This is a genomic window from Streptomyces canus 299MFChir4.1 (genome assembly GCF_000383615.1).
GTDB classification, from domain to species: Bacteria; Actinomycetota; Actinomycetes; order Streptomycetales; family Streptomycetaceae; genus Streptomyces; species Streptomyces canus_C.
In genome coordinates, this window is the sequence record NZ_KB911596.1 from 170,339 (window position 1) to 217,782 (window position 47,444).

Consider the following 47,444-nt stretch of genomic DNA (forward strand, 5'->3'; position numbering starts at 1 on the left):
CGGGTCGAGGTACTGGACCTGCGTCTGTTCGTTGCGGTCACGGGCCGCGCGCAGCTGGTTCTGCCAGGGGTGCGGGTCCTCGGGCCCGCCGGGCTGCTGCCCCTGCTGCCCGTACTGCCCCGGCTGTCCGGGCGGCACCGGCGGCATGACGGCCGTCGGATCGGCCGCGCCGCGGTTCGGGAGTACGGCGGTGGGGTCGGCGGCGCCGACGGGGTTCCCGGCGCCGGTGTGCGGCAGGAAGCTGGTCGCGGCGTTCGGGTCGTAGGCGCCCGCGGCGCCGGCACCGTGCGGCAGCACCTGCGTCGGGTCGGCGGCGCCGGGCGTGTCCGGCACGGCCGCCGGGTCCGGGTCGGGCAGCAGGAGTGCGCCGACATTCTCCGCCGCGGCGATCTGCGCGGAGTTCGCGTGCACGCCGATGCCCTCGGCGACGACTCGCAGCCCGCGCGCGAGGTTCTCGGCGCTGGGGCGTCGCTCGGGGGTCTTGCTCAGACAGCGCTCTATGACCGTCCACAGCGGGTCGGGGACCGTGGAGGGGCGGCGCGGCTCGGCGCTCAGGTGCTGGTGCAGGACTTCGAGGGCGGAGCCGCCGGCGAACGGCGGACGGCCGGTGACCAGCTCGTACAGCAGGATGCCGGCGCCGTAGATATCGACGGCGGAGGTCTGCGGACGGCCCTCGGCGGACTCGGGCGCGACGTACGCGGGCGTGCCGACGAATTCCTGGGTGCGGGTCAGGCCCGGGGAGTCCGCGAGGCGGGCGATGCCGAAGTCGGTCAGCAGGGGGTGCATCTGGCCGCCGTACTGCCGCAGCAGCACGTTGGCGGGCTTGAGGTCGCGGTGGACCACGCCGTCGGCGTGGCTGGCGGCGAGCGCGTCGGCGATCTGGGCGGTGATCAGGGCGGCGCCGACGGGGCTGAAGGGGCCGTTCTCGCGCAGGTAGCGGTGCAGGTCAGGACCCTCGACGAGGTCCATGACCAGGGCGAGCAGATCACCTTCGACGACCAGGTCACGCACCCGCACGATGTTCGGATGGGTCAGCCGCAGCAGGACGGAGCGCTCGCGCAGGAACCGCATCACGATGTCCGGGTCGCTCGCGAGCTCCTCCTTGAGGACCTTGATCGCGACGGTCTCGCCGGGCTGTCCCGGTACGGCGGCCTCGGCGCCCGCGGTCTCCCGCTGGCGGGCTCGCCACACGGTCCCCGTGGCACCGCGTCCGAGCGGCTCCTCGAGGAAGTACTTGCTGCCTACCGGCCGCACGTCATGCACTCCCTGCTGCTTGCTGTCGTTCCGACCCACTTCCGACCCACTGTAGTGCCGCTCCTCCTGGCACCGCGTAAGCGTTCCCGAGCACGTTCGCAGGAAAGACGCTCCGTCCGGGGCTCCTGGTTGCCGGACGTTGACGTGACCGATCTCAAGTGATCGCCGGCGCTGCACTGGTCAGGCACTTTTGGGGGCAGAGCTGACCAATCAAGATCACTTGCCCTCGGGCGACGGGCGCGTTGTCAGTGGCAGGTGCGAGGATGCCTGCAGTACTGGCCGATGGTGCTCGTGCGGGGTGGGGAAGTCCGCGTCCGAGCAGAAGGGACCGCTGACGGCGATGCAGATCCGGCTGACCGTCGTAGACCCGCTGGGCCCGCCCGACCGGGCCCGGGGCCGCGCCGCGAGCTGCGACGTGCTGGTCACCGCTCCCGTCGGCACCGCACTGGCGGCGGTGGCCACGGCCCTCGCCTCGGCGGTCCCGGGGGACGGGGGGACCTCCCGCGCGGGCGAGACGGAGCGCGGCGGCGGTCCGGTCGTGCTGTACGCGGACGGTGAGCGGCTGGACGCCCAGCGCGCCACCCTGGGCGAGCCCCCGCTGATCGACGGTGCCGTGCTGTCCCTGGGCGCCCCGGCGGCACCCGAGCCCCACCCGGAGCTCGACGACGCCCCCACCCAGCTCCACGTGGTCGCCGGCCCCGACGCCGGCGGCGTCCATCTGCTGCACGGCGGCCAGATCCACATCGGCCGCTCCGCCGACGCCGACGTCCCCCTGGACGACCCCGACGTCTCCCGCCTGCACTGCGCGGTCACGGTCGCCCCCGACGGGCGCGTCTCCGTGGCCGACCTCGACTCCACCAACGGCACGACCCTGGACGGCACCCGCGTGGGCACCCGTCCGGTCCGGTTCCCTCCGGGGGCGCTCCTGAGGATCGGCGAGTCGGTCCTCCGGCTGTCGCCGAGCGGGGGGCGACGGCTCGGGACCGAACCGGACGGCGAGGGCCATGTGCGGGTGATCTCCGTCGAGGCCGGGGCCGTGCCGGGCGACGAGCGGGGGCGCGGAGGTACGGATGCCGCCGCCCGCGCCGGCCGGCCCGGGCCCGCACCGGGCGGGAGCCGGGCACACGGAGCGTCGGCACCGGCCGGTGAGCCGGGCGGCGGACGGCAGGGACGGCGCGTGTCCGCCACGGAATCGGACCCGGCCGGGTACCCGCCGGGCGCCATCCAGGGGCGCGGGACGACGGAAGCGGACCGCAGAGGTGACTCGGGCACGGTCCCCGGACAGGCCGAGCACACGCCACGCGCGCGGAGCAGGGTGTCGGCGGCGGCCGCGGGCGCCGGGTCCGGCAGGACCGCGTCGGCCTCGGCCGAGGGCCCGGCACGCGCGCGGGGCGGCGCCCGGGACAGCGGCGACACCTCGCCCCAGCCGCCCACCGACCGGACCCATCACGCCTACGGCTCCGGGAGCTGGGGCGCCTCGAACGGCGGCCCCGAATCCACCGGAACGCAGGGCCACCGCCCCACCGAGCCACCGGTCGTCGTGCCGGGCCAGGGCGGCGCACCCCGGATCGAGCGCCGGGACGACTTCGGCGGCGGCCGTCCGGACACCGACGGCAACCCCCGGGCCGGAGCCCTCTCCGACGCTCCCGGCGGCGGACGCGGCAGGGATTCCGGCGGCGACACCCACAGCGGCCGGTCCGGGCTCGGCTCCTTCGAAGTCACGCGCACGACCGCCGTCCCCTCCCCTCCGCCTGCCGACCGGGACCAGCCCTCCCCCGACTCCCCGGACGCCCCCGCTGCGGGCAACCGCAAGGGCACCCCCCTGCGCGGGACCGACGTACCGCAGGGCGTGCGGCGGCGCGGGGGGCTGTCCGCGTGGGCCCGGCGGCTGGCCGGGGGGCGGGGTGAACAAGAGGCGTCCGAGCGGGACGAGGCGTACGACGGGACGGCCGCGCCGGTCACCGCGGTGCCCTCGGCCGACACCCCCCAGGTTCCCGAGGTCTGGCCCGACCCGGCCGCCCTGCTGCTGACGGCACTGGGTCCCGGCGCGCGCCTGTGGGAGCGCGGGCCCGGGCATCCGGAGGCGCTCACCGTGCGGCTCGGCACCGCCGACCGGGCGGCCCCGGACGGCTCGGGGCTGCTGCCGGCCGTTCCGGTCACCGCGGATCTGCGCGAGGCCGGCGCCCTGGGCCTGGCCGGTCCCCGCGCCCGCCTGTCCGGGCTGGCCCGCGCGGTGGTGGCCCAGCTGGCCGCCCTGCACGCGCCCGAGACCCTGGAGATCGTCCTGATCAGCACGGACCGCTCCCGGTCCGCGCAGGAGCGCACGGCCGAGTGGTCCTGGCTGGGCTGGCTCCCCCATGTCCGCCCGGGGCACGGCCAGGACTGCCGCCTCCTCCTCGCCCACGACCGCGAACAGGCCGCGGCCCGCACCGACGAACTGCTGCGGCGTCTGGACGACCACCTGGCCGAAGCGGAGCTCGCCCCCGCTCGCAGGACCGTTCCGGCCGCCCGCTCCGCTGTCCCGCAGGACCGTCCCCGGGACACCGCCCGGCGGCCCTCCTGGGCCCGGGAGGACGCCGAGGACGAGACGAGCGGTGGCTTCCCGGGGCCGTACACCGTGGTCGTCGTGGACGGCGACCCCGGCGGCGCGGATCTACGCAAGGCCGTGGCGCGGCTGGCGGCTGAGGGCCCTCGGGCCGGCATCCACATCGTGTGCCTGGCCGAGACGGCCCCTGCCTCGCCCGCGTCCCCGGTGACGGACACGTACGAGGCGGCGTGCGCGGCGGCCCCGACCTTCCGCGAGTGCGGGGCGGTCGGTCTGCTCAGCGGGGACGTGGCGACCGCACTGCGGCTGATGCGAGTGGCCCGGACCGGGGTTCCCGCGGACGCGGGCGCCGAGGCCGACGGCACCGGCGCCTCCCGCAACCATCCCGGGCCCGGCCGTCCCGGCCCGGCGGAGACCCGTCACGCGGACGCGTCCCGCAGCGGCGCCAAGGCCCGTCCCGCCGGCCCGGGCCCGCGCACCGACGCCGACACCCTGCACCTCACCGCGGCCCCCACCCCCACCCCTGTCGGCCACGGCACGGTCGCCGCCGTGGACGCCGTCTCCGCGGCCTGGGCCGAGCGGTTCGCGCGGGCGCTGGCGCCGCTGCGGACGGACGGGACCGCCGGTGCGGGGCACGCGCGCGTCTCCTCGCCGTTGCCCCAGTCGGCGCGCCTGCTGGACGAGCTGGGGCTGGCCCGGGCCACCCCGCCGTCGCTGATGACCCGCTGGGCGGACGCGGCCGACGACCCGGAGTCGCTCGGCGGCCGGGCCTGGGCGGTGCTGGGGGCCGGACCCCGCGGCCCGGTCTGCGCCGACCTCGTGGCCGAGGGCCCGCATCTGCTGATCGAGGGCCCCGCGGGCAGCGGCCGTACGGAACTGCTGCGGGCGGTCGTCGCCTCACTGGCCGCGGCCGAGCGCCCCGACCGTCTCAGCGTCGTCCTGTTGGACGGCCGGGACAGTGTGGGCGTCAGCGGCCAGGGCGAGGGCCTGCGCGTGTGCACGGACGTGCCGCATGTGACCACCCACCTCACCGCCAACGACCCGGTCCGCATGCGGGAGTTCGCCCAGTCCCTGAGCGCCGAGCTGAAGCGGCGCGCCGAGTTGCTGGGCCGCGGCGACTTCGCGGAGTGGCACACCGGCCGGGAACTGTCGGGCCGCATGGTCGCCCAGCGCACGGCGTCCCCCCGCAACCCGACGGGCACCGCGGGACCTTCCGGCGACCAGGCCGCCGGCGACCTCGACTCGCCGCCGAGCTCCACGATCCGTCTGCGCCCCGGTGCGGCCCGCCGTCGCACCGACACGGCACCCCCGCTTCCCCGTCTGGTCGTGATCGTGGACGACCTGGACGCCCTGGTCTCCCCGCCCCTCGGCTCCCCGGGCAGGCCGGCCGCCGGCTCCGTCATACGCGCGCTGGAGGCGGTGTCCCGGGAGGGCGAGCGCCTGGGCGTCCACCTGGTGGCCGCGACCGGCCCGGGCGGCCGTACGGCCGAGTCGGAAGCGGCCCGCCGGGCCACTCTCCGCGTCGCCCTGGACACCCCGGCCACAGGACCGGACGAACCGGCTCCCGGCCGCGGCCGGCTGACCTGGCCCGACGGCCGGATCACGGCCTTCCAGGCGGGCCGGGTCACCGGCCGCATCCCCCGCACCGCGACCCTGCGCCCGACGGTCGTCCCGCTGGAATGGGACCGCATGGGTGACCCCCCGGCCCGCCGCCCGGTCCGGGAACTGGGCAATGGCCCGACGGATCTTGCCCTGCTGGCGAGTGCATTGGAACGGGCAGCGCGGGAAGTGGCAGCAGCAGAGGTCCCGTCACTGCTCTAGACGACGTCAAGGGGTCCCGGGGGCACCGCCCCCGGGCGACGCATGCCACAAGGCACCGGCACTGGTCACGACGCCATTACGATCACCCGCTTGACAGTGGACGCCCACTTGCCGACCTCGGCCCCCCGGCGTAGACCAGATCGCACGGGACAGCCCTCGAACGTTCGACGAGGAACGAAGAACGGGGTCGTGATGCGCAGCACCACCAGCACACAGCGGAAGCCGAAGTCAGCGAACACGGCTGCGAAATCGGCGGCCGCCGCTCTGGCGGCGGCCCTCGCCCTGTCGCTCACCGCATGCGGCGGAAACGACGACAAGAGCAGTGACACGGGCGCCACCGGCGGCAAGGAGACCGGCACCACGGTCACCCTCCCCAAACTGAACGGCCAGAGCCTGGAGGTCGCCGCCGTCTGGAGCGGTGAGGAACAGGCCAACTTCAAGAAGGTCCTTGCGGAGTTCGAGAAGCGCACCGGTGCCAAGGTGACCTTCGTGCCCGCCCAGGACCCGATCGTGAACTTCCTGGGCTCGAAGGTCGCGGGCGGACAGCCGCCGGACGTCGCGATGCTCCCGCAGCCCGGCGCGATCAAGCAGGCCGTGGACAAGAAGTGGGCCAAGCCCCTCGGCACGGAGGCCAAGGCGGAGCTCGCCAAGAACTACGCGCAGGGCTGGCAGGACATCGGCAAGGTCGGCGGCACCCAGTACGGCGTCTACTACAAGGCCGCCAACAAGTCGCTGATCTGGTACAACGCCAAGGTCTTCGAGAACGCGGGCGCCACCGAGCCGAAGACGTGGGACGAACTGCTCACCACGGCCCAGACGGTCTACGACTCGGGCGTGACCCCGTTCTCCGTGGGCGGCGCCGAGGGCTGGACCCTGACGGACTGGTTCGAGAACGTCTACCTCTCCCAGGCGGGCCCGGAGAAGTACGACCAGCTCGCCAAGCACGAGATCAAGTGGACGGACCCGTCCGTGAAGGACGCGCTGACCACGCTGGCCCAGGTGTGGGGCAAGAAGGACTATGTCGCGGGCGGCGCCAAGGGCGCGCTGCAGACCGACTTCCCGGCCTCGGTGACCCAGACCTTCACCGGCGGCGAACAGCCCAAGGCGGCGATGGTCTACGAGGGCGACTTCGCGCAGGTCAATATCCAGACCGCCAAGGCCAAGGTGGGCACGGACGCGAAGGTGTTCCCGTTCCCGAAGGTCGGCGACACCGCTCCCGTGGTCTCCGGCGGCGACGCGGCCGTGATCCTCAAGGACTCCAAGGGGGCGCAGGCACTGGCCACCTTCCTGGCCTCCCCGGACGCGGCGACGATCCAGGCCAAGCTGGGCGGCTATCTCTCGCCGAACAAGAGCGTGGACATCTCGTCGTACCCGAACCCGGTGCAGCAGAAGATCGCCAAGGCGCTGATCGGCTCGGGCGACGACTTCCGCTTCGACATGTCCGACCAGGCCCCGCAGGCCTTCGGCGGCACTCCGGGCAAGGGTGAGTGGAAGGCGCTCCAGGACTTCCTGTCCAATCCGAAGAACATCGCCGGCACGCAGGCGAAGCTGGAGGCCGACGCGGCGGCCGCCTACGGGAACTGACGCGATGACCTCGGCCACCGAGGCAGGGGTCCCACCGGCCCCTGCCTCCCCCAAGTCGCGCAAGAGCGTGACCGGCACGCGCAGGACCGTGGCAGCGATGTTCCTGCTGCCCGCCCTCGTGCTGCTGGGCGCGCTCGTGGTCTACCCGATCGGGTACTCGATCGTCCGGAGCTTCTACAACCAGTCCGGTGACGGATTCGCCGGAATCGACAACTACAAGGCCCTCTTCACCGACGACGGCATCCGCACGGCCCTGAAGAACAACATCATCTGGGTGGTCTTCGCGCCGACGATCGCCACCGCGCTCGGTCTGATCTTCGCGGTGCTGACCGAACGGATCCGCTGGGGCACGGCGTTCAAGCTGGTCGTCTTCATGCCGATGGCGATCTCCATGCTGGCGGCGGGCATCATCTTCCGGCTCGTCTACGACCAGGACCCGGACAAGGGGTTCGCGAACGCGGTGTGGGTGGGCGTGCACGACACGTTCGCGCAGTCCTCGGCGTTCCCGAAGGCCCACCCGGGCCGCAACTCGCCGCTGGTGGCCCAGAGCGGCGGTTTCATCACCAAGACCACGGTCCACACCGGCGGCACCATCACCCTGCCCCTGGTCGGTGTCGCCCCGGACCAGATGCCCAGTGACGCGAAGAAGGCCGTGGAGCCCCAGGCGGACCCGGGCCGGATCACCGGCACGACCTGGCAGGACTTCACCCGCGGCAAGGGCGTCGGCACGCTCGGCGGGGTCGACCCGACCGAACTCGGCTACCCCGGCATGAAGATCGAGGCGGTCAAGGACGGCAAGGTCGTCGAGACGGCGAAGGCCGGGGCCGACGGCACGTTCTCCTTCTCGGAGAAGGCCGACGGGGCGCAACTGCGGCTTCCGGCGAGCAACTTCAAGGAGGCCTACAACGGGCTCGACTGGCTCGGCCCGTCGCTGGTGACACCGGCGATCATCGGGTCGTACATCTGGATGTGGGCCGGTTTCGCGATGGTGCTGATCGCGGCCGGGCTCGCGGGCATCCCCCGGGAACTCCTGGAGGCAGCCCGGGTCGACGGCGCGAGCGAGTGGCAGGTCTTCCGCAGGGTCACGGTTCCCCTGCTGGCGCCCGTGCTCGCGGTCGTCACCGTGACCCTGATGATCAACGTCCTGAAGATCTTCGACCTGGTCTTCATCATCGCCCCGGGCTCCTCGCGGGACGACGCGAACGTCCTCGCGCTGGAGCTGTACCAGAAGGGCTTCGCCGAGGACCAGCCCGGCATCGCGAGCGCCATCTCGGTGTTCCTGCTGCTGCTGGTGATCCCGGTGATGTGGTTCAACATTCGTCGGCTCAGGCGGGAGGTACGGCGATGACCGCTCAGGCCGAAAGGCTCCCGGAGACGGCACCGGCGAACGGGGTGAAGGCGAAGCAGTCGCTGGGCTCACGGCTCGTCGAGCGCGTCAGCGGCGGCCTGATCAGCGTCCTCCTCGTGGTCGTCGGCCTGTTCTGGCTGGTGCCGACGATCGGGCTGCTGATCTCCTCGCTGCGCAGCCCGGAGGACCTGACGGCGAGCGGCTGGTGGAAGGTCTTCAGCGAGCCGTCCCAGCTCACCCTCGACAGCTACCAGAAGCTCCTGCAGAACAGCGACATCACGCACTCCATCGTCAACACCATCCTGATCACGGTCCCGGCGACGCTCCTGGTCATCGTCATCGGCGCGCTCGCGGGTTACGCGTTCGCGTGGATGGAGTTCCCGGGCCGCGACTGGTGGTTCATGGCCGTGGTCGGCCTGCTGGTGGTGCCGGTGCAGGTGGCGCTGATCCCGATCGCCGAACTCTTCGGCAAGATCGGCCTGTTCGGCAACATCTTCGGGGTGATCCTCTTCCATGTGGGCTTCGGTCTGCCGTTCGCGGTGTTCCTGCTGCGGAACTTCTTCGCGGAGATCCCCCGTGAACTCCTGGAGGCGGCACGGCTCGACGGCGCGGGTGAACTGCGCCTGTTCGTCAGGGTGGTGCTGCCGCTCGGCGGGCCCGCGATCGCGAGCCTGGGCATCTTCCAGTTCCTGTGGGTGTGGAACGACATGCTGATCGCGCTGGTGTTCACGGACGCCGACAGCCAGCCGATCACGGTCGCCCTGCAGACGCAGATGCGTGCCTTCGCCGACAACGTCGACGTCCTGGCACCGGGCGCGTTCATCTCGATGGTGATTCCGCTGATCGTGTTCTTCGCGTTCCAGCGGCAGTTCGTGTCCGGCGTGATGGCGGGCGCGGTCAAGTAGCGCGTGCGACAGCCGAATTGAGGGGCGGGCCGCCGTCGGCCCGCCCCTTCGCGTTCGCCCGAATGCCGTACGGAACGTAACCCCCTGCCGCCGTGGGGCGTTCCCGGGCAGAACGCCCGCGCCGACCCTTGGATGTGCCGTGCCCAGGTTCAGTGTCATCGTCCCCGCGTACAAGGTTCAGGCGCACCTGCCGGCTTGCCTGGAATCGGTGCTGTCACAGTCGTACGAGGATCTGGAGCTGATCGCGGTCGACGACCGCTCACCGGACGCGTGCGGCGAGCTGATCGACGAGTTCGCGGCCCGTGATCCCCGGGTCCGGGCGGTCCACCTGGCGCAGAACGCGGGACTCGGTCCCGCCCGCAACGCCGGGACGGCCGAGGCGAGCGGCGACTACCTGCTGTTCCTCGACGGCGACGACACCCTCGCCCCGCACGCGCTGCGGGCGATCGCCGACCGGCTGAAGGAGACCGGCGAGCCGGACGTCCTGGTCCACGACCACGTGCTCGTCCACTGGTCGGGCGAGCGGGTCCGCGACGCCTTCCCGGGCCGGCTCGCCGAGCAGGGCCCGGCGCCGTTCCGCCTGGAGGACCGCCCGGGGCTGCTGCGGGTGCCGCCGGTGGCCTGGAACAAGACGTACCGCAGGGAGTTCGTCGAACGTGCGGGCCTCGCCTTCCCGGCCGGTCACCACACGGACCTGCCCTGGACCTACCCGGCCCTGACGGCCGCCGAGTCGATCGCCACCCTGGACCGCGTCTGCGTCCACCACCGGCGGCACCGCGGGGGCGAACCTCTCGACGCGGCCGGCCACTTCGACCTCTTCGACCAGTACGACAGGATCTTCGCGTACCTCGCCGCGCGCCCCGAACTCGCCCGGTGGCGGCCGGTGTTGTTCCGCCGCATGGTGGACCACCTCTCGGCGGTGTTCACCGACCGGGACCGCCTCCCGCGCGGCGCCCGCGCCGAGTTCCTGCGGCGGGCCCGCGACCACTACCGCGCCCACCGCGTCCCGGGCCACCCGGTCCCGGCGCGCTCCCGGCTGCGCCACACCGTGATCCGACTCGGCCTCTACCGCACCCAACGGCTCGCGGAACTGGCCCGGAGCCTCGGCCACCGGACCGCCCGCCCGGTCGTACGCCTCGCCAAGTCCCTCCACGAGGCGGCCCTCCGTCTCCACTACCGCGTTCAGCTCCGCCTCCCGCTGCGCGAGGACCGTGCCGTCTTCGCCGCATACGGGGGCCGCGGCCACGGCTGCAACCCGGGCGCGCTGGAGGAGGCGTTCCGCACCTTCGCCCCGCACATCCGCACCGCGTGGATCGCCCGTCCGGAGCACCACCACACCATCCCGACGGCCGCCCTCAGGCTGCGTCCGGGCACGGCCGCCCACTGGACGGCGCTGGCCCGCTCCAAGTACCTCGTCGACAACACCGACTTCGACCGCCGCCTGGTCAAGCGCCCCGGACAGGTCCTCGTCCAGACCCAACACGGCACGCCCCTCAAGCACATGGGCCTGGACCTCCAGGAACGCCCGGCGGCGGCCGGCGACTTGGACTTCGAGGCGATGCTGAGCGGTGTCGACCAGTGGGACTACCTCCTGTCCCCCAACCGCCACACCACCCTGACCTGGGAGCGGGTCTACCCCGGCCGCTACACCACGCTCCCCTACGGCTATCCCCGCAACGACGTGTTCCAGCGGGCGACTTCGGAGGACGTACGGCGGCTGCGCGAGTCCCTGGGCATCCCCGAGGGCTCGGTGGCGATCCTGTACGCACCCACCCACCGCGACTACCGCCGCACCCAGCACGCCACCCTCGACCTGGACCGCGTCCTGCGCCGCCTTGGCCCCCGCTTCGTCGTGCTGGCCCGCGCCCACCACCGCCACGGCGGCCCGCTCGTCTCCCCCGCGACCGGCCGGGTCGTCGACGTCACCGACCACCCGAGCGTCGAGTGCCTGTGCCTCGCCTCGGACGCCCTGGTCACCGACTACTCGTCCCTGATGTTCGACTACGCCAACCTGGACCGCCCGATCGTGATCCACGCCGACGACCGGGAGGCGTACGAGGCGGCCCGCGGCACCTACTTCGACCTGCGGTCCTTCGCGCCGGGCGCGGTCGCGCGCAGCGAGGACGAACTGATCGACATCTTCGCCACCGGCCACTGGCGCGGCTCCCGCTCCACCCAGCTGCGCTCGGCGTTCCGCGAACGCTTCTGCCCGTACGACGACGGCCGCGCCGCCGAACGGGTCGTACGCCATGTCGTCCTGGGCGAGACCGGGTCGCCGGCGGTGGTGCCGCTCGCGGAGCGCCACCCGGTGCCGTCTGCGGCGGCGGCGCTCGACCGCTCCCCGCTGGCCACCGTGCCCCGCCCCGCGACGCACTCGCCCGTCACCGAGACCCGTTAGGAGGGGCCCGTGCCGTCCAGCCCGTCCCATCCCACACCGACCCGTCCGTCCACCTGGCGTCCGGTGGGACGGCCGGGGCGCCGGCGCCGCCGCTAGCCCCGAGCCGCCTCCGGATGCAGCCGCACCCATCCCTCCCAGGCCGAGGTGATCATGTCCTGGACGTCGTGCTTGGCCTTCCAGCCGAGTTCCGTGGCCGCGAGGTCGGCGGAGGCGACGACCCGGGCCGGGTCGCCGGGCCGGCGGGGAGTGACGGTCGGGGGGCGGTCGTAGCCGGTGACGGCGTTGATGCGGTCGATCATCTCGCGGACGGAGACGCCCTCGCCGCGGCCGATGTTGACGGTGAGGTCGCGTCCCGGGGAGGACTGCAGGGCGCGGGCGGCGGCCACATGGGCCTCGGCCAGGTCGGCGACGTGGATGTAGTCGCGGACGCAGGTGCCGTCGGGGGTGTCGTAGTCGTCGCCGAAGATACGCGGGGCCGCGTCCTCGGTGAGCTTCTCGAAGACCATCGGGACGATGTTGAAGACGCCCGTGTCGGCCAGCTCGGGGCTCGCCGCGCCCGCCACGTTGAAGTAGCGGAGGCACGCGGTGGACAGGCCGGCCGCCCGGCCCGTGGCGCGGACCAGCCATTCCCCCGCCAGCTTGGTCTCGCCGTACGGGGAGATCGGCGCGCACGGGGTCCGCTCCGTCACCAGCGGGACGTCCGGCATGCCGTACACCGCCGCGGAGGACGAGAAGACGAAGGAGGGGACCCCGGCGGTCGTCACCGCCTCCAGGAGGACGCGCAGGCCCTCGACGTTCTCCCGGTAGTAGTGCAGCGGCTGGTCCACCGACTCTCCGACCTGCTTCTTCGCCGCGAGGTGGACCACACCGGTGACCTCGTGGTCCGCCAGGGTGTGCGCGACCCGCTCGGCGTCCAGCGTGGAACCCGTCACCAGCGGCACGTCGGCCGGCACGCGCGCGGCGATGCCGGTGGACAGGTCGTCGTACACGACCGCCTGCTCGCCCGCCCCGGTCATCGCCCTCACGACATGCGCCCCGATGTAGCCGGCGCCGCCGGTGATCAGCCAGGTCATGTACGGCCGTCCCCTCTTCGGTTGACCCGTGTGCGCGTATCAGTGAACCAGGCGGTCGGGCCGGGCGGGCGCCCCAGCCGTCGGGGCTCTCAGCCCATTCAGCCCTCTCAGCCCTCTCAGCCCTCGTCGGGCAGTTCGGCGTGCACCGCCGCGTCCAGAGCCGAGGTGAGCTGGTCGAGGCGGGCCCGCAGGGCGCTGATCTCGTCCACGTCGAAGTTGGTCGCCGCGGCGATCCGGCGGGGCACCCGCTCCGCGCGCTCGCGCAGGGCGACGCCCTGCTCGGTGAGCCGCACCTCCACCGAGCGCTCGTCGCGGGCGCTGCGCTCACGCCGGACGAGACCGGCCGCCTCCAGTCGCTTGAGGAGTGGGGAGAGGGTGCCCGAGTCGAGCCGCAGGTGCTCGCCGAGCTTCTTGACCGGCAGGTCTCCGTGCTCCCACAGCACCAGCATCACCAGGTACTGCGGGTAGGTGATCCCCAGATCCTTGAGGATCACGCGGTAGACGCTGCCGAAGGCGCGGGAGGCCGCGTTCAGGGAGAAGCAGATCTGCTGGTCGAGGCGGAGCCAGTCGGTGGTGGTCGGGGGCGTGTCCATGCGTCCAGGATAGCCCGTGCGAGCCATTTGGTTGCGTACAATTGAATTGCGTGCTCTACTTATGGCCGTGAGGCGGCGGAAGAGCCGCCGGAACGAACTTCGAGAGGGACAATCTTCATGGACGCGCTCTACACCGCCACCGCCACTGCCACCCACGGCCGCGACGGCCGCGCCTACACGAACGACGGCAAGATCGACGTCGCTCTGGCCCCGCCGGTGGAGCTGGGCGGCAACGGACAGGGCACCAACCCGGAGCAGCTGTTCGCCGCCGGCTACGCCGCCTGTTTCGGCGGCGCCCTCGGTCTCGTCGGCCGCCAGGCCAAGGTGGACGTCAGCGACGCCGCCGTCACCGCCGAGGTCGGCATAGGCAAGCAGGGCGAGGGCTTCGGCCTCAAGGTCGCCCTCCGCGTCGAGCTGCCCGACTCCGTCGACGCCGAGACCGGCCGCAAGCTCGTCGAGCAGGCCCACCAGGTCTGCCCCTACTCCAACGCCACCCGCGGCAACATCGAGGTCGAGCTCGTCATCGAGTAGGGCTTGAGGATCTGACCGTCCGGAGCCGGAGCGGACGGCGGGTCGCAGCGGCTGTTACGGCCTCCCGCACGGGCACAGCGGTTTGACACAAGCCCGCGCGGGAGGCCGTAACAGCTCAGGGCTTGCCCGCGCGGACGCCCTGACAGCACGGAACAAGCTCGCGCGGGACGCCAAAACCGCTCACGGCTAGCCTGCTCGGATGGTCGTTCGCGCAGAACGCGCCCTGGGCGCCGTCGTCGGTTCCGCTGTGGGGGACGCCTTGGGTGCCCCCTTCGAGTTCGGACCGGAGGGTGCCTTCTCGGACCGCTTTCCGGAGCCGGGGCACGGCGGCGAGATGTGCGGGGGCGGCGGCTGGGATCCGGGTGAGGCAACCGACGACACGCAGATGGCGGTCCTGGTCGCCGAGTCCCTGGTGGAGTGCGGCGGACTCGAACTCGCGGACGTCTTCCGGCGGTTCCAGCAGTGGGCGGCGGCGGAGCCGAAGGACATCGGCCTCCAGACCGAGGCCGTGCTGAGCAGCGGCGACCCCTGGGACAGCGCTGCCGCCCTCCACTTCCAGGTGAACCAACGGGCGGCGGGAAACGGCGCGTTGATGCGCGCGGCCCCCTCCGCCGTCTACTTCGCTGCCCACGGCCGCGAGGCCACCATGACGGCCGGCCGCCGCCTGGCCGCCCTCACCCACGGCGACCGGGCCGCCTGGGAGGGCACGGCCGTCTTCCACGAACTGGTACGGGTGGCCCTGACCGGCGACAACCCGCTGGACGCCGTGGAAGCCACCCTTGACGCGGTCCACCGAGACCACCGCGGGCGCTACGCCACCGTCCTGGCCCCCGACTGGCACCCGGACCAGGCCACGGAGTTCAACGGTGCCGTATGGCCCTGCCTGGGCTCCGCCGTCTGGGCGCTGCGTACGACGACCTCGTACGAGACAGCCCTACGCGCCGCGATCGACCTGGGCGGCGACACGGACACGGTGGCCGCGGTGACGGGCGGTCTGGCCGGAGCGGTGTACGGCGTCACGGCCGTCCCGGAGCGCTGGACGACACCCCTGCACGTGCCCCTGCCGGGCTTCGCCGACCGGGTGCTGAGGACGGCCGACTTGGTGGCCCTCACCCGTCTCCTCACCGGCTGACGGCAGCGCCCGGAAGGGGCGCGGGCCTTTGCCGACATGCGGCTCCCCTCGCGGGCGAGGCCAGCCGCCCCCGCCTGGCCGCAGGCAGCCCTCAGGCAGCCCGGCCGCCGAGGGTCCCGGCCGCTGAGGCTCAGAGCGCCTTCAGTGCCTCCGTCGTCGCCCTGGCCAGCGCCGCGAGATACCCCTTCGGCAGCTTGGGGCTGCGGATCACGACCGAGCGCCAGTACAGGGGGCCGGAGATCAGATCGAGCGCCAGTTCGTCGTTGAAGCCGGTACGGAGCTCCCCGCGCCGCTCCGCCGCCGCGATGATCTTGCTGGCGACACCCTCCTGGCCCTTCTGCAACGCGTTCTGCAGGGCCTCGGCGATCTCGGGGTTACGGGCCGCCTCGGCCTGGAGGTCCGGGATGATCTGCGAGGCCACCGGGTGCCGCAGCGCCCGGGACGTCACCTCGTACAGCATCCGCAGGTCGTCCTCCAGCGAGCCCGTCTCCGGCACCGGCAGACCCATCACCGCGATCTCCGACACCACGTCGAGGACCAGGTGCAGCTTGGAACGCCAACGGCGGTAGACCGCGGTCTTGCCGACACCCGCGCGGCGCGCGATGCCCTCGATCGACATCCGCGCGTACCCGGACGCCGCGAGCTCCTCGAATACGGCCGCCCGAATGGCTTCCGTCACATCCTCGCGGAGGACGGCGGCTCCTGCCGGGGCACGGCGGCGCGTACGGGTCTGCGGCGCGTCGGCGTTGGTCGTCATGCGGACCAGCATAGGGCGTAGCGACGAAACGGTCCCGTTCCGACGCGGGTAGTCGGAACGGACGGTCGGGACGAAACAGTGTCGACGCGACGGTGCACGCCACGACGATACGGTTACGTTCCAACGTGACGGGTGACGACGAAACGGTTACGTTCCAACGTCGTTCGTCACGACGAAACGGTTGCGTTCCGACGCTCACTCGTCCTACTCTCACGTTGCGACGATACGGTCCCGTCCCGACGTAAGAGAACGTAAAGAGTCACGTAAGGAAACGCCGGACGACGGGCGCGCCAACCGCACGCGCACCACCCCCACCCCCCGAGCGAAAGCAGCGGATGTGAGCCAGGTCCTCGACACACCGCCCCCGACAGCGCCCCCGGCCGACGACGACCTCTCGGCCCTGGCCGCCCGGCACGGCCTCACGGTCAGCGGCGCCCGCCCCTCCCTGCCCGACTACGTCCGTCAGCTGTGGGCACGGCGCCACTTCATCACCGCGTTCTCGACCGCCAAGCTCACCGCGCAGTACAGCCAGGCGAAGCTGGGTCAGGTCTGGCAGGTGATGACCCCGTTGCTGAACGCGGCGGTCTACTACTTCATCTTCGGCGTGCTGCTGGGCACGAAGAGGAATGTGCCGGACTACGTCCCGTTCCTGGTCACGGGCGTGTTCATCTGGACGTTCACACAGAGCTCGATCATGGCGGGCACCCGCGCGATCTCCGGCAACCTGGGCCTCGTGCGCGCCCTGCACTTCCCGCGGGCCGCGCTGCCGATCTCGTTCGCCCTCCAGCAGCTCCAGCAGCTGCTGTTCTCGATGGCCGCCCTGGTCGTCATCCTGCTCTGCTTCGGTGTCCCGATCGCCGCGTCCTGGCTGCTGGCGGTCCCGGCACTGGTACTGCAGTCGGTCTTCAACGCGGGCGTCTCCATGATCATGGCGCGGATGGGCGCCAAGACGCCGGACATCGCGCAGCTGATGCCGTTCGTCCTGCGCACCTGGATGTACGTCTCCGGCGTGATGTGGAGCATCGACAAGCTGGCCAAGGGCCACCACGACTGGCCGTCCTGGGTGGTGCCCGTCCTCCAGGCCAACCCGGCCGCCATCTACATCGACCTGATGCGCTACTCCCTGATCGACAGCTTCCACGGCAGTCAGCTGCCGCACCACGTGTGGGCGATCGCGGTGGGCTGGGCGCTGGTCGCCGGCATCGGCGGCTTCATCTACTTCTGGAAGGCTGAGGAGACGTACGGCCGTGGCTGACATCGAGAACGACCAGATCCCCACCGTCGTCGTCGACGGCGTCGACATCGTCTACCGCGTCAACGGCACCGGCGCCGGCAAGGGCTCCGCCACCGCCGCCCTCAACCGCATGCTGCGCCGAGGGCAGGTCGAGAAGGCGGCGGGCGTACGCAAGGTGCACGCCGTCAAGAACGTGTCGTTCGTCGCCTACAAGGGCGAGGCGATCGGCCTCATCGGCACCAACGGCTCCGGCAAGTCGACCCTGCTCAAGGCGGTCGCCGGGCTGCTCCCGGTGGAGAACGGCCGGATCTACACCGACGGCCAGCCCTCCCTCCTCGGCGTCAACGCGGCCCTGATGAACGACCTCACCGGCGAGCGCAACGTCCACCTCGGCGGCCTCGCCATGGGCATGTCCCGCGAGCAGGTCAGGGACCGCTACCAGGAGATCGTCGACTTCTCCGGCATCAACGAGAAGGGTGACTTCATCACCCTCCCGATGCGCACCTACTCCTCCGGCATGGCGGCCCGCCTGCGCTTCTCCATCGCCGCCGCCAAGGACCACGACGTCCTCCTCATCGACGAGGCCCTCGCCACCGGCGACCGCTCCTTCCAGAAGCGCTCCGAGCAGCGCATCCGCGAACTCCGCAAGCACGCGGGCACGGTGTTCCTGGTGAGCCACAGCAACAAGTCGATCCGCGACACCTGCGACCGGGTGCTGTGGCTGGAGCGCGGCGAACTGCGCATGGACGGCCCCACCGACGAGGTCCTGGCGGCCTATGAGGACTTCACGGGCGGCCCGGACAAGGCCAAGCCGCAGCCGAAGGTCGCCGCCTGAGAATCCGTACGGGACGGACGACCGGATGAGTGAGGGCGCCCCGGGCCACATGGTCCGGGGCGCCCTCGTCGTCGTATCGCTGTCGTCGTATCGCCTACGAGTGCTGCCGCAGCAGCGTCCTCATCGTGCGCATCGCCACCGACAGGTTGGCCAGGTCGAAGGCGTCCGAGCTCTGGATCTCCTCCAGGGTGGTGCGCGCCCGGCCGAGGATCGGGGCGTTCTTCTCCTCCCAGGCCTTGAAGCGCTGCTCGGGAGTGGACGTGCCGTTGCCCACCGCCAGTACGTCGGCCGTCAGCGCCGAGTGGGCCGCGTACAGGTCCTCACGGATGGAGGCACGGGCCATGGACTGCCAGCGGTCGGCACGGGGCAACTCGATGATGCGGTCCATGAGCTGGGTGATGTGGAGACGGTCGGCGAGGTCGTAGTACACCTCGGCGACGTCCATCGGGTCGCGGCCCATGCGGTCGGCCACCGAGACGATGTCCAGCGTCGGGAAGGCCGAGGAGAACCCGGCCACGCGCGTGGCGAGTTCGTCGGGGACTCCGGCGCCGCTCAGCTCGTCGTAGATCTTCTGGTACCACTCCAGGTCCGCGCCCCGCAGCAACTTGGGCAGCTGGGACCACACCTGTTCGACGCGGTCGCCGAAGAACTCGACGGTCTCGGCGAGCTGGAGCGGCTGCGGCCGGTTGTTGAGCAGCCAGCGCGTGCCACGCTCGACGAGCCGGCGCGAGTGCAGGCGGATCCGGGTCAGTACGGCGGCCTCGACCTTGTTGTCGAGCGCCTCGACCCCGTCCCACACCACGCTGGAGCGGAAGATCGCGCGGGCCACGGTCTGCGCCCGGACGATCTCCTCCAGCGACGCGCCGGTCTCCTCGCGCAGGCGGTGCAGATAGGTCGTACCGCCCGTGTTGACCGTGTCGTTGACCAGGACGGTCGTGGTGATCTCGCGGTGCAGCGGGTGGTTGTCGATGTGCTCCGGGAACTGCTCCCGCAGGGCCTTCGGGAAGTACGTGTGCAGCAGACCGTGCAGATACGGGTCGTCCGGGAGCGAGGTGTGCAGCAGCTCCTCGGCGACCGTGATCTTCGTGTACGCCAGCAGGACGGCCGTCTCCGGGCTGGTCAGACCCTGCGCGGCACCGAGGCGTTCGCGGATCTGGCGGTCGGTGGGCAGGAACTCCAGGGCCCGGTCGAGGTGGCCCTCGCGCACCAGGTGGCGCATGAAGCGCTGCTGGGCGTGGAGCATGTCCTTGGACTGGGCGAGCGCGTTGGCGATGGCGGTGTTCTGCGCGTAGTTGTTGCGCAGGACCAGGCGGCCGACCTCGTCGGTCATCTCGGCGAGCAGTTTGTTGCGCTGCTTGACCGTCATGTCGCCCTCGGTGACCAGGCCGTTGAGCAGGATCTTGATGTTCACCTCGTGGTCGGAGGTGTCCACGCCCGCGCTGTTGTCGATGGCATCGGTGTTGATCTTGCCGCCGTGCAGCGCGAACTCGATCCGGCCGAGCTGGGTCAGGCCCAGGTTGCCGCCCTCGCCGACGACCCGCACGCGCAGGTCGGCGCCGTCGACGCGGATCGGGTCGTTGGCCTTGTCGCCGACGTCCGCGTGGGTCTCCGTGGACGCCTTCACGTAGGTGCCGATGCCGCCGTTCCACAGCAGGTCCACCGGCGCCTTGAGGATGGCCTTCATCAGATCGGCCGGGGTCATCTTGGTGACCTTGTCCTCGATGCCGAGGGCCTCGCGGACGTGGGCGTTGACCGGGATGGACTTGGCGGTACGGGGGAAGACGCCGCCGCCCGTGGAGATCAGCTCGGTGTTGTAGTCGGCCCAGCTGGAGCGCGGGAGGTCGAAGATGCGGCGGCGCTCGGCGTAGGAGGTGGCCGCGTCGGGCTTCGGGTCGATGAAGATGTGCCGGTGATCGAAGGCGGCGACCAGGCGGATGTGCTCGGAGAGCAGCATGCCGTTGCCGAACACGTCACCGGACATGTCGCCGATGCCGACGACGGTGAAGTCCTCGGACTGGGTGTCGAGGTCCAGTTCGCGGAAGTGCCGCTTGACGGACTCCCAGGCGCCGCGGGCGGTGATGCCCATGCCCTTGTGGTCGTAGCCGGCCGAGCCGCCGGAGGCGAAGGCGTCGCCGAGCCAGAAGTTGTACGACTCCGCGACCCCGTTGGCGATGTCGGAGAAGGTCGCGGTGCCCTTGTCGGCGGCGACGACGAGGTAGGTGTCGTCCTCGTCGTGCCGTACGACGTCGGCGGGCGGGACGACTTCACCGGCGACCATGTTGTCGGTGATGTCGAGCAGGGCCGAGATGAACATCTTGTAGCTGGCGATGCCCTCGGCCAGCCACGCGTCCCGGTCGACGGACGGGTCGGGCAGCTGCTTGGCGACGAAGCCGCCCTTGGCGCCGACCGGCACGATGACGGTGTTCTTCACCATCTGCGCCTTGACCAGGCCGAGGATCTCGGTGCGGAAGTCCTCACGCCGGTCGGACCAGCGCAGCCCGCCGCGCGCGACCTTGCCGAAGCGCAGGTGCACGCCCTCGACGCGCGGCGAGTAGACCCAGATCTCGAACGCCGGGCGCGGGGCCGGCAGATCGGGGATGGCCTGCGGGTCGAACTTCATGGAGACGTAGTCGTGCGGCTTGCCGCCCGCGGCCTCCTGGAAGAAGTTGGTGCGCAGGGTCGCCTTGATGACGGTCAGGAACGAGCGCAGGATCCGGTCCTCGTCCAGCGAGGCCACCTGGTCGAGCGCCGCGTCGAGCTCCTCCAGGAGGGCGTCCACGAGTTCGTGGCCTGCGCGCTGGCGGTCCGGCGACATCCGCGCCTCGAACAGCGAGACGAGCAGCCGGGTCGTGTGGACGTTGTGGCGGAGGGTGTCCTCCATGTAGTCCTGGCTGAACGTCGAGCCCGCCTGGCGCAGGTACTTGGCGTACGCCCGCAGGACCATCGCCTGGCGCCAGCCCAGACCGGCGCTCAGCACCAGGGCGTTGAAGCCGTCGTTCTCCGCCTTGCCGGTCCAGGTGGCGGCGAAGGCCTCCTGGAAACGCTCGCGGCCGTCTTCACCCAGGTAGTCACCGCCGCCGTTCTGCGACTTGGGCATGCGCAGACCGAAGTCGTAGATCCAGGCGATGCTGCGGTCCGAGCAGCGCAGTTCGTAGGGCCGCTCGTCCGTCACCTCGACGCCGAGCCGGCTGAGGACCGGCAGCACGGCGGACAGGGAGATGGCGTCGCCCTTGCGGTAGATCTTGAAACGGCGCTCCTCGGGGGCGGCGCCCACCGGCTCGTACAGGCTGAGCGCGAAGTCGTTCTCCTCGCCGAGCCGCTCCAGGTGGACGAGGTCGGCGACCGCGGAGCGCGGGGAGTGGTCGGCCTTGTAGCCCTCGGGGAACGCGTTGCCGTAGCGGCGGGTCAGTTCGGCGGCGCGCTCCTCGCCGAGCTCGGCGTTGAGCGCCTCGGCGAAGCCGTCGGCCCAGGAGCGGGCGGCCTCGACCAGGCGGGCCTCGATGCGCTCCTTGTCGCTGTCGCTGAGCTGCGGCAGCTCGGTACCCGGCGGGACGCGGACCACGAAGTGCAGCCGGGACAGGATCGACTCGGTGTTCCAGGCGGTGAAGTCGACGCTGATGCCGCCGAGTTCCTCCTTGAGGATGTCGATGATCCTCAGGCGGACGCCGGTGGTGTAGCGGTCGCGGGGCAGGTAGACGAGGGCCGAGTAGTAGCGGCCGTACTCGTCCTGGCGCAGGTAGAGCCGCAGCCGCCGCCGCTCCTGGAGGTACAGGACGGAGGTGGCGATGGACTCCAGCTCGTCGGCCGGGGTCTGGAAGAGCTCGTCGCGCGGGTAGGTCTCCAGGATCTGGAGCAGGTCGCGGCCGTCGTGGCTGTTGGGCGAGAAACCGGCCCTTTCGAGCACCTCGTCCACCTTGCGCCGAATGACCGGAACCCGGCGCACCGACTCGGTGTAGGCGGCGGAGGAGAACAACCCGAGGAAACGTCGCTCGCCGATGACATTGCCGTCGGCGTCGAACTTCTTGACCCCGATGTAGTCGAGGTACGACGGCCGGTGCACCGTTGCCCGGCTGTTCGCCTTGGTCAGAACCAGCAGGTTGTGCTCACGTGCCTTCGCGCGGGCGTCGGCGGGCAGCCGCTCGAAGGACGGGCTGACCGGGTGGCCCTCCTCGCCGGCGTGGTGCGGGTCGGAGCGCAGGATGCCGAGGCCGGTGCCGGGCACGGCCGCGAGGGAGTCGTCCGGCCTGAGCTGGTACTCCCGGTAGCCGAGGAAGGTGAAGTGGTCGGCGGCCAGCCAGCGCAGCAGCTCGCGGGCCTCCTCGATCTCCATGTCACGCAGCTCGGGGGCGACGGGCTCGGCGGGCAGTTCGTCGGCCATCCGCAGGGCCGCGTCCCGCATCTTCTCCCAGTCCTCGACGGCCTCCCGGACGTCGGACAGGACACGCAGCAGGTCGGCGTTGATCTGCTTCAGGTCACCGCGGTCGGTCTCGCGGTCGATCTCCACGTGGATCCAGGACTCGGTGTGCGCGTCGTGCGGGAGGTCACCGGCGGAGGGCGGGGCGGTGAGGACCTCGATCAGCTTGCCGGTGACATCGCGGCGGACGACGACCTGGGGGTGGATGACGACATGGATGCCGCGCCCCTGCCGGGTCAGCTCATTGGTGACGGAGTCGACGAGGAAGGGCATGTCGTCGGTGACGACCTCGACGACCGAGTGGGTGCAGGTCCAGCCGTTCTCCTCCACCGTGGGCGTGTGCACGCGCACGTTGGCCGTGCCCTGCGGGCGCGTCTCGCCCAGCCGGAAGTGGGAGAGAGCGGCTCCGTAGATGTCGACCGGGTCGCGGTCGGCGAGGTCTTCCGGTGCCGTGTGCAGGTAGTAGCGCTGGAGGAACGCGAGCACGGTCTCACTGTCCGGGGTGTCCGGGGTACGGGAGGTCTCGTCGTCCGTCGTCCCAGTCGGTAGGTGCCCCCCGACCGGGCTGTTCTCAGCTACCCGGGCAGCCCTCTCGAGCAGCTCGGCCTTGGCTTCGTCCAGCTTGGTCTGCATTGTCCTCTGGCTCCTGTCGCGCGCCGTTGCGTGACGTAGAAGGAAGTACGGTCTCTTCCCCTGCGGCTCGACGCCACGGCCCGGGGTCTCCGGTCTGCTCCGACGCTATGCCGCAAGGTGAGATGAGCGGGGGGATATCAGCCATTCTCGACACGCTCGCCAGGTGTGACGCTGCTCTCTGCCGCGCCGGTGACGAGGGCGTATTCGGCGTCATGAGGGCCCTTACGGCCCCGTCCCGCCCGCGAGGACCAGCGGCCGCCGCCCGGCCACGGAGGTGTTCCGTGCGCACCGGGCGCGGGGCGGGGGCCACAGCGCCCCCGCGAACTATCGCGCTGATCACGCCACCCAGGCTATCGCTCCTTACAGGGGAGCCGTCATGAGCCGTATGTGTACAAAACCGGAGGTGGAACTTTGACACTCTGCACAGTGTCTACGCCACATCCAGGCCATGACTTTCTCCCCTTCCCTTCGCACACCCTCTTGGCAAGCGCGTCCCGACGGTGCACTTTGCCGACATGACCGCAAAAATCCTCATCGTCACCGGTGACGCAGCAGAGTCACTGGAGGTCCTGTACCCCTACCAACGCCTCCGCGAGGAGGGCTACGACGTCCATGTCGCGGCTCCCGCCCGCAAGCAGCTCCGCTTCGTGGTCCACGACTTCGAACCCGGTTTCGACACCTACACCGAGAAGCCCGGCTACACCTGGCCCGCCGACCTGGCCTTCGCCGAGGTCGACGCCGGTGAGTACGCCGCTCTCGTCATCCCCGGCGGCCGCGCGCCCGAGTACCTGCGCAACGACCCCGAGCTCCGCAAGATCCTCAAGTCCTTCTTCGACGCGGACAAGCCGGTGGCCCAGATCTGCCACGGCCCCCTGCTCACCGCGGCGATCGACGGGCTCCGCGGCCGACGTGTCACGGCCTATCCGGCCCTGGAGCCCGACATGCAGTCGGCCGGAGCGGCCTTCCAGGACACCGAGGTGGTGGTCGACGGCACCTTGGTCTCCTCCCGCGCCTGGCCGGACCACTCGGGCTGGATGCGGGAGTTCCTGAAGGTGCTCAGGGCGAAGGCACCGGTGACCTAGCCGACGGGACGCCGCATGCCGCCGTGGTCGCGGTCGCGGTCGCGGGGCCGGCGTGAACCGGTCACGCCGCTATTCGCTCGGCCTCCGCGACCGCCTCCGCCAAGGTGTCCACCACAGGCACGCCCACCCCTTCGAGGCTGGCCCGGCTGTGCGACCCCCCGGTGTACAGCACGGCCCGCGCCCCCACCCGCATCGCGGCCACCGCGTCGTCCGCGGCGTCCCCGATCACCACGGTCCGGGCCGCGTCCACATCCACGAGCGCGGCGAGATGCCGCTCCATGTGCTCCGCCTTGCTCCCCCCGGACGGTCCCGTCCGCCCGTCCACCCGCAGGAAGTGCGCCTCGATCCCGAACCCGCGCACCAACGGCACCAGCTCGTCATGCACGTACATGCTGAGGATCGACTGGCTGCGCCCGGCCGACCGCCACCCCATGAGCAGTTCCACCGCGCCCTCGGTGAGCCCGCACCCCACCCGGTGCTCGGCGTAGTACCGGTGAAAGGTCTCGTCCATGACCTCCCACTCCGCGTCGGTGGGCAGCCGGCCGAGCAGTCGCTCGTAGAACTTGGGCACCGGCACGCAGTACAGCGCCCGGTACTGCTCCATCGTGATCGGCGCGAGCCCCAGCTCGCCGAACGCCGCGTTCGTCGCCCCGATGATCGCGTCGTTGTCGTGGAACAGCGTGCCGTTCCAGTCCCAGACGATGTGCGCCCCTGTCAGCTTCCCCATGACAAAAACGTACCCGCCCCCACTGACAATGAAGAGACCAGCAGGTCAAGACGGGTAAAGCCGCGACCTGGCACCGCAGGAGACGGCTTCAGCCGCCCAGCCCCACGAGGTTCGGGATCTCCTGCGTCGCGAACCACAGCAGCTCGTGGTCCTCGGCCCCGTCCACGACGAACTGCGCGTCGTCGTCCCCGGCGTCCGCCGCCGCCAGCGCGTCCACGGCGGCGGTGACGTCCTCCACCGCGTCCTCCGAGTCGACGTGCACCGCGGCGGCCTTGGCCAGCTTCACGGCCCCGGCGACCCGCACCTCACCGAGCGCCGCGGGATCCAGTGCCCGGTCGGGATCGGCGACGGCCGCCCCGTCGGCCACGTCGACGGCCACCACGACCCGGCGCCGTACGGCCCCGGCGTCCGCGGCGAGCAGCCGCAGCGACGCGAGCGCGGCCCGGTTCAGCGCCGCGTACTCCAGTTCCTCGATGTCGTCGGAGAGGTACCACTCGCGCAGGGCGGGTGTGACGGCGTAGGCGAGGAGCGGTCCGGCCCCCAGCTCACCCGTCTTGTACGCCTCGGCGAGACCGGAGAGGGTCAGGGGGACGTAGACGCGCATGACTGGCCGCTTTCGTGGTCGGAGAACATCATCGGCGGGGCTCCGCGAAGGCCTTCAGGATACGTGCGGGCGTCCCCTTTCGAGTCCCTGCCCAGACCTCGGCAGGCGTCCACCCCGGGCCCGGAATTCACCCGCCCCGCCCCCGGATTCACGGGCTTCCGCACCCTGCGATCACCCTGATAGGTGAACATGTCCGGCCGCCCGACCCGGTCCGCCCCGCGCTTGCCGCCGCGGTCCGCGGCCCCGTACAAGATCCCCAACCAGAAGTTACCGCCCGGTACTCTCCGGGCCCACTGAACGGGGATCCCATGAACAAGGTCATGACCAGGGCCCAGCACCCTTCCGGCACCCGCCCGTCGGCCCGCCGCGACTCCCGCCGCCCGGGTGGCACGCCGCCCCGCACTCCCGGGGGCAGCACGCCCCGCACGGCCCCGGGCGACGGCCGCCCACCGGGCTCCCCCGGCAGCGGTCCCCGCACCCGTACGGGCCCCACGGACAGCCGTCCGCAGAGCATCCCGGGGCCCAACGCGACGACCACGGGAGCCGCTCGGCGCGGCACCACGGCCGACGCCACGACCACCGGCACGCGCGGCACCACCTCAGGCACGGACAGCGCCTCTACCGGCCCGGGCAACACCGCCACCGCAACGCGCACCGCAGCCCACGGCACCGCCACCCCGGCGGTCGTCCCGCCCCAGGCCCCGCGGCGCCCCGTGGTCCCCCAGCCCCGCCCCACCGACCTCTTCGCCGACCTTCTCCTCGCCGTTCTGAGCGGCCAGCGCCCCGTCCACTCGATGCTCCGGCACACCGCTGGGCGCGCCTACGACGAGCTGGCCCGGCTCGCCGAACGCGGTCCCCTGCGCACCCGCGGCGCCCGGCCCGTCGTCCGGGACATCGGCTACTACGTCCCCCGCCAGGGCGCCGTGGAGGCCTTCGCCCGCATCGGTGCCGGCGACCAGCTGCGCGCCATGGCCTTCCGCCTGGAACAGGGCCAGGACCTGCGCTGGCGCTGCACAGCGGTCGAACTGGGCGGCTCCCGGGCTCCCCGTCCGGACGAGGACTGACAGCCCCGGAGAAGCCCGCGAGTCCCCTCACACGCCGAAGGGCCGGCCACCCCCGAGGTGACCGGCCCTTATCACGTCACGGCGCCACCGGCACCGTCACGTCGATCCACCACGGCGCTCGTCACGCCATGGGCACTACTTCTTGCGCCGGCCCCGACCACGGGACTGCTTGCGCCGCTCCGCGCGCGTGAGGCCGTCCGCCTCGGAGCGCACGGGCTCGTCGTCGTCGGCGAACTCGCCCTCGACGACACCGCCCTCGCCGTCCACGGTCGGCGCGGAGAAGTGCAGGTCCCGGCGCTGCGGGGCGTCGAGTCCCTTCGCGCGGATCTCGGGACGCGCGCCTGCCTGCGCCGGAACGGAGTCCTGCTTGGCGAGGGACGGCCTCTCGTCCTCGACCGGGACCTCCTCGACCTGCTGCTCGACCTGGACCTCCAGGTTGAACAGGTAGCCGACGGACTCCTCCTTGATGCCCTCCATCATGGCGGTGAACATGTCGAAGCCCTCGCGCTGGTACTCGACCAGCGGGTCCTTCTGGGCCATCGCGCGCAGGCCGATGCCCTCCTGGAGGTAGTCCATCTCGTAGAGGTGCTCGCGCCACTTGCGGTCCAGGACCGACAGCACGACCCGGCGCTCCAGCTCGCGCATGATCTCGGAGCCGAGCTGCGCCTCGCGCGCCTCGTACTGCTCGTGGATGTCGTCCTTGATGGACTCGGAGATGTACTCGGCGGTCAGACCCGCGCGGTCGCCCGCCGCCTCCTCCAGCTCCTCGACGGTGATCTTCACCGGGTAGAGCTGCTTGAACGCGCCCCACAGCCGGTCGAGGTCCCAGTCCTCCGCGAAGCCCTCGGCGGTCTCCGCCTCGATGTACGCGTCGATCGTGTCGTCCATGAAGTGCACGACCTGCTCCTGCAGGTCCTCGCCCTCCAGGACGCGGCGCCGCTCGCCGTAGATGACCTCGCGCTGCCGGTTGAGGACCTCGTCGTACTTCAGGACGTTCTTACGGGTCTCGAAGTTCTGCTGCTCGACCTGCGACTGCGCGGACGCGATCGCGCGCGTGACCATCTTGTTCTCGATCGGGACGTCGTCCGGGACGTTCGCCATCGACATCACGCGCTCGACCATCTGGGCCTTGAACAGCCGCATCAGGTCGTCGCCCAGGGAGAGGTAGAAGCGGGACTCACCGGGGTCGCCCTGACGGCCGGAACGACCACGCAGCTGGTTGTCGATACGGCGCGACTCGTGCCGCTCGGTACCGAGGACGTAGAGGCCGCCGAGCTCCTTGACCTCCTCGAACTCCGCCTTGACCGCTCGCTCGGCCTTCTCCAGGGCGGCCGGCAGAGCCGCGGCCCACTCCTCGATGTGCTCCTCGGGGTCGAGGCCGCGCTGACGCAGCTCCGCCTCGGCGAGATCCTCGGGGTTGCCGCCGAGCTTGATGTCGGTACCACGGCCGGCCATGTTGGTGGCGACGGTGACGGCACCCTTGCGGCCGGCCTGGGCGACGATCGTCGCCTCACGGTCGTGCTGCTTGGCGTTCAGCACCTCGTGCTGGACGCCGCGCTTGCTCAGCTGCTGGGAGAGGTACTCGGACTTCTCGACCGACGTCGTGCCGACGAGGATCGGCTGGCCCTTCTCGTGCTTCTCGACGATGTCGTCGACGACCGCCTCGAACTTCGCGACCTCGGTGCGGTAGATCAGGTCCGACTGGTCCTTGCGGACCATGGGCCGGTTGGTCGGAATCGGAACGACGCCGAGCTTGTAGATCTGGTGGAACTCGGCGGCCTCGGTCATCGCCGTACCGGTCATGCCGCAGAGGCCCGGCTGTTCCTTGCCGTTGTGGTCGTGGCGCTTGTACAGGCGGAAGAAGTTCTGCAGGGTGATCGTGGCGAGGGTCTGGTTCTCGTCCTTGATGTCCACCCCTTCCTTCGCCTCGATCGCCTGGTGCATGCCCTCGTTGTAGCGGCGGCCGGCGAGGATACGGCCGGTGTGCTCGTCGACGATCATGACTTCGCCGTCCATGACGACGTAGTCCTTGTCCTTCTTGAAGAGCTCCTTCGCCTTGATGGCGTTGTTCAGGTAGCCCACCAGAGGGGTGTTCACCGACTCGTAGAGGTTGTCGATGCCCAGCCAGTCCTCGACCTTGCTGACACCGGACTCGTGGATGGCGACCGTGCGCTTCTTCTCGTCGACCTCGTAGTCGCCGGTCTCCTCGATGCCCTTGAGGGGGTTGCCGGCCTCGCCCTTCTTCAGGCGGGTGACCAGCTTGGCGAAGTCGCCGTACCACTTGGTGGCCTGGTCGGCCGGGCCGGAGATGATCAGCGGCGTACGGGCCTCGTCGACCAGGATGGAGTCGACCTCGTCGACGATGGCGAAGTTGTGGCCGCGCTGGACGAGTTCGTCCTTGGACCACGCCATGTTGTCGCGCAGGTAGTCGAAGCCGAACTCGTTGTTCGTGCCGTAGGTGATGTCGCAGTTGTACTGCTCGCGACGCTGGGCCGGCGTCATGTTGGCGAGGATGCAACCGACCTCGAGGCCCAGGAACTTGTGGACGCGGCCCATCATCTCGGAGTCGCGCTCGGCCAGGTAGTCGTTGACCGTGATGAGGTGGACGCCCTTGCCGGACAGCGCGTTCAGGTACGCGGGCAGCGTGCCGACGAGCGTCTTGCCCTCACCGGTCTTCATCTCGGCCACGTAGCCGAGGTGGAGGGCGGCGCCGCCCATGATCTGCACGTCGTAGTGGCGCTGGCCGAGCGCGCGCTTGGCGGCCTCGCGCACGGTGGCGAACGCCTCTGGGAGCAGGTCGTCCAGGCTCTCACCGTCGGCGTACCGCTGCTTGTACTCCTCGGTCAGGGCCCGCAGCTCGGCGTCGGAGAGGTCGATGAAGTCCTCTTCGATGGAGTTGACCTGGTCCGCGATGCGGTGCAGCTTGCGCAGGATCTTGCCTTCGCCTGCACGCATGATCTTCGAGAGGACGGACACGGGGGTTGGTCTCCTTGCCGGTCGGGCCTGGGACGGTCGGTTTCCATTTGACTTACTGAGCAACGGCCATCGTATGCGAGGACCCCGCCACGTCGGGAGGCCTGCTGGGTACGCCGACTGTCAGCTCTTTCAAATCTGCTTCAAAGGGGACAACGGAGGGGGAACGCCGATGGTGCCGCGCCCCGCTCACGAATTGCGCGAATTGTGATCACTCGCTCACTCACAGCGAAACCGATGGCGTCTTCACCGAACACCTGAGCAGAATCGGCCGATGGAACCCGTCACGCTGACCACGGACCGTCTCCTGCTGCGGCCGCCCACTCCGCGGGACACCGAGACCGTCCTCGCGGCCGTGCAGGACCCCGACATCCTGCGCTGGACCACGATCCCCTCGCCCTACCTGGTGGAGCACGCCCAGAGCTTCACGGAACAACTGGCCCCGACAGGCTGGGCGAACGACACGCTGTTCACCTGGGGTCTCTTCCTCCCCGAAGGGGAGGACCTGGTCGGCATGCTGGGCCTGACCATGCGCTCGCCGGGCACGGCCGAGATCGGCTACTGGGCCACCAAGGAACACCGCGGAAACGGCTACGTCACCGAAGCGGTGCGCGCCGCCTCCCGCTGGGCGTTCACGCGGCTGTCGATCGACCGAGTGGAGTGGCGCGCGGAAGTGGGCAACCAGCCCTCCCTCGCGGTGGCGGAACGCGCCGGTTTCGTCGTCGAGGGCGTCCTGCGCTCCGGCCTCGCCCACCAGGGCGTGCGCCGGGACTGCTGGGTAGGTGCGCTGCTGCCCTCGGACCTGGGCCTGCCGTCCACGTTGCAGTACCTCCCCGCGGCTCCGTAGATCCGCAGCTCACCTCCCGTTGTCAGTGCCGGCCTCTATCGTTCGGACCCATGACGACTGCGCCTCCCACCACCGACCTCTCGGCCGACGAGGCCCGCCGCATCGTGCTGCGCGCCCAGGGCTTCCTCGGCACCCCCGACCGCCGGGCCGGAGTCCGCGGCGTCCTCCGTCACCTCGGCGCGGTCCAGCTCGACACCATCTCGGTCCTCGCCCGCTCCCACGAGCTGATCCCGTACGCCCGTCTCGGTGCGGTGGGCCGCAAGAGCGTGGAGGCCGCCTACTGGACGACCACTCCCCTCGGCGCGTCTCCGGACCGACCCCACGCTTTCGAATACTGGTCGCACGCGGCGTGCATCCTCCCCATCGAGGAATGGCCCCACTTCGCCTTCCGCCGCCGTGCCTACCGCAGCCGCCCGCACTGGAACCACCAGCTCCCGGACGGCACCTATGACCAGGTCATCAAGCAGCTCCGCACCGAAGGCCCCCTCACCGCAACAGAGTTGGGCGGCGCGAAGAAGACCAGCGAGTGGTGGGACTGGTCGGGCACCAAGGTCGCCGTCGAGCGTGCCCTGATGTACGGCGAGGTGGTCTGCGTGGAGCGCCGCGGCTGGAAGCGCGTGTACGACCTCGCGGAGCGCGCCGTGCCCGCCGACCTGCTCCACGACGAGCTGGACGACACCGAGTGCGTGCGTCGCCTGGTCGGTCTCGCCGGCCAGGCGCTGGGCGTCGGCACCCGCGCGGACATCGCCGACTACCACCGCCTCAGGGGCGAACAGGTCGACGCGGTGATCGCCGACTCGGGTCTGGTGCCGGTGACGGTCGAGGGCTGGGGCAAGCCTGCCTGGGCCGATCCCGCCGCTCTGGAGACAGCACCGCGCGGGCGCCACCGCACCACTCTGCTGTCCCCGTTCGACTCCCTGATCTGGGAACGCGCGCGCACGGAGCGGATCTTCGGCTTCACCCACCGCCTGGAGGCGTACGTCCCCAAGCCCAAGCGGGTCTACGGCTATTTCGCGATGCCGGTGCTGGCCGGTGGCCGTCTCGTCGGCCGCGTGGACCCGGCCCGGGAGGGGAGCACGCTGGTGGCCAGGCAGGTCACTGTGGACGGCCCGAAGGCGCTCCCGGCGGTCGCCCAGGCCCTGGTCGAGGCGGCGAGCTGGGTGGACTGCACGGACATCCGGGTCGAGCGGGTGGACTCACCGGACCTGCGCGAGCCCCTCGTGAAGGCACTAGCGGATCTCTAGGATCTTCTCCCGCATCGCGTAGACCACCGCCTCCATCCTGGAGTGCAGCTGCAGCTTCTCCAGGATGTTGCGCACATGGTTCTTCACGGTGTTCTCGGAGATGAACAACTCCTTCGCGATGTCGCGGTTGTTCATCCCGGTGGCGACGAGCTTGAGAACCTCCAGCTCACGGTCGGTCAGCCGCGGGGCCGGCACGAGACGGCGCTCGTCCGTCCGCTGGATCATCGACTTGAACTCGGTGAGCAGTTTCGACGCCATGGAAGGGCTGATCTGCGACTGTCCGTCGGCCACGGCGCGAATGGCGGTGGCCACCTCGTCCGTCGAGATCTCCTTGAGGAGATATCCGGTCGCGCCCGCCTTGATCGCGTCGTAGAGGTCGGCTTCCTCATCGCTGATCGTCAACATGATGATCTTGGCGCTGGGTGCCACTTCCTTGATGGAGGTGCAGGCCTCGATCCCGCCCCTCTTGGGCATCCGCACGTCCATCAGAACGATGTCCGGCAGCAGGTCGGCGGCCTTGTCGACGGCCTCGGCGCCGTCGCCCGCCTCCCCCACGACCTGGATGTCCTCCTCGGCCGCGAGCACGATCTCCAGTCCGCGCCGGAAGAGAGCGTGGTCGTCCACGACGAGAACCCGGATCGGCTCCTTGCGTGGAGAGCCCGTGTCCGCGCCCATGCCGACGACACCGTCGCCGGCGTCCGCGCCGTGCAGCGGTCCGAAGCTGTCCGCCATCGTTCCTCCCCCTGAAGGCTGTGGCTGATCCTGTGCCATCGCCAACCCAAGGCAACGACCCACCGGTTGGGCCGGTGGGGCCATGATTTCATGCCCAGACGACAGTGAGGTGACAGAGCGGGGCGCGAAGTGGTCGCACGCGGGTGCCCCTGGGGGCGCACACGCGCTCCAGGGGCACCGGCTCAGCTGTCATCCGGGAGGGTCAGCTGCCCGTCGTGTCGCCGGCCGCGGGAGAGTGCGCCCGGGCGACCATCGGGTCCGTGCTCAGGTGGATGACGCCGTAGTCATAGGCGTGCCGCCGGTAGACGACACTCGGTTCCTTGGTCTCGGAGTCGACGAACAGATAGAAGTCGTGCCCGACCAGTTCCATCTCGTAGAGCGCCTGGTCGAGGGTCATCGGGGAGGCGACGTGGGTCTTCTCACGGACGACGAGGGGACCTTCACCCTTGATCTCCAGCGAGCCGATCTTCTTGACGGGCACGCCGTCCGAGTCTTCCTCGTGGACGGGGTGGCCGTTGCCGTTGAGCGTCGCCGCGTCCGGAACGTGGTCGGGGACCTCAGCTGCCGTGAGCCGCCGTGCGCCCCTGCGCGTGTGGCGCTTGTCGTGCTCCTTGCGAAGCCGGGCGTCCAGCTTCTCCGCCGCCAAGTCAAGTGCCGCATACGGGTCGCTGGCTGCCGCTTCCGCCCGGATCACCGGACCGCGGGAGCGGAGCGTGATCTCCACTCGGTCACAGCGGTCGGCCTGTCGGGGGTTCGGCTCCTTGGACACCTCGACGTCGAGGCTGATCACCTTGCCATCGAGCTTCTGGATCTTCTCCAGCTTCAGCTTCTCGGCCACGTGCTTGCGGAACCGCTCGGGCACCTCGGTCTTGCGGCCCTTGACGACGATGTCCACGCAGAACTCCGTTCCCGGATCGCTCCGCCTCGATGCGGAGCATCTCCCTTTTGCACCAGGCTCCGGTGAGCCCCGGAACCTCGGACTCGGTGACGTCCACCTCCTCCCCCGCGGGCAAGATCTCCATTCCACCGTCGCGGGTGATGGTGGAAATCCCGCGGGCACGGCATTCGGATCTGCGAGGTGTGGCCTGCGCCTTTCTCTCACAACCGAACATATCTCGCCTGGACGGATGTCGTCACCCTCTACCGCGGTGTACCTCCGTTCAGGTGAATTGATCCTCTCGTAACCTGCAACGATGCAACTACACAGTCAGTTCCGGTTTATTTCGAAGGAATCCGGCGACGCCGCGACCACGGCCGCACAGACGACGTCACGCACTCCCCCGGCGCCCGCCGTTGTCGCCACGCAGCGCTCCCGGTCCGTGTCCTCCTCCGTCACTGCGACCATCCGTTCCCCCATGCCTTCCCGAGTTGCCGCGGTGTACACGAGGACCGTCGGATCATCGCCGCATCCGGCCACCACTCGTCCACCACGGCGCCCGCTTCCGTCCTGCCGCCGTTCGCCATGGCATCCGTCCGTTCCCAGCGACCGAGGACCGCTGCGCTCTCCTTGTCCCTGTTGTCGATGATCACGGTGTCCGGCGGTCGTCCGTTCACCGCGGCGAGCGATGCTCTCCCGAGCGCCCACCGCCCGGTTCTCCCGAGCCCTCGCCGCCCGAAGCTCGCCAGCCCGCGCCTCCTGGACAGCCCGCGCCGCCTCGGTCAGGGACGCTCCCGTCGTCATCAGGTCGTCGACCAGCACCACCAGCCCCTCGGCCAGAAGCCGTCCGCCACCGGGAATCACGGTCAGCGCGCCCGCGAGATTGTCCAGCCGCTGCCGGGAGTTGAGCCCCGACTGGTCGGCCACCCCCCGCCGCTGCCGCAGGACGGCGACCACCCGCGCCGCCATCCCCGCCCGCCGCAGCTCTCCCGCTGCAGCAAGGGCGATCCGCCGCGTCGGATCATGCCCCCTGGCCCGAACCGCCCGCCGCGCGGACGGCACAGGAACGAGCAAGACGGGCACACCGATCCCGTCTTCCTCCCATCCCCCACGAGCGCACACACCCGGCCTCGGGCCACCGGTCCCGGTGCCGGTTGCGGTTCCGCCCAACGACTCACCCCCCGACAAGCCACGTGCGGCTAGGGTCTCTGCCCCCGGCACTCCGCTGCCCTTACCCCTGCCGCTGCCCAAGGCGTCTACACCAGAGGCACGGCCGACCCTGTCCCAGGCCGCCTCGACACCTGCCCCGTCCCGGATCCCGGCCAAAGCTACTTCACCTGTCCCACCTACCGCCCACGACCACCCGGCCCCGCCGACAGAGGCCATGCACGCACCCGCCCCCCGGGCAGAGTCCACAAACGTCCCCGCCCCACCAGCCCGCCCCACAGACGTGTCCGCCCCACCAGCCTCCGCCCCGTCAAGGCCCCCCGTGCCGCACCCAGCAGGTCCACCCCCCTCCAACTCCCCACCACGCCCGACCGAGGCCCCACAACCCTGCTCCCAGGCCCCCCAAGGCCACTCCCACGCCGATACCTCACCCCCCGGCTCACACACCTCCCGCACGCTCGCCCACACAGCCCCCGCCAGAGCCGTACCGAGCGGGCCCGCAAGGCCCATTGCCCCCCTCTCCTTGTGGGCCAGCAACACCGCCCGTACCGAATCCGCATACCGAGCCGCCGCGTGCACGACCGGCAGTCCGGGCGGCTCCGGCACCGGTCGCACCCGGCTCGGCGCGGCCCCGTACAAGGCGGCACGGCACTCCGGACAGAGCGCCGTGCGAGGCTTCCCGCAGCCTCCACACTCGGCCGGCAGCACCAGATCGGTGAGGTCCTGCCACCACCCCCGCATGCCCACCACTGTGCCAACGCCGAAGCCGACAGACCACCCCTGTGGATAACTCCCTGTGGAAAACCCTGGCCCGGGGCGCGAACAACAGTTCCCACCACAATTACCGGCCCTATACAGCGAACCGGCAGACCGCGCACACGGCCCGCGAATCAACCCCGTACGACGATTCCGACCCGCCCCGCTGGCGAATCCGAACCGCCGCAGGCCATGAATCCCCACCCGCCCCAGAACAAAAGCGGCCACCCTCGCCGGGACCTCGCCCCGGCAAAAGCGGCCGCTCCCGACAGGGCGGTCCCGTCACCTCAGCCCGGATAGACCGGCGCCGTCCCGTCCGCGTCCACCTTCTGCCACTGCGCCCCGGACGGCAGCCGTACGATCCCGTCCTCCGAGTAGGCGACGAGGGGCATGTCGGCGTCCTCGGACGCCGCGAGCTCCTTCACACCCGTGAGCGCGGCCGGCGGCGGCCCCTCCGGAGTGGAGCCGTCGACCTGGACGTAGCGCGTCTGCTGCACGCCGCCCTGCTCGCGCCCGACCACCACGAGCCTGCTGTCGCCGGCCCAGGACATGGTCGTGACCTCCTCAAGGTCCGGTGTCGTGGAGCGCAGCTCCCGCACCGAGACGCTCTGAGGGTCCCCGGTCCTGCCCTCCCGCTCGATCCGCCCGATGAACAGCGACTGCTTGCCGCCCTTCTCCACGACGAGGGCGATCCGCACCCCGTCTGCGGCCACCCGCAGGTCCCTGATACGCCCGTCGAGCCCCGGAGTCTCCACCTCCAGCGGCTTGCCCGCGCCCTCCTTGAACAGCAGCAGCCGCGGATCGACGGGGTTCCGGTCGGCCACCCACAGATCGCCCTCGGTGTCCCAGCTCGGCGTGGTCAGCCGGTCCCCGGTCGTCTTGCCGCTGCTGACCAGCACCGGCTCTCCGAGCGACCCGCCCGACACCAGCGACCCTACGTACAGCGCCTTGCCGTCGAGGCCGACACCGGCCGCCGTGTGCTCGTCACGCGAGACGGCCACCGACCGCAGATCCTTGTCGCCTTCGCCCAGCGCTCCGGGCACCGCCACCGGCTGGGCCTTCGTACCGCTGCCGTCCGGCTCCGCCGAGACCCGTACGAGCCGGTGCTCGCCGTTCACGAAGTACAGGAACTCGGGCTTCTCGACGGATCCGCGCGTGGCGTCCCCGTTGGCGTCGGTCTCGGCGGCGGAGCACAACTGCCTGCCGCCCGCCTGCAGCTCGACCTCGTCCACGGCAGGGGTGAGGCCCTGCAGGGTGAACAGCAGTTGGGCCGCCATCGCCTTGCACTGGTCCGCACCGACGTGCTCGGCCTTGTCGTTGAGCGGCACCGTCAGCGTGCTCCGGTCGTCGGGAGCCAGCGAGGAGACGCCGATCCTGAGGGCCGTGCCGGTGGGAAAACTCGTCCTGACGACGGGATCGAGCCAGGTCGTCGGCCCGCTGAGCAGGGAGCGCACCAACTGCGTCATGGGGTCCACGCGCTCGCGCACATACACGGGGTCGGCGACCGCCACGGTCTGCGGAGCCGTCACCGCCCTGGTGTTCGACGCGAAGTAGTACTTATTGACGGACACGTAGTTCCGCTGGAAGTCCGACCTGCCCATGACGACACCGCGCGGAGGGCTGTCGATCCGCCACTGCTTGGTCTTCTTGTCGTGGACGAGGTGCACGGTCTCCCGGTACTCGCCCGATGCCGGCGAGTACGACTGCTGCGCGTCCACCACCGCCACCTTGGTGCCGACCAGAGTGAACGACTTGTCGTCGCTCTGCTCCCGGTCCACGGGCGGCACCACGTCCGCACCGGGTCCGTCGTCGAGGACCGTGGTGGACAGCCCCGGCTGCCACTGCTTCGCCGCACTCGGGGTCAGGTACTTGCGGGCCGTCTCGTAGTTCGGATCGTCGCTGGTCAACGCTTCGAGAAAGCCCTGCACGATGTCCGTGGGCTCGGCGTCCTCCCGCGGCGGCATCGCGAAGACTCGCACCGGCGTGTCCTGCCGCGCCGTGGAGTCGACCCCGCGCAGATCCCCGCTGTCCGGCATGGAGGCACACCCCGCCAGCAGTACGACGCCACAGGCGGCGTACGCCACGGTCCGCCCCGGCGTGCGCCAGCCGCGCCCCTCGCGGTCAGCGTCCACGGAAGGCCTCCCCCTGCTGTTCGTACGACTCCTGTGACCCGGCGTCCGGACGGCCGGCGGTCCCACCGCCTGGCGTGTGCCCGCCCGAAGAGCTGTCCGGCCGTGGCGCACTCGACGACGGCCGGGGCACCACGCGCGCGCCGTTGCCCGGCAACGCCGTCGGATCCGCCGTGGGTGCCACGGTGGCCGACCTGGGCGCTATCGGATCCCGCGAGGTCACTTGGTCGCCCATCGGCTGAGCCGGCACGGTGGCCGTCTTGTCGCCGCCCCCACGCGGCAGACCGGCGTCATCCAGTCCACGATTGCGGCGCGAGTCCTTGGGCTCCAGCGGTATCGGCGAGCCCCGCAGCGGCTCGTCGGCCGTCCTCGGCAACGTCAGCCGGAACTGCGAACCGCCACCCGGCTCACCCCACGCCTGCAGCCAGCCGCCGTGCAGCCGCGCGTCCTCCAGGGCGATGGACAGCCCCAGCCCGGTACCGCCGGTGGTACGCGCGCGTGCCGGGTCGGCCCGCCAGAAGCGGCTGAACACGCGCGTGGCCTCGCCGGGCTTGAGGCCGACGCCGTAGTCGCGCACCGCGATCGCGACCGCCCCGCCCGCCGAAGCCAGCTTGACGACGACGTCCTTGCCCTCGCCGTGCTCGACGGCGTTGACGACGAGATTGCGCAGCACCCGCTCCACCCGCCGGGCGTCGGCCTCGGCTATGACAGGCTGCTGGTCACCCACGATCCGGACCGTCGAGCCCTTGCGCTCGGCAAGCGGCGCGGCCCCGCCGACCACGCGCCGTACGACGTCCCTGAGGTCTATCGGCTCGGCCTCCAGCGCGGCCGCGCCCGCGTCGAACCGGCTGATCTCCAGCAGATCCGCGAGCAGCGTCTCGAACCGGTCCAGCTGGTCGGCGAGCAGCTCGGCCGACCGAGCGGTCATCGGATCGAAGTCCTCGCGCGCGTCATGGATGACGTCGGCGGCCATCCGCACGGTCGTCAGCGGTGTCCGAAGCTCGTGCGACACGTCCGATACGAACCGCCGCTGCATCCGCGACAGGTCCTCCAACTGCTGGATCTTCAGCTGAAGGTTCTGCGCCATCTTGTTGAAGGCCTCGCCGAGCCGCGCGATGTCGTCCTCGCCGGTGACCTTCATCCGCTCCTGGAGCCGCCCGGCGGACAGCCGCTCGGCGATCCCGGCCGCCATCCGCACCGGCGTGACGACCTGCCGCACCACGAGCCAGGCGATCGCTCCGAGGAGTACGACGACGAAGAGCCCGGCGGTCGCCAGGGTCCCCTTGACCAGGCTGAGCGACTTCTCCTCCTGGGTGAGCGGGAAGAGGTAGTACAGCTGGTACGGGTCGCCGTTGGGGTCGTTGACCTGCTTGCCGATGACCAGGGCCGGCTGGGGCTCCTGGTAGGGGTCGTAGACGATGCGGGTGTAGCTCTGGGCGGCAGTCGTACTGTCGTCGATCTTCTCGCGCAGAGCCTCGGGGACGCTGGCCGTCGGGTCGACGTCGCCCGAGGCACGCGGGCCGCGCCCGCTCCCGCTGTCACCGCCCACGGGCAGGGTCACCACGTCGAAGGCGCCCTGACCGCCGCTGGAGAGGGAGTAGACGAGATTACTCATCCACTCGATGACGAACTGGTCGGACTGACCGTCCGACGCGGCCGTGTCGTCGGTCCCGGCGTCGGCCTCCTCCGCCTTCTGCTTGGCCACCGCGAACCCTCCGGTGGCCTGGCTCTGAGACGCCTTGACCTTGGCGTCGAGGAGTCCGTTGCGCACCTGCCCGATGACGACGAAGCCCAGCAGGAGGACCACGCCGAGCGACATCAGCAGGGTCGTGGCGACGACCTTGAGCTGGATGTTGCGCCGCCACAGCCGCATCACGGGCAGCAGCGGCCTGCGCACCCAGCGCATGAGGAGCCTCAGGACAGGGCTTCCCTGGACTCCGCCCTGGAGCAGGCCGCCCTCCACGAAACGTCCCCAGCGGGAACCCGCCGACTTCCGCCCGACAGGCCGCCCCGCGTCCGCCCCGGTCCGCCGGGGCGACGACGCGGCACTGTCTCCGGACATGTCAGCTGGGTCCTGCCTTGTACCCCACACCACGGACGGTCACCACGATCTCGGGCCGCTCCGGGTCCTTCTCGACCTTGGAGCGCAGCCGCTGTACATGCACGTTGACGAGCCGGGTGTCGGCGGCGTGCCGATAGCCCCACACCTGCTCCAGGAGCACCTCACGCGTGAACACCTGCCACGGCTTGCGCGCGAGCGCGACCAGCAGGTCGAACTCCAGCGGTGTCAGCGCGATCGACTGCCCTTCCCGCTTCACGGAGTGCCCGGCCACGTCGATGACCAGGTCGCCGATGGCGAGCTGCTCGGGAGCCGGCTCCTCCGACCTCCGAAGCCGCGCCCGGATCCGGGCCACGAGCTCCTTCGGCTTGAACGGCTTCACGATGTAGTCGTCGGCGCCGGACTCCAGCCCCACGACGACATCCACCGTGTCGCTCTTGGCCGTCAGCATCACGATCGGCACCCCGGACTCCGCCCTGATCAGACGGCACACCTCGATACCGTCCCGCCCGGGCAGCATCAGATCCAGCAGCACCAGATCCGGTTTGGCCTCACGGAACGCGGCCAGCGCCTTGTCACCGTCGGCTACGAAAGACGGCTCAAAACCTTCACCACGCAGCACGATGCCCAACATCTCGGCAAGTGCGGTGTCGTCGTCGACGACAAGGACTCGTCCCTTCATAAAGACATCATCCCATTCTCATAACAGTGGTGAAGGCAGTGGTGAGACAGCTCACCGACCAGTGACCTTAGTCGTACTGGACCATCACTGTCTGCCTCGACCGCCGCAGTGGGGACAGCCGCGGATGTCAGCCGGAATACGTGGCCACTCCATCCACTTCAGCTGATCGTCACCTCCCGGGACCTGGCGCACAACTCGGCAAGGGCCTCGGCCGTCACCGGCGACACCACGCCCTCCTCCGTGACGATCGCCGTCACCAGCTCCGGAGGTGTCACATCGAAGGCCGGGTTGTACGCCTGCGTCCCCAGCGGCGCCACCGGAATCCCGCCGCCCGCCTCCGCGCCGGCCACCGGCACCTGAGGCGCCGCGAGCTCGGTCACCTCGTGCCCGGCCCGCTGCTCCACCTCGATCGACGCCCCGTCCGGGGTGTCCGGATCCACCGTGGTCACCGGCGCCACCACGATGAACGGCACATGGTGATACCGCGCGAGCACCGCCAGCGGATAGCTCCCCACCTTGTTCGCCACCGAGCCGTCGGCCGCGATCCGGTCGGCCCCGATCAGCACCGCGTCCACCTCCCCGGCCGCGAACAGCGAGCCCGCCGCGTTGTCGGTCAGCAAGGTGTACGCCATCCCGCTGCGCGCCGCCTCGTACGCCGTCAGCCGCGCGCCCTGGAGCAGCGGACGCGTCTCGTCCACCCACAGCCGCCGCAGCCGCCCCGCCCGGTGAGCCGCGAGCGCCACCGCGAAGGCCGTCCCCTCACCGCCCGACACCAGCGAACCGGTGTTGCAGTGGGTCAGGATCCGGTGTCCGCCGCCCGGCAGCAGCTCGTCCAGCAGCGCCAGCCCGCGCTCGGCCATCGCCGCACTGGCCGCCGCGTCCTCCGCGTGCAGCCTGCGCGCCGCCGCCAGCGCCGCCCCGGCCGCCAGTTCCTGGTCGCCGCTCTTGCCGAGCTCGGCCCGGTAGGCGGCCTCGGCTCTGCGCACCCCGACAGCGAGGTTCACCGCGGTCGGACGCGCGCCCGCCAGCACGGCCGCCGCCTCGTCCACGTCGAACCCGCGCGCGGCGGCGAGCGCGACACCGTAGGCCCCCGCGATGCCGAGCAACGGCGCCCCGCGCACGGCAAGCGAACGGATCGCCTCCACCAGCGCGGACGCATCCGTACAGACCAGTTCCACCTCCTCGGCCGGCAGCCTCGTCTGGTCGAGAAGCACCAGCACGGGGCCTTCAGGTGGCTCGTCCCAGCGGATCGCCGGTATCTCGGTGGGCTTGCTGTCCTCGCCGGATTGCACGTACTGATCAGCCATGCGATCAGTCTGCCCCTTGTCAGCCGGAGTATTGAAGGTGTGCAGCCCATACCGCGGCTGGTCACTCGCCGACCACCCCATGGCACGATGGCTGCCAACCTGCCGCCGCGCCCGCGGACGGGCACCGTGAAGGAGCGACGATGAACGACACTCCGGGCTGGGCCTCGCCCGGATCCGCCCCGTCCGACGGGCACGAGCCCGGCACGTCCGGTCCCGCCGAGCCCGCCGCCGGGCCCGACACCGCACAGCCCGCGCAGCAGCCGGAGAACAACCCGCAGGACGCCGACTCCAAGTGGTCGCAGGAGCAGCCGCCACCCGGGCAGTGGTCCGCCCCCACAGGCCCCGCCGCTCCCGGCCAGGCCCCTCCGCCCCCGCCTCCCGGCTCTGGCTGGGGAACGCAGCCCCCCGCCGGCCCGCCCGGAGGCTACAGCCCTCCCCCGGGCTGGGGCGGCGGCTACGGCGGCTGGGGCGGCCCCCCGCCCGCGGCCAAGCCCGGCGTGATCCCCCTGCGCCCCCTCGGTGTGGGCGAGATCCTCGACGGCGCGGTCTCCACCATGCGCACCTACTGGCGCACCGTCCTCGGCATCTCGCTGACCGTCGCCGTCGTGACCCAGGTCCTCGTCATCCTGCTCCAGGGCTTCGTCCTGAACGACAGCGCGGGAACCGAGGCTCTTAACGACCCCAGCGCCAGTGCCGACGAGCTGACCCACGCCCTGGGCGAGACCATGCTCGGCACCACCGTCGTCTTCCTGATCTCCCTCATCGGTACGGTCGCCGCCACCGCGCTGCTGACGACCGTCACCAGCCGGGCCGTGCTCGGCAGGCCGGTCACCACCGGGGAGGCATGGCGCGACGCCCGCCCGCAGGTGCCCAGGCTGTTCGGCCTGATCTTCCTGCTGCTGCTCATCACCTTCGGCGTGCTCGCCGTCGGGGCACTGCCCGGCATCCTCGTGGCCGCCGCGGGCTCGAACGGCGGCGGTATCGCCCTCGCGATCCTCGGCGTCCTCGGTGCCGCCGTCGTCGCGGTGTGGCTGATGATCCGCTTCTCCCTGGCCTCGCCCGCGCTGATGCTGGAGAAGCAGAGCATCGTGAAGTCGATGAGCCGCTCCACGAAGCTGGTCCGCGGCTCCTGGTGGCGGGTCCTCGGCATCCAGCTGCTGGCCGGGATCATCGCGAACATCGTCGCGGCGATCGTCGTCATCCCCTTCACCTTCCTCGCCGCGGCGCTCAGCGGCGAGGGTGTCGGCGGCTTCGTCAACGGCACCGGCGACCTCGGCTGGACGTTCCTCATCATCAGCGGCGTCGGCTCGGTGATCGGCTCCATGATCACCTTCCCGATCACGGCGGGCGTCACCGTGCTCCTCTACATCGACCAGCGCATCCGCCGCGAAGCCCTCGATCTCGAACTGGCCCGCGCGGCCGGCGTCCAGGACTACGGCACCCGCCCCACTACCGGGAGCTGATGCGGTGAACCTTCCGGGGGGAGTGCTCACGATGCTGCGCGCCGTCGACACCTTCGTGCTGTCACTGGCACGGTCCGACGACGAACCGCCGCTGACGATCCCGCGCGACCCCGCGCGGGAGGCGGCCCGCCGCGAGCTGTCCAAGCGCATGTACCACGAGAACGACCCCAGCTGGTTCCAGCGCGCACTCAACGCGTTCTGGGACTGGGTCGGCAAGCTGTTCAACGCGGCCTCGTCGGCGACCCCGGGCGGAGCACTCGGCCTGGTCGTCGTCATTGCCGCGATCGTCCTGGTGGTGGGCGCGCTGTGGTGGCGACTGGGCACCCCGGGCCGCGTGCCCGCCTCCTCCGCCGCCCTGTTCGACGACCGCCCCCGCAGCGCCGCCGACCACCGCGCGGCCGCGGAGGCACACGCGGCCCAGGGCCACTGGAACCAGGCCGTACAGGAGCGCATGCGCGCGATCGTCCGCTCCCTGGAGGAGCGCGCCCTCCTCGACGTCCGTCCCGGCCGCACCGCGGACGAGGCCGCCGCGGAAGCGGGCCGCGCCCTGCCCTCCCACACGGACCGGCTGCGCTCCGCGGCCCGGGACTTCGACGACGTCACGTACGGCGGCCGGGCCGCGACCGAGCAGTCGTACGACCGCATCACCGAACTCGACCGCGCCCTGGAACGCACCAAGCCGGTCCTCGCGAACAGCACGAGCGGCACGACCAGCACCGACAGCAGCCACACCGCGGACCACAACGCCCGCCGGGGAGCCGCCGAATGACCACCGAGGCCACGCTCCCGTCCACCTCGGCCTCGCCCACCGCCCGCCAGGTGTGGACCCGCGCGCGAGGCATCGTGCTCGCCCTGGTGCTGCTCCTCGTCGCGGCCGTGGCGATCGCGGCGATCCGCTCCACCGAACGCCACGGCAGCCTCGACCCGCGCTCCGCGGATCCCTACGGCAGCCGCGCCGTCGCCGAACTCCTCGCCGACCGAGGCGTCGACACCCGCGTGGTCACCACCCTGGACGAGGCACGCGCCGCAGCCGGCCCCGACACCACGCTCCTGGTCGCCGTACCCGACCTCCTGACGCACCGCCAGCAGAGCAGCCTGCGCTCCGCGACCGCCGACTCCGGCGGCCGTACTGTCCTCGTCGCCGCCAGCAGCTGGTCCGTCGAGCGACTGGCCCCCGGCGTCGTCGCGGACCCCGCCACCAGCCTCGACTCGACGCTCTCCCCCGACTGCGGCCTGTCTGCGGCTCAGCGCGCGGGCACCGCCGACACCGGCGGCATCCGCTACACCGTCACCCACCCCGGCAACGACGAGTGCTACCCCAGCGAGCGCCTGCCCACCCTCGTACGTGTCCCGGCGGCCTCCGGGGACGGCGACACCGTCGTACTCGGCGCGCCCGACATCCTCTACAACGACACCCTCGACGAGCGGGGCAACGCCTCGCTCGCCCTCCAACTCCTCGGCTCCCGCCCCCATCTGGTCTGGTACCTCCCCTCGCTGTCCGACTCCTCCGCCACCGACCCGGGCGAGGAAAAGGGCTTCCTCGACCTGCTCCCCTCGGGCTGGCTCTGGGGCACACTTCAGCTCTTCTTCGCGGCAGCTCTCGCCGCCCTGTGGAGGGCACGCCGACTCGGCCCCCTGGTGCCCGAGAAACTCCCCGTGGCGATCCGCGCCTCCGAGACCGTCGAAGGCCGCGCCCGCCTCTACCGCAAGGCCAACGCCCGCGACCGCGCGGCCACCGCTCTTCGCTCCACCACCCGCACCCGCCTCGCCCCCCTCACAGGCGTCCCCGTCGCCCAGGCGCACGCGCCCGAAGCCCTGCTCCCCGCCCTGTCCGCCCATCTCCACAGCGCAGGACACGGACAGTCCCTGCACTCCCTGCTCTTCGGCCCGCCGCCCGGCGACGACGCCGCCCTCATCTCCCTAGCCGACCAACTCGACGCCCTCGAAAGAGAGGTACGCCGTTCATGATGGACCCGACCACTGACAACGCCGGGACCACCGGGGACCCGGACGCCGCCCGGGCCTCCCTGGAAGCCCTGCGCGCCGAGATCGCCAAAGCCGTGGTCGGCCAGGACCCCGCCGTGACCGGTCTTGTCGTCGCCCTCCTCTGCCGCGGACACGTACTACTAGAAGGAGTCCCCGGGGTCGCCAAAACGTTGCTCGTCCGCGCCCTCGCATCCGCCCTCGAACTCGACACCAAGCGCGTCCAGTTCACCCCCGACCTCATGCCCAGCGATGTGACGGGCTCCCTCGTCTACGACACCCGCAGCGCCGAGTTCTCCTTCCAGCCCGGCCCTGTCTTCACCAACCTCCTCCTCGCGGACGAGATCAACCGCACTCCGCCCAAGACCCAGTCCTCCCTCCTGGAGGCCATGGAGGAGCGGCAGGTCACGGTCGACGGCACCCCGCGCCTGCTCCCCGACCCGTTCCTGGTCGCCGCGACCCAGAACCCAGTGGAGTACGAGGGCACCTACCCACTCCCCGAAGCCCAGCTGGACCGTTTCCTCCTCAAGCTGACGATCCCGCTCCCTTCCCGCCAGGATGAGATCGACGTCCTCACCCGCCATGCCGAGGGCTTCAACCCCCGCGACCTCAAGGGCGCAGGCCTGCGCTCCGTGGCAGGCCCCGCCGATCTCGAAGCCGCCCGCGCAGCGGTCGCCAAGACCACGGTCTCCCCCGAGATCACCGCTTACGTCGTCGACATCTGCCGCGCCACCCGCGAGTCCCCGTCCCTCACCCTCGGGGTCTCCCCACGCGGCGCCACCGCCCTCCTGGCCACCTCGCGCGCGTGGGCGTGGCTGACCGGCCGCGACTACGTCATCCCCGACGACGTGAAGGCCCTGGCCCTTCCCACCCTCCGCCACCGCGTACAACTGCGCCCGGAGGCCGAGATGGAGGGCGTGACAGCCGACTCCGTCATCAACGCGATCCTCGCTCACGTCCCGGTTCCCCGCTGATGGCCCTCACCGGACGCGCCGCACTTGTCGCAGCCCTGGGTTCCCTCCCCGTCGGCATCTGGGAACCCAGCTGGACGGGCATCCTCGCGGTCAACGCCCCCCTGGCAGTGGCCTGCGCCTGCGACTTCGCCCTGGCGGCACCCGTACGACGGCTCAGCCTGACCCGCTCCGGCGACACCTCCGCCCGCCTGGGCGAGACGGCCGACGTCACCCTCACGGTCACCAACCCGTCCGGCCGCCCGCTCCGCGCCCACCTCCGCGACGCCTGGCCCCCCAGCAGTTGGCAGCCCGGCACGGAGGTGGAATCCTCCCGCCACCGACTGACGGTCCCGGCCGGCGAACGCCGACGCCTCACCACTCGCCTACGCCCCACCCGCCGCGGTGACCGCCACGCCGACCGCGTGACGATTCGCTCCTACGGCCCCCTCGGGCTCTTCGCCCGCCAGGGCACCCACAAGGTCCCCTGGACGGTCCGCGTCCTGCCCCCCTTCACCAGCCGAAAGCACCTCCCCTCAAAGCTCGCCCGCCTGCGCGAGCTGGACGGCCGCACCAGCGTCCTCACCCGCGGTGAAGGCACGGAGTTCGACAGCCTGCGCGAATACGTTCCCGGCGACGACACCCGTTCCATCGACTGGCGAGCCACCGCCCGCCAGACCTCCGTCGCCGTACGCACCTGGCGCCCCGAACGCGACCGCCACATCCTCGTCGTCCTCGACACCGGCCGCACCTCGGCAGGACGCGTAGGCGACGCTCCCCGCCTCGACGCCTCCATGGACGCTGCCCTGCTCCTGGCCGCCCTCGCCTCCCGCGCCGGCGACCGCGTGGACCTCCTCGCCTACGACCGTGGAGTACGCGCCCTGGTCCAAGGCCGAACAGCCAACGACCTGCTCCCCTCGCTGGTCGGTGCGATGGCCACCCTCGAACCCGAACTCGTCGAAACGAACGCCCGCGGCCTCACGGCCACAGCCCTGCGTACGGCCCCCCGCCGCTCCCTGATCGTGCTGCTCACCAGCCTCGACGCCGCGCCCATCGAAGAGGGCCTGCTGCCCGTACTTCCTCAGCTCACCCAACGGCACACGGTCCTTCTGGCTTCAGTGGCGGATCCTCACATCGCTCGCATGGCCACGGCACGCGGCAACACCGAAGCGATCTACGAGGCCGCGGCCGCCGCCCAAGCCCAGACGGAACGCCATCGCACTGCGGAACAACTCCGCCGCCACGGAGTGACGGTCGTCGACGCCACACCGGACGACCTGGCTCCAGCGCTGGCCGACGCCTATCTGGCATTGAAAGCAGCCGGGCGCCTCTAAACAAAAAAAGGGGGGCGCATAGCCCCCCTGAGATGAAACAAACCACAAAACGCAGAAAGGCCCACACCATAAGGTGTGGGCCTTTCCACTCTAAAAGGAGCTCGGCGGTGTCCTACTCTCCCACAGGGTCCCCCCTGCAGTACCATCGGCGCTGTAAGGCTTAGCTTCCGGGTTCGGAATGTAACCGGGCGTTTCCCTCACGCTATGACCACCGAAACACTATGAAGTTCGACCGGAAAAAGACACAGTCGTTGCCTCAGAACTAACACAGTGGACGCGAGCAACTGAGGACAAGCCCTCGGCCTATTAGTACCGGTCACCTCCACCCATTACTGGGCTTCCAGATCCGGCCTATCAACCCAGTCGTCTACTGGGAGCCTTAACCCCTCAAGGGGGTGGGAGTCCTC

At 71.0% G+C, this 47,444-nt stretch carries 33 protein-coding genes, 2 rRNA genes and 1 pseudogene (1 of these 36 cut by a window edge); 18 read left to right on the forward strand and 18 right to left on the reverse strand.

Features of this window, described 5'->3' with window-relative positions:
* Positions 1-1,254 carry the 5' portion of a serine/threonine-protein kinase gene (locus H293_RS0128725; protein WP_028808277.1) on the reverse strand. 465 nt of this gene lie to the left of the window's left edge, so 1,254 of the gene's 1,719 nt are visible here — the first part of the coding sequence; the start codon lies at positions 1,252-1,254; its stop codon lies off the left edge, out of view.
* A 340-nt stretch (positions 1,255-1,594) separates the two neighbouring features.
* On the opposite strand from H293_RS0128725, the gene H293_RS0128730 reads away from it, so the two are divergent.
* The 5 genes from H293_RS0128730 to H293_RS0128750 all read left to right on the forward strand — a co-directional run bounded on the left by H293_RS0128730 (position 1,595) and on the right by H293_RS0128750 (position 11,855).
* Entirely contained in the window at positions 1,595-5,620 is a 4,026-nt protein-coding gene (locus H293_RS0128730) for an FHA domain-containing protein (RefSeq protein ID WP_028808278.1), read from the forward strand.
* Positions 5,621-5,812: 192 nt separating this feature from the next.
* Complete coding sequence (locus H293_RS0128735; protein WP_020121278.1) at positions 5,813-7,204, forward strand: ABC transporter substrate-binding protein; 1,392 nt, start codon at positions 5,813-5,815, stop codon at positions 7,202-7,204.
* A gap of 4 nt (positions 7,205-7,208) precedes the next feature.
* On the forward strand, positions 7,209-8,552 hold the full coding sequence (locus tag H293_RS0128740; RefSeq protein WP_028808279.1) for a carbohydrate ABC transporter permease: 1,344 nt from the start codon (positions 7,209-7,211) through the stop codon (positions 8,550-8,552).
* Complete coding sequence (locus H293_RS0128745) at positions 8,549-9,457, forward strand: carbohydrate ABC transporter permease (RefSeq protein WP_020121280.1); 909 nt, start codon at positions 8,549-8,551, stop codon at positions 9,455-9,457. Before H293_RS0128740 ends, H293_RS0128745 begins: the two co-directional genes overlap by 4 nt.
* A gap of 139 nt (positions 9,458-9,596) precedes the next feature.
* Positions 9,597-11,855 carry a bifunctional glycosyltransferase/CDP-glycerol:glycerophosphate glycerophosphotransferase gene (locus H293_RS0128750; RefSeq protein ID WP_020121281.1) on the forward strand — a complete coding sequence of 753 codons (2,259 nt, stop codon included), beginning with the start codon at positions 9,597-9,599 and terminating at the stop codon, positions 11,853-11,855.
* A 92-nt stretch (positions 11,856-11,947) separates the two neighbouring features.
* On the opposite strand, the gene galE is transcribed toward H293_RS0128750, so the two are convergent.
* Together galE and H293_RS0128760 are read right to left on the reverse strand one after the other, a co-directional pair.
* A complete protein-coding gene (galE, locus tag H293_RS0128755) occupies positions 11,948-12,928 on the reverse strand; it encodes a UDP-glucose 4-epimerase GalE (protein ID WP_020121282.1) in 981 nt (326 codons plus the stop codon).
* 116 nt (positions 12,929-13,044) lie between these two features.
* Positions 13,045-13,521: a MarR family winged helix-turn-helix transcriptional regulator gene (locus H293_RS0128760; protein WP_020121283.1), complete on the reverse strand. Its 477-nt coding sequence runs from the start codon at positions 13,519-13,521 to the stop codon at positions 13,045-13,047.
* A gap of 117 nt (positions 13,522-13,638) precedes the next feature.
* Between H293_RS0128760 and H293_RS0128765 the strand changes: the two genes are divergently transcribed.
* Complete coding sequence (locus tag H293_RS0128765) at positions 13,639-14,052, forward strand: organic hydroperoxide resistance protein (protein ID WP_020121284.1); 414 nt, start codon at positions 13,639-13,641, stop codon at positions 14,050-14,052.
* A gap of 199 nt (positions 14,053-14,251) precedes the next feature.
* Complete coding sequence (locus H293_RS0128770) at positions 14,252-15,184, forward strand: ADP-ribosylglycohydrolase family protein (protein WP_020121285.1); 933 nt, start codon at positions 14,252-14,254, stop codon at positions 15,182-15,184.
* A gap of 130 nt (positions 15,185-15,314) precedes the next feature.
* Here H293_RS0128770 and H293_RS0128775 read toward each other — a convergent pair whose 3' ends face one another.
* Positions 15,315-15,953 carry a TetR/AcrR family transcriptional regulator gene (locus H293_RS0128775; RefSeq protein ID WP_020121286.1) on the reverse strand — a complete coding sequence of 213 codons (639 nt, stop codon included), beginning with the start codon at positions 15,951-15,953 and terminating at the stop codon, positions 15,315-15,317.
* A gap of 325 nt (positions 15,954-16,278) precedes the next feature.
* Here H293_RS0128775 and H293_RS0128780 point away from each other — a divergent pair, with 325 nt between their 5' ends.
* Entirely contained in the window at positions 16,279-17,196 is a 918-nt protein-coding gene (locus tag H293_RS0128780) for an ABC transporter permease (RefSeq protein WP_020121287.1), read from the forward strand.
* Positions 17,189-18,010: an ABC transporter ATP-binding protein gene (locus H293_RS0128785; RefSeq protein ID WP_020121288.1), complete on the forward strand. Its 822-nt coding sequence runs from the start codon at positions 17,189-17,191 to the stop codon at positions 18,008-18,010. The genes H293_RS0128780 and H293_RS0128785 overlap by 8 nt, the downstream gene beginning before the upstream one ends.
* A 94-nt stretch (positions 18,011-18,104) precedes the next feature.
* Here H293_RS0128785 and H293_RS0128790 read toward each other — a convergent pair whose 3' ends face one another.
* A complete protein-coding gene (locus H293_RS0128790) occupies positions 18,105-23,057 on the reverse strand; it encodes an NAD-glutamate dehydrogenase (protein ID WP_020121289.1) in 4,953 nt (1,650 codons plus the stop codon).
* Positions 23,058-23,572: 515 nt separating this feature from the next.
* On the opposite strand from H293_RS0128790, the gene H293_RS0128795 reads away from it, so the two are divergent.
* Positions 23,573-24,139, forward strand: a complete 567-nt coding sequence (locus H293_RS0128795; RefSeq protein WP_020121290.1) for a DJ-1/PfpI family protein — start codon at positions 23,573-23,575, stop codon at positions 24,137-24,139.
* Between the two features lie 61 nt (positions 24,140-24,200).
* Here H293_RS0128795 and H293_RS0128800 read toward each other — a convergent pair whose 3' ends face one another.
* Positions 24,201-24,866 carry an HAD family hydrolase gene (locus H293_RS0128800; protein ID WP_020121291.1) on the reverse strand — a complete coding sequence of 222 codons (666 nt, stop codon included), beginning with the start codon at positions 24,864-24,866 and terminating at the stop codon, positions 24,201-24,203.
* 88 nt (positions 24,867-24,954) lie between these two features.
* Positions 24,955-25,470 (reverse strand): DUF6912 family protein, encoded by a 516-nt coding sequence (locus tag H293_RS0128805; protein ID WP_020121292.1) that lies wholly within the window; start codon positions 25,468-25,470, stop codon positions 24,955-24,957.
* 308 nt (positions 25,471-25,778) lie between these two features.
* Here H293_RS0128805 and H293_RS0128810 point away from each other — a divergent pair, with 308 nt between their 5' ends.
* On the forward strand, positions 25,779-26,534 hold the full coding sequence (locus tag H293_RS0128810; RefSeq protein WP_020121293.1) for an Rv3235 family protein: 756 nt from the start codon (positions 25,779-25,781) through the stop codon (positions 26,532-26,534).
* Between the two features lie 135 nt (positions 26,535-26,669).
* Here the strand turns inward: H293_RS0128810 and secA are convergent, their stop codons facing one another.
* The gene (gene secA, locus H293_RS0128815) at positions 26,670-29,510 is read right to left on the reverse strand and encodes a preprotein translocase subunit SecA (protein WP_020121294.1); all 2,841 of its coding nucleotides are present in this window, start codon (positions 29,508-29,510) and stop codon (positions 26,670-26,672) included.
* 271 nt (positions 29,511-29,781) lie between these two features.
* Here secA and H293_RS0128820 point away from each other — a divergent pair, with 271 nt between their 5' ends.
* Positions 29,782-30,354, forward strand: coding sequence for a GNAT family N-acetyltransferase (locus H293_RS0128820; RefSeq protein WP_020121295.1), 573 nt, complete (start codon positions 29,782-29,784; stop codon positions 30,352-30,354).
* A gap of 50 nt (positions 30,355-30,404) precedes the next feature.
* Complete coding sequence (locus H293_RS0128825; RefSeq protein WP_020121296.1) at positions 30,405-31,598, forward strand: winged helix-turn-helix domain-containing protein; 1,194 nt, start codon at positions 30,405-30,407, stop codon at positions 31,596-31,598.
* On the opposite strand, the gene H293_RS0128830 is transcribed toward H293_RS0128825, so the two are convergent.
* From H293_RS0128830 to mtnA, 8 genes and pseudogenes are all read right to left on the reverse strand, one after another.
* The gene (locus H293_RS0128830) at positions 31,584-32,330 is read right to left on the reverse strand and encodes a response regulator (RefSeq protein WP_020121297.1); all 747 of its coding nucleotides are present in this window, start codon (positions 32,328-32,330) and stop codon (positions 31,584-31,586) included. The two genes, H293_RS0128825 and H293_RS0128830, sit on opposite strands and share 15 nt — an antisense overlap.
* Positions 32,331-32,532: 202 nt before the next feature.
* A complete protein-coding gene (hpf, locus tag H293_RS0128835; protein WP_020121298.1) occupies positions 32,533-33,225 on the reverse strand; it encodes a ribosome hibernation-promoting factor, HPF/YfiA family in 693 nt (230 codons plus the stop codon).
* Between the two features lie 312 nt (positions 33,226-33,537).
* Entirely contained in the window at positions 33,538-34,164 is a 627-nt protein-coding gene (locus tag H293_RS61705) for a ComF family protein (RefSeq protein ID WP_106968433.1), read from the reverse strand.
* Between the two features lie 660 nt (positions 34,165-34,824).
* Positions 34,825-35,115, reverse strand: a pseudogene (locus tag H293_RS62005) (ComF family protein); the annotation flags it as partial.
* A 302-nt stretch (positions 35,116-35,417) separates the two neighbouring features.
* Positions 35,418-37,262: an LpqB family beta-propeller domain-containing protein gene (locus H293_RS0128845; RefSeq protein WP_020121300.1), complete on the reverse strand. Its 1,845-nt coding sequence runs from the start codon at positions 37,260-37,262 to the stop codon at positions 35,418-35,420.
* Positions 37,252-39,321: an MtrAB system histidine kinase MtrB gene (gene mtrB / locus H293_RS0128850; RefSeq protein WP_028808280.1), complete on the reverse strand. Its 2,070-nt coding sequence runs from the start codon at positions 39,319-39,321 to the stop codon at positions 37,252-37,254. Before mtrB ends, H293_RS0128845 begins: the two co-directional genes overlap by 11 nt.
* A gap of 1 nt (position 39,322) precedes the next feature.
* Entirely contained in the window at positions 39,323-40,000 is a 678-nt protein-coding gene (gene mtrA / locus H293_RS0128855; protein WP_005486885.1) for a two-component system response regulator MtrA, read from the reverse strand.
* A gap of 158 nt (positions 40,001-40,158) precedes the next feature.
* Positions 40,159-41,307, reverse strand: a complete 1,149-nt coding sequence (mtnA, locus tag H293_RS0128860) for an S-methyl-5-thioribose-1-phosphate isomerase (RefSeq protein WP_020121302.1) — start codon at positions 41,305-41,307, stop codon at positions 40,159-40,161.
* 140 nt (positions 41,308-41,447) lie between these two features.
* Here mtnA and H293_RS0128865 point away from each other — a divergent pair, with 140 nt between their 5' ends.
* Genes H293_RS0128865 through H293_RS0128885 form a run of 5 tightly spaced genes read left to right on the forward strand, consistent with a single transcriptional unit; the run spans position 41,448 to position 47,037 of the window.
* A complete protein-coding gene (locus H293_RS0128865; RefSeq protein WP_020121303.1) occupies positions 41,448-42,770 on the forward strand; it encodes a DUF7847 domain-containing protein in 1,323 nt (440 codons plus the stop codon).
* Between the two features lie 31 nt (positions 42,771-42,801).
* Positions 42,802-43,539: a DUF4129 domain-containing protein gene (locus H293_RS0128870; protein WP_033415759.1), complete on the forward strand. Its 738-nt coding sequence runs from the start codon at positions 42,802-42,804 to the stop codon at positions 43,537-43,539.
* On the forward strand, positions 43,536-44,738 hold the full coding sequence (locus tag H293_RS0128875) for a DUF4350 domain-containing protein (protein ID WP_020121305.1): 1,203 nt from the start codon (positions 43,536-43,538) through the stop codon (positions 44,736-44,738). Before H293_RS0128870 ends, H293_RS0128875 begins: the two co-directional genes overlap by 4 nt.
* The gene (locus H293_RS0128880) at positions 44,738-45,727 is read left to right on the forward strand and encodes an AAA family ATPase (RefSeq protein WP_020121306.1); all 990 of its coding nucleotides are present in this window, start codon (positions 44,738-44,740) and stop codon (positions 45,725-45,727) included. The genes H293_RS0128875 and H293_RS0128880 overlap by 1 nt, the downstream gene beginning before the upstream one ends.
* Positions 45,727-47,037, forward strand: a complete 1,311-nt coding sequence (locus H293_RS0128885; RefSeq protein ID WP_020121307.1) for a DUF58 domain-containing protein — start codon at positions 45,727-45,729, stop codon at positions 47,035-47,037. Before H293_RS0128880 ends, H293_RS0128885 begins: the two co-directional genes overlap by 1 nt.
* 99 nt (positions 47,038-47,136) lie before the next feature.
* Here H293_RS0128885 and rrf read toward each other — a convergent pair.
* Both rrf and H293_RS0128895 read right to left on the reverse strand, forming a co-directional pair.
* Positions 47,137-47,253: ribosomal RNA gene (gene rrf / locus H293_RS0128890) — 5S ribosomal RNA — on the reverse strand.
* 70 nt (positions 47,254-47,323) lie between these two features.
* Positions 47,324-47,444: ribosomal RNA gene (locus H293_RS0128895) — 23S ribosomal RNA — on the reverse strand; the annotation flags it as partial.

Bases quoted from the DNA above. Each gene is read 5' to 3' on its own strand.
- H293_RS0128775 (WP_020121286.1), bottom strand. From the start codon at position 15,953: ATGCTGGTCCGCATGACGACCAACGCCGACGCGCCGCAGACCCGTACG.
- H293_RS0128825 (WP_020121296.1), top strand. From the start codon at position 30,405: ATGACGACTGCGCCTCCCACCACCGACCTCTCGGCCGACGAGGCCCGC.
- H293_RS0128770 (WP_020121285.1), top strand. From the start codon at position 14,252: ATGGTCGTTCGCGCAGAACGCGCCCTGGGCGCCGTCGTCGGTTCCGCT.
- H293_RS0128735 (WP_020121278.1), top strand. From the start codon at position 5,813: ATGCGCAGCACCACCAGCACACAGCGGAAGCCGAAGTCAGCGAACACG.
- H293_RS0128885 (WP_020121307.1), top strand. From the start codon at position 45,727: ATGGCCCTCACCGGACGCGCCGCACTTGTCGCAGCCCTGGGTTCCCTC.
- H293_RS0128805 (WP_020121292.1), bottom strand. From the start codon at position 25,470: ATGCGCGTCTACGTCCCCCTGACCCTCTCCGGTCTCGCCGAGGCGTAC.
- H293_RS0128745 (WP_020121280.1), top strand. From the start codon at position 8,549: ATGACCGCTCAGGCCGAAAGGCTCCCGGAGACGGCACCGGCGAACGGG.
- H293_RS0128760 (WP_020121283.1), bottom strand. From the start codon at position 13,521: ATGGACACGCCCCCGACCACCACCGACTGGCTCCGCCTCGACCAGCAG.
- H293_RS0128820 (WP_020121295.1), top strand. From the start codon at position 29,782: ATGGAACCCGTCACGCTGACCACGGACCGTCTCCTGCTGCGGCCGCCC.
- H293_RS0128880 (WP_020121306.1), top strand. From the start codon at position 44,738: ATGGACCCGACCACTGACAACGCCGGGACCACCGGGGACCCGGACGCC.
- H293_RS0128810 (WP_020121293.1), top strand. From the start codon at position 25,779: ATGAACAAGGTCATGACCAGGGCCCAGCACCCTTCCGGCACCCGCCCG.
- galE (WP_020121282.1), bottom strand. From the start codon at position 12,928: ATGACCTGGCTGATCACCGGCGGCGCCGGCTACATCGGGGCGCATGTC.
- H293_RS0128795 (WP_020121290.1), top strand. From the start codon at position 23,573: ATGACCGCAAAAATCCTCATCGTCACCGGTGACGCAGCAGAGTCACTG.
- H293_RS0128870 (WP_033415759.1), top strand. From the start codon at position 42,802: ATGCTGCGCGCCGTCGACACCTTCGTGCTGTCACTGGCACGGTCCGAC.
- H293_RS0128740 (WP_028808279.1), top strand. From the start codon at position 7,209: ATGACCTCGGCCACCGAGGCAGGGGTCCCACCGGCCCCTGCCTCCCCC.
- H293_RS0128790 (WP_020121289.1), bottom strand. From the start codon at position 23,057: ATGCAGACCAAGCTGGACGAAGCCAAGGCCGAGCTGCTCGAGAGGGCT.
- H293_RS0128765 (WP_020121284.1), top strand. From the start codon at position 13,639: ATGGACGCGCTCTACACCGCCACCGCCACTGCCACCCACGGCCGCGAC.
- H293_RS0128730 (WP_028808278.1), top strand. From the start codon at position 1,595: ATGCAGATCCGGCTGACCGTCGTAGACCCGCTGGGCCCGCCCGACCGG.
- H293_RS0128875 (WP_020121305.1), top strand. From the start codon at position 43,536: ATGACCACCGAGGCCACGCTCCCGTCCACCTCGGCCTCGCCCACCGCC.
- H293_RS0128830 (WP_020121297.1), bottom strand. From the start codon at position 32,330: ATGGCGGACAGCTTCGGACCGCTGCACGGCGCGGACGCCGGCGACGGT.
- mtnA (WP_020121302.1), bottom strand. From the start codon at position 41,307: ATGGCTGATCAGTACGTGCAATCCGGCGAGGACAGCAAGCCCACCGAG.
- H293_RS0128865 (WP_020121303.1), top strand. From the start codon at position 41,448: ATGAACGACACTCCGGGCTGGGCCTCGCCCGGATCCGCCCCGTCCGAC.
- H293_RS0128800 (WP_020121291.1), bottom strand. From the start codon at position 24,866: ATGGGGAAGCTGACAGGGGCGCACATCGTCTGGGACTGGAACGGCACG.
- mtrA (WP_005486885.1), bottom strand. From the start codon at position 40,000: ATGAAGGGACGAGTCCTTGTCGTCGACGACGACACCGCACTTGCCGAG.
- mtrB (WP_028808280.1), bottom strand. From the start codon at position 39,321: ATGTCCGGAGACAGTGCCGCGTCGTCGCCCCGGCGGACCGGGGCGGAC.